Source organism: Terriglobales bacterium (assembly GCA_035764005.1).
In the GTDB taxonomy this organism is placed as follows: Bacteria; Acidobacteriota; Terriglobia; order Terriglobales; family Acidobacteriaceae; genus Gp1-AA112.
Window position 1 is genome coordinate 57,672 of the sequence record DASTZZ010000111.1, and the last position, 57,671, is coordinate 115,342.

45 protein-coding genes (1 of these 45 only partly in view) are annotated in these 57,671 nt (G+C 55.7%); 22 read left to right on the forward strand and 23 right to left on the reverse strand.

Annotated elements, in window-relative coordinates; all coding sequences use genetic code 11:
• Window positions 1-173 precede the first annotated feature (173 nt).
• Complete coding sequence (locus tag VFU50_18355; protein HEU5234825.1) at window positions 174-3,593, reverse strand: TonB-dependent receptor; 3,420 nt, start codon at window positions 3,591-3,593, stop codon at window positions 174-176.
• A 352-nt stretch (window positions 3,594-3,945) separates the two neighbouring features.
• Here VFU50_18355 and VFU50_18360 point away from each other — a divergent pair, with 352 nt between their 5' ends.
• Window positions 3,946-6,807 carry a PIG-L family deacetylase gene (locus VFU50_18360; protein HEU5234826.1) on the forward strand — a complete coding sequence of 954 codons (2,862 nt, stop codon included), beginning with the start codon at window positions 3,946-3,948 and terminating at the stop codon, window positions 6,805-6,807.
• 16 nt (window positions 6,808-6,823) lie between these two features.
• On the opposite strand, the gene VFU50_18365 is transcribed toward VFU50_18360, so the two are convergent.
• Together VFU50_18365 and VFU50_18370 are read right to left on the reverse strand one after the other, a co-directional pair.
• Window positions 6,824-8,692: a tetratricopeptide repeat protein gene (locus VFU50_18365; protein HEU5234827.1), complete on the reverse strand. Its 1,869-nt coding sequence runs from the start codon at window positions 8,690-8,692 to the stop codon at window positions 6,824-6,826.
• Window positions 8,693-8,701: 9 nt separating this feature from the next.
• Window positions 8,702-9,571, reverse strand: coding sequence for a creatininase family protein (locus tag VFU50_18370; protein HEU5234828.1), 870 nt, complete (start codon window positions 9,569-9,571; stop codon window positions 8,702-8,704).
• A 77-nt stretch (window positions 9,572-9,648) separates the two neighbouring features.
• Between VFU50_18370 and VFU50_18375 the strand changes: the two genes are divergently transcribed.
• From VFU50_18375 to VFU50_18390, 4 genes are read left to right on the forward strand one after another with little or no spacing between them, the layout of a single operon-like run.
• Window positions 9,649-11,061 carry an APC family permease gene (locus VFU50_18375; protein HEU5234829.1) on the forward strand — a complete coding sequence of 471 codons (1,413 nt, stop codon included), beginning with the start codon at window positions 9,649-9,651 and terminating at the stop codon, window positions 11,059-11,061.
• Between the two features lie 22 nt (window positions 11,062-11,083).
• On the forward strand, window positions 11,084-12,550 hold the full coding sequence (locus tag VFU50_18380) for a M20/M25/M40 family metallo-hydrolase (GenBank protein ID HEU5234830.1): 1,467 nt from the start codon (window positions 11,084-11,086) through the stop codon (window positions 12,548-12,550).
• Window positions 12,551-12,604: 54 nt separating this feature from the next.
• Window positions 12,605-13,585, forward strand: coding sequence for a carbohydrate kinase family protein (locus tag VFU50_18385; protein ID HEU5234831.1), 981 nt, complete (start codon window positions 12,605-12,607; stop codon window positions 13,583-13,585).
• Window positions 13,586-13,604: 19 nt separating this feature from the next.
• The gene (locus tag VFU50_18390) at window positions 13,605-14,957 is read left to right on the forward strand and encodes a hypothetical protein (GenBank protein ID HEU5234832.1); all 1,353 of its coding nucleotides are present in this window, start codon (window positions 13,605-13,607) and stop codon (window positions 14,955-14,957) included.
• 37 nt (window positions 14,958-14,994) lie between these two features.
• On the opposite strand, the gene VFU50_18395 is transcribed toward VFU50_18390, so the two are convergent.
• The 4 genes from VFU50_18395 to VFU50_18410 form a co-directional block, all read right to left on the reverse strand.
• Window positions 14,995-15,648 (reverse strand): class I SAM-dependent methyltransferase, encoded by a 654-nt coding sequence (locus VFU50_18395; GenBank protein ID HEU5234833.1) that lies wholly within the window; start codon window positions 15,646-15,648, stop codon window positions 14,995-14,997.
• Between the two features lie 128 nt (window positions 15,649-15,776).
• Window positions 15,777-17,003 carry a serine hydrolase domain-containing protein gene (locus VFU50_18400; GenBank protein HEU5234834.1) on the reverse strand — a complete coding sequence of 409 codons (1,227 nt, stop codon included), beginning with the start codon at window positions 17,001-17,003 and terminating at the stop codon, window positions 15,777-15,779.
• Window positions 17,004-17,129: 126 nt separating this feature from the next.
• On the reverse strand, window positions 17,130-17,621 hold the full coding sequence (locus tag VFU50_18405) for a hypothetical protein (GenBank protein ID HEU5234835.1): 492 nt from the start codon (window positions 17,619-17,621) through the stop codon (window positions 17,130-17,132).
• Between the two features lie 112 nt (window positions 17,622-17,733).
• Complete coding sequence (locus tag VFU50_18410; GenBank protein ID HEU5234836.1) at window positions 17,734-18,003, reverse strand: hypothetical protein; 270 nt, start codon at window positions 18,001-18,003, stop codon at window positions 17,734-17,736.
• A 227-nt stretch (window positions 18,004-18,230) separates the two neighbouring features.
• Between VFU50_18410 and VFU50_18415 the strand changes: the two genes are divergently transcribed.
• The 4 genes from VFU50_18415 to mqnE all read left to right on the forward strand — a co-directional run bounded on the left by VFU50_18415 (window position 18,231) and on the right by mqnE (window position 21,402).
• Entirely contained in the window at window positions 18,231-19,358 is a 1,128-nt protein-coding gene (locus tag VFU50_18415) for a tetratricopeptide repeat protein (protein ID HEU5234837.1), read from the forward strand.
• 152 nt (window positions 19,359-19,510) lie between these two features.
• Window positions 19,511-19,837 (forward strand): PspC domain-containing protein, encoded by a 327-nt coding sequence (locus VFU50_18420; protein ID HEU5234838.1) that lies wholly within the window; start codon window positions 19,511-19,513, stop codon window positions 19,835-19,837.
• 35 nt (window positions 19,838-19,872) lie between these two features.
• Complete coding sequence (locus VFU50_18425) at window positions 19,873-20,175, forward strand: DUF962 domain-containing protein (protein HEU5234839.1); 303 nt, start codon at window positions 19,873-19,875, stop codon at window positions 20,173-20,175.
• Window positions 20,176-20,232: 57 nt separating this feature from the next.
• The gene (gene mqnE, locus VFU50_18430; protein ID HEU5234840.1) at window positions 20,233-21,402 is read left to right on the forward strand and encodes an aminofutalosine synthase MqnE; all 1,170 of its coding nucleotides are present in this window, start codon (window positions 20,233-20,235) and stop codon (window positions 21,400-21,402) included.
• Here mqnE and VFU50_18435 read toward each other — a convergent pair.
• Window positions 21,386-21,556, reverse strand: a complete 171-nt coding sequence (locus VFU50_18435; protein ID HEU5234841.1) for a hypothetical protein — start codon at window positions 21,554-21,556, stop codon at window positions 21,386-21,388. The two genes, mqnE and VFU50_18435, sit on opposite strands and share 17 nt — an antisense overlap.
• On the opposite strand from VFU50_18435, the gene VFU50_18440 reads away from it, so the two are divergent.
• From VFU50_18440 to VFU50_18460, 5 genes are read left to right on the forward strand one after another with little or no spacing between them, the layout of a single operon-like run.
• A complete protein-coding gene (locus VFU50_18440; protein HEU5234842.1) occupies window positions 21,555-22,838 on the forward strand; it encodes a Fe-S-containing protein in 1,284 nt (427 codons plus the stop codon). The genes VFU50_18435 and VFU50_18440 overlap by 2 nt on opposite strands.
• A gap of 5 nt (window positions 22,839-22,843) precedes the next feature.
• A complete protein-coding gene (locus VFU50_18445) occupies window positions 22,844-24,094 on the forward strand; it encodes an ABC transporter permease (GenBank protein HEU5234843.1) in 1,251 nt (416 codons plus the stop codon).
• Window positions 24,091-25,197 (forward strand): FtsX-like permease family protein, encoded by a 1,107-nt coding sequence (locus tag VFU50_18450; protein ID HEU5234844.1) that lies wholly within the window; start codon window positions 24,091-24,093, stop codon window positions 25,195-25,197. The genes VFU50_18445 and VFU50_18450 overlap by 4 nt, the downstream gene beginning before the upstream one ends.
• Entirely contained in the window at window positions 25,197-26,426 is a 1,230-nt protein-coding gene (locus VFU50_18455) for an ATP-binding cassette domain-containing protein (protein HEU5234845.1), read from the forward strand. Before VFU50_18450 ends, VFU50_18455 begins: the two co-directional genes overlap by 1 nt.
• 35 nt (window positions 26,427-26,461) lie before the next feature.
• Window positions 26,462-27,448 (forward strand): hypothetical protein, encoded by a 987-nt coding sequence (locus VFU50_18460; GenBank protein ID HEU5234846.1) that lies wholly within the window; start codon window positions 26,462-26,464, stop codon window positions 27,446-27,448.
• Between the two features lie 85 nt (window positions 27,449-27,533).
• Here VFU50_18460 and VFU50_18465 read toward each other — a convergent pair whose 3' ends face one another.
• Entirely contained in the window at window positions 27,534-28,562 is a 1,029-nt protein-coding gene (locus tag VFU50_18465; GenBank protein HEU5234847.1) for an energy transducer TonB, read from the reverse strand.
• Window positions 28,563-28,918: 356 nt separating this feature from the next.
• Between VFU50_18465 and ileS the strand changes: the two genes are divergently transcribed.
• From ileS to VFU50_18480, 3 genes are all read left to right on the forward strand, one after another.
• A complete protein-coding gene (ileS, locus tag VFU50_18470) occupies window positions 28,919-31,774 on the forward strand; it encodes an isoleucine--tRNA ligase (GenBank protein ID HEU5234848.1) in 2,856 nt (951 codons plus the stop codon).
• A gap of 154 nt (window positions 31,775-31,928) precedes the next feature.
• The gene (gene lspA, locus VFU50_18475) at window positions 31,929-32,465 is read left to right on the forward strand and encodes a signal peptidase II (protein ID HEU5234849.1); all 537 of its coding nucleotides are present in this window, start codon (window positions 31,929-31,931) and stop codon (window positions 32,463-32,465) included.
• Window positions 32,466-32,574: 109 nt separating this feature from the next.
• Window positions 32,575-32,898 (forward strand): glutaredoxin family protein, encoded by a 324-nt coding sequence (locus VFU50_18480; protein HEU5234850.1) that lies wholly within the window; start codon window positions 32,575-32,577, stop codon window positions 32,896-32,898.
• Between the two features lie 15 nt (window positions 32,899-32,913).
• On the opposite strand, the gene VFU50_18485 is transcribed toward VFU50_18480, so the two are convergent.
• Window positions 32,914-33,861 (reverse strand): DMT family transporter, encoded by a 948-nt coding sequence (locus tag VFU50_18485; protein ID HEU5234851.1) that lies wholly within the window; start codon window positions 33,859-33,861, stop codon window positions 32,914-32,916.
• 59 nt (window positions 33,862-33,920) lie between these two features.
• On the opposite strand from VFU50_18485, the gene VFU50_18490 reads away from it, so the two are divergent.
• Genes VFU50_18490 through VFU50_18500 form a run of 3 tightly spaced genes read left to right on the forward strand, consistent with a single transcriptional unit; the run spans window position 33,921 to window position 35,034 of the window.
• A complete protein-coding gene (locus VFU50_18490) occupies window positions 33,921-34,295 on the forward strand; it encodes a hypothetical protein (GenBank protein ID HEU5234852.1) in 375 nt (124 codons plus the stop codon).
• A gap of 1 nt (window position 34,296) precedes the next feature.
• Window positions 34,297-34,488 carry a hypothetical protein gene (locus tag VFU50_18495; GenBank protein ID HEU5234853.1) on the forward strand — a complete coding sequence of 64 codons (192 nt, stop codon included), beginning with the start codon at window positions 34,297-34,299 and terminating at the stop codon, window positions 34,486-34,488.
• A gap of 12 nt (window positions 34,489-34,500) precedes the next feature.
• Window positions 34,501-35,034, forward strand: a complete 534-nt coding sequence (locus tag VFU50_18500; GenBank protein HEU5234854.1) for a peroxiredoxin-like family protein — start codon at window positions 34,501-34,503, stop codon at window positions 35,032-35,034.
• Between the two features lie 155 nt (window positions 35,035-35,189).
• On the opposite strand, the gene VFU50_18505 is transcribed toward VFU50_18500, so the two are convergent.
• The 4 genes from VFU50_18505 to VFU50_18520 all read right to left on the reverse strand — a co-directional run bounded on the left by VFU50_18505 (window position 35,190) and on the right by VFU50_18520 (window position 39,588).
• Window positions 35,190-35,618, reverse strand: coding sequence for a VOC family protein (locus VFU50_18505; protein HEU5234855.1), 429 nt, complete (start codon window positions 35,616-35,618; stop codon window positions 35,190-35,192).
• Between the two features lie 94 nt (window positions 35,619-35,712).
• Window positions 35,713-37,038 (reverse strand): hypothetical protein, encoded by a 1,326-nt coding sequence (locus tag VFU50_18510; GenBank protein ID HEU5234856.1) that lies wholly within the window; start codon window positions 37,036-37,038, stop codon window positions 35,713-35,715.
• A 292-nt stretch (window positions 37,039-37,330) separates the two neighbouring features.
• A complete protein-coding gene (locus tag VFU50_18515; protein ID HEU5234857.1) occupies window positions 37,331-38,407 on the reverse strand; it encodes an NAD-dependent epimerase/dehydratase family protein in 1,077 nt (358 codons plus the stop codon).
• A 2-nt stretch (window positions 38,408-38,409) separates the two neighbouring features.
• Window positions 38,410-39,588, reverse strand: coding sequence for a peptidyl-prolyl cis-trans isomerase (locus VFU50_18520; protein ID HEU5234858.1), 1,179 nt, complete (start codon window positions 39,586-39,588; stop codon window positions 38,410-38,412).
• 100 nt (window positions 39,589-39,688) lie between these two features.
• On the opposite strand from VFU50_18520, the gene VFU50_18525 reads away from it, so the two are divergent.
• Complete coding sequence (locus VFU50_18525) at window positions 39,689-41,119, forward strand: cation-efflux pump (protein ID HEU5234859.1); 1,431 nt, start codon at window positions 39,689-39,691, stop codon at window positions 41,117-41,119.
• A 237-nt stretch (window positions 41,120-41,356) separates the two neighbouring features.
• Window positions 41,357-42,328, forward strand: a complete 972-nt coding sequence (locus VFU50_18530) for a DMT family transporter (protein ID HEU5234860.1) — start codon at window positions 41,357-41,359, stop codon at window positions 42,326-42,328.
• Window positions 42,329-42,491: 163 nt separating this feature from the next.
• On the opposite strand, the gene VFU50_18535 is transcribed toward VFU50_18530, so the two are convergent.
• The 9 genes from VFU50_18535 to VFU50_18575 all read right to left on the reverse strand — a co-directional run.
• Entirely contained in the window at window positions 42,492-43,742 is a 1,251-nt protein-coding gene (locus tag VFU50_18535; protein ID HEU5234861.1) for a Gfo/Idh/MocA family oxidoreductase, read from the reverse strand.
• A 166-nt stretch (window positions 43,743-43,908) separates the two neighbouring features.
• The gene (locus tag VFU50_18540) at window positions 43,909-44,928 is read right to left on the reverse strand and encodes a Gfo/Idh/MocA family oxidoreductase (GenBank protein ID HEU5234862.1); all 1,020 of its coding nucleotides are present in this window, start codon (window positions 44,926-44,928) and stop codon (window positions 43,909-43,911) included.
• A 3-nt stretch (window positions 44,929-44,931) separates the two neighbouring features.
• Window positions 44,932-45,813 (reverse strand): sugar phosphate isomerase/epimerase family protein, encoded by an 882-nt coding sequence (locus tag VFU50_18545; GenBank protein HEU5234863.1) that lies wholly within the window; start codon window positions 45,811-45,813, stop codon window positions 44,932-44,934.
• Complete coding sequence (locus VFU50_18550; GenBank protein HEU5234864.1) at window positions 45,810-46,772, reverse strand: sugar phosphate isomerase/epimerase; 963 nt, start codon at window positions 46,770-46,772, stop codon at window positions 45,810-45,812. The genes VFU50_18545 and VFU50_18550 overlap by 4 nt, the downstream gene beginning before the upstream one ends.
• 191 nt (window positions 46,773-46,963) lie before the next feature.
• Window positions 46,964-50,353, reverse strand: a complete 3,390-nt coding sequence (locus VFU50_18555) for a TonB-dependent receptor (protein HEU5234865.1) — start codon at window positions 50,351-50,353, stop codon at window positions 46,964-46,966.
• 396 nt (window positions 50,354-50,749) lie between these two features.
• Window positions 50,750-51,166, reverse strand: a complete 417-nt coding sequence (locus tag VFU50_18560; GenBank protein ID HEU5234866.1) for a cupin domain-containing protein — start codon at window positions 51,164-51,166, stop codon at window positions 50,750-50,752.
• 124 nt (window positions 51,167-51,290) lie between these two features.
• On the reverse strand, window positions 51,291-52,907 hold the full coding sequence (locus tag VFU50_18565) for a carboxypeptidase-like regulatory domain-containing protein (GenBank protein ID HEU5234867.1): 1,617 nt from the start codon (window positions 52,905-52,907) through the stop codon (window positions 51,291-51,293).
• The gene (locus VFU50_18570; GenBank protein ID HEU5234868.1) at window positions 52,904-54,499 is read right to left on the reverse strand and encodes a carboxypeptidase-like regulatory domain-containing protein; all 1,596 of its coding nucleotides are present in this window, start codon (window positions 54,497-54,499) and stop codon (window positions 52,904-52,906) included. The genes VFU50_18565 and VFU50_18570 overlap by 4 nt, the downstream gene beginning before the upstream one ends.
• 467 nt (window positions 54,500-54,966) lie before the next feature.
• On the reverse strand, window positions 54,967-57,671 hold the 3' portion of the coding sequence (locus VFU50_18575; protein ID HEU5234869.1) for a glycosyl hydrolase. It continues 394 nt past the right edge of the window; the window shows 2,705 of its 3,099 coding nt (coding positions 395-3,099); its start codon lies off the right edge, out of view — the gene reads right to left on this strand; it ends in the stop codon at window positions 54,967-54,969.

The following is a 57,671-nucleotide window of genomic DNA, read 5'->3' on the forward strand; positions in this document are numbered from 1 at the left end:
ATTAATCAAATTGCTGCGCTCGAACGTCAATTGCGATCCCAGAAGATCTACTCAGGCGGATTTAGATGTTCCGGACGGACGAAGAAATCGCTCGTCTTCGCGACTATACCTGAGACCGCAATCAACCGGAGAGCCGGCGTTGAGCCGGCTCTCCGCCGATAATAAGGAGGATTCTAGAAGTACAGCTTCAGCGCCAATTGGATTTCGCGAGGGTCTCCTGGTCCTCCTGAACCCGTTCCCAGAATGGGATTCAGCGTATTTGAAACTTTGCCAAACGAGCCGTTAGCACCGATATTCGCAGCTGTAAAGCTCGCATTTGGATTCGCGAAGTTCGGATGATTAAAAGCGTTGAAAAATTCGGCCCGGAACTGCCATTGGAACCGCTCCGTCATTCGGAACATCTTGAACAAACTGAGGTCCGTCATTTGAATTCCAGGTCCATGGAATGCCCGCGGTCTGCACGTTCCGAATGTCCCCCGCGTCGGGAAAGCGAACGCCGCAGGATTGATGAAGAAACCTGTAGTCGTATAGCTGGCAGGATCTCCGGTCGCGCCCGCGAACGGATCACCCACGCAATTGGGATAGGAAGCGTGGTTTGAGCCAGTGAAGCTGAGATCCGGCGTCGTCACCGTGAAAGGAGTGCCAGTCTGCAGCGTGACAATGCCATTGAATTGCCATCCGCCGATTATGTTACTCGCCAAGTTGTCACCTGAAAGAAATCGTCTCCCCTTGCCGATCGGAAGATCCCAGGTGAAGTTGCTGACAAATCGATGGCGAATGTCGAAGGGCGAGTTGCTCATTTCCGCGCCATAGTTGTATGCATTGGCAGGAGTGGAGCCTCCAGTGAGATTGTCCTGGAAATTCGCTAATCCATGGCTGTAGGTGTAATTGACGGCGTACGCGATCCCACTCGATATCCGCTTACGGAGCGACAGTTCTAATCCGTTGTAGTCCGTGTTGCCATCGTTCGTTGCCAATTCGAGGAAGCCATGCTGGCCGGTTAAGCCGCAGTTCGGGCCTGCCGCGCGCGTATCAATGCTAGAAACGGTGTTCAGGTTCGCATATGGGAACTGCACGATTGGGCACCCATTGTCGGTGCCAGTGATCAGCCCCTGGTTGGCGTTTCTGAGCCGGTTCATCTTTCGGCCCCAGTTGCCAACATAGGTTGCGGAGAGGACGGTGTTCTGGAATATCTCGTATTCAGGACCAAAGCTTGCCTGCTCCACATAGCCCGAGCGCTGATTGGGATCCTGAGCACGCAGTTGGAGTTTGGTAAGGTCAAGCGCTGTTCCGGTAATCGTGCTCAATGGGAAGCCATTCTTGAGCAGGAAGATTGGAGTTGAACTCCCGACACCCTGGTTCAGTTGTATGTCCTGTAAAAAAGGCGGATTCAATTCCAGCAAGCTCTCGGATCCGATCCGATTGTAGTGCTGATAGAAGACTCCGTAACCGCCACGGAAAACCGTTTTCCTTGTCAATTGGTAGGCGAATCCAACGCGCGGAGCAAAGTCATTCTTATCTGGATTAATTAACGCCCTGTTTGCCCAACCCGATGCATTGGCCGCCGCGGTTGTAATGCCTCCACCGTTTGCCGGAGTGAAGTTTGAAACCATGTCGTCGCGGCTCATGATGGGCGCGAACAGTTCGTAACGCACTCCATAAGTGAGGTTCAGCTTCGAAGTGGCTCGCCAGGTGTCCATGGCAAAGAAAGAGTGCCCGGGCTGGAAGTAGTGGACAACCAGAGGAGTAGTGAAGTGCGTCGCGTCGACGTCGCCCAACAGAAAGTCGGGCAAGCCGAAGGAGCCGCCAGCAGTATAGATTCCGTTGATTTGCGGTTCACCCTGCGGAGCTCGGATATCGAGGAAGTTGTCGCCGCGCTTGAGATACTCGTAGCCAAATTTGAAGCTATGACTTCCCTTCAACCAGCTAAGGTTCTCGAGGATGTCCCAACCCTGCGAAATCTGGTACTGCGGACGCCACGGTGAGGTTCCCAGTCGCTGAAGTCCGTTGATCTCGATCGGCGGCAAGCCCGCAGTGTTGGGCGTATCAGGAATGCCATTCAGGCCAAAAGTAGGTGCCAATGACTTACCAAGCGTCAGACCGATTGGATCGCTGTGAGCATAGTCACGATTGAAGCCGATCCGCGCATCGCTGAGAAAGGTGTTGGAGAGGTTGTGCGTCCAATCCAGCGACAACAGCTGAGTGTGCGTGCGATATTGCGTGGCGAAGTTGCCATTTCCCGCAACGGGATCACTGGTCCAAGCGGGATCCTGGCGGCTCACGTGGTAGTAGCTGTAGCTACCGGAAATGTGGTTCGTCTGATTCAACGTGTGATCGACACGGCCGTCGAGAGACCACGTGTCATTGGGGACGACCGTAGAAAAGATGTAGTTTGGAGCCCCCGTCCAACTACCGGGTGTTCCGAACGCAGGTCCAAAATTAGGATCGGGGAACAGAGCCGCGATTTTGGATCCGACAGGATCAATGCACGTCGCTTGAATAATGTTTCCCACTACGCAGCCGGCTTGGCCAGCAACAGGAGAATCGCTGAGCGTGTTTTTCAGTTCGGTGAAGTTGCCCTGCTTCATCAGCGGAGTCGGCACGGTGCTCTGAACGGTTGTAGAGCGCCGGCTCGAGAACCGCTGCATGTCAAAAAAGAAAAATGTCTTGTCCTTGATTACCGGACCACCGAAAGTTCCTCCATATTGATTCTGAGAAAAACGGCCCTTCGGTTTGATTTTGTCTGGCGTTGCGTGTTTGTTGACCCACGAGTTGGCGTCAAAGATGCTGTTGCGGACAAACTCAAACAGATCGCCGTGATAGTTGTTGGTGCCGGACTTCAGCGTGGCGTTGATCACAGCTCCGGCGGAGTTTCCGAACTCTGAGGAGTAGGTTCGCGTCTGCACACGAAATTCCTGGATGGCGTCGGGCGGCGGCTGTACTACCTGTACTGAGAATTCCTGAAGATTCTCTGACCAGGAGTTGTTGTCGATGCCGTTAAGGCGGAAGTTATTCTGCAGCTCCAAGTTTCCGTTGACGCTGAAACGATCCGGAGCCGGATTCGCGGCGCCATAAAACTTTTGCACTCCAGGCTCCAGCAGCGCGAGGTCCGCATAGCGGCGCCCGTTCAACGGCAGGTCGTTGACTCGCTGCGTATCGACGACATTTCCAACATCTGCAGTTTCCGTTTGCAGCAGGGGCTCAGCGCCGGTGACTACGATTTCCTGACTCACCGAACCAACCTTCAAACTTACTTCGACCGACAGGCGATCCTGCACGTGCAGAGCGATGTTGTCGCGCAGAACGCTATCAAATCCCTGCGAACTCACGCGCACCGAATACGTTCCGGGAATGAGTGCCAGAACCTGATACTCTCCGGATTCATTTGTGCTGGTTGTGACCGCTACGCCCGTGTCCTTGTTGGTAACGACGACCGTGGCCTTCGGCACGATCGCGCCGGACGCATCGGTTACCCGTCCAACGATTGCGCCGCGATCGATTTGGGCGATTGCGGGAAGAGCGCAAAAAGCTAAAAAGCAGAGCGCCAAAGCTCTGCTGAAGACGGCTTTCGTGAATCCGGGGCGAGAGTTCATTGCAGCCTCCTGCTGTTGCATTCGACTCTTGTCTTCCATCTATCGCGACCGACTCATAGTCCACCAGGAGCCCTGCGATGGTAGGCTCGCGCTCCCGGCATGAAACTGTCGAAACGATTCGGTCAGATGGGTTCACATCTAACAACGGCTAAATTCCCACTGTCAAGACTTTTCCCTGATGCGCTGGATAGACGTGATCGCCCGCCAATCGTTATCGCAAATGAATTGCGAATACCAAAACGTTTTGGCATCTGTTGACCTGCGCCGTACAATTCCGTTGCTTTTGTTGAATCAATTCTGGCGAGCACTTTAGCCGTCAAGTCCAGCCGAACATGTGAGGTAAGGAGCCTTCATGAGATTACGATGGCAGCATATTTCCGTATTCTTCATCGCTATTTTCGCAATTGCCCTCGTTTCATCCCTGTTTATCGGCGGAGCGAATGCGCAGTCTCCCACCCGGGCGACGTCTGCTCCCGAGACGAGTGCGCAACCGAGCGAGTTCGACCGCGGAGCCGCAGCGCTGTGGCAGAGCCTGCAAAAACTCCACACACGCGCCAGCCTGCTGATGGTCACTGCCCATCCGGACGATGAAGACGGAGGCATGCTCACCTACGAGTCGCGCGGCCAGGGAGCGCGGGTTGCGCTGCTGACCTTGAATCGCGGCGAAGGCGGCGCCAACGTCATGTCTTCCGACTACTTCGACGCGCTCGGTCTCGTCCGAACCGAAGAGTTGCTTGCCGCCGACCAGTACTACGGCACACAGCAGTACTGGACGCGGGTGATCGACTACGGCTTTTCGAAAACTAAAGACGAAAGTCTGCAGAACTGGGGGCATGATCGCGTGCTTGCAGACGTTGTGCGCGTCGTGCGCATGACGCGGCCGCTGGTCATCACGTCCGTTTTTGTGGGCGGCCGCACCGATGGGCACGGAAATCACCAAACCGCGGGGCAGATGGCGCAGGAAGCCTTCAAAGCTGCGGGCGATCCCTCGATGTTTCCTGAGCAACTGAAAGAAGGACTTAAACCTTGGAAACCCATCAAAGACTATGCCCGCGTGCCCTTCGCGCGCATTACCGAAAAGGGAATCTACGACTACGCTGACGGAAAGTATTATCCAGCGGAATTCAACAACTACACGAACGGCACCGTCGAAAAGGGCCAGTTATCGACAGCCGTCGAAATACCCGAAGGTGACTACAATCCGCTGCTTGGTCTTACTTACGAGCAGGTCTCGCGGCTTGGCCTTGGCCATCAGCGATCGCAAAACGGCGGGACCGGCATGCCTCCGGCAGAAGAGCAGATGAGTCCGTACCATCGCTTCGCCTCGCTCGTCTCTGTTCCCGAGAAGGAATCGACCTTTTTCGACGGCGTCGATGTGTCGCTGGCCGGCATCGCAACTCTCGCGCAGGGCGGGGATGCATCGTTCCTCAATTCTGGCCTCGCGCAAATCAACGTGTCGGTCGAGAAGGCGCTTCATGAGTTCTCAGCGCAGCATCCTGAAGCTATCGCCGACACGTTGGCGGAAGGACTTAAAGCCACGAACGAGCTCTTGGATAAAGTGAACTCGAGCAGCTTGAATGATGATTCCAAGTACGACATCAGTCATGAGCTGAAAGTGAAGCAGGTCCAATTCGAGAACGCGCTCGCCGAGTCGCTGGGAATTTCCGTGCTCGCTACGCTCGCTCCCGAGAAGGAACCGACGGGTCCATTTGCGCGATTCTTCCGTAATCCGGAGACGTTCCAGGTGGCGATTCCAGGCCAGCAGTTTTGGGTGAAGGTCCACACCACCAATCCGACCAATCTGCCGGTCGAGATCGAGAGCGTTTCACTCGAAACTCCTCAAGGCGACCAGTGGAACGTTACACCGGAGGGTCAGACTCGAGGCACCCTGAAATCCAATCAGTCGATAGATGTGCGCTTCACCGTGAATGTTCCCCAGAACGCCGGCTATACGCGTCCTTACTTCAGCCGTCCTGATATCGAGCAGCCTTACTACAACATCGATCAGCCGCAGTACCTCAACTTGCCGCTTGCGCCATACCCGCTAGCCGCAAAGGTGAAATTCAGTTACGAGGGAACGCCTTTTGAGCTCTCGCAGGTGGTGCAGTCGGTAAAACGAGTGACCGGACCTGGAACCGTGCTGGAGCCGCTGATTGTAGCTCCTGCAATTTCGGTCGCGCTCTCGCCTACCGCGGGCATCGTGCCGCTGAGCTCAAAGGCCTTCGATCTGACCGTAACTATCCACAGCAACGTTAAGGGCCCTGCAAAGGGCACCGTTAAGGTCGACCTTCCTGCCGGATGGAACGCGGCTCAGCAGGAATTCTCGACGGCAAAAGATGGTGATGACCAGAATCTGAAATTCCACGTTGTACCGGGACGCATCGAACAGAAGCCATACACGCTCACCGCCGTCGCTACATACAACGGGCGCGACTACAAGGAGGGCTACCACACCACGGGATACCCGGGACTGCGCCCCTACAATCTTTATCGCCCTTCTGCTTACCGAACCACCGGCGTGGACGTGAAGGTGGCTCCGGGCCTCAACGTGGGCTACATCGTCGGTGCGGGGGACGAGGTACCGCAGTCGCTGACCAATTTGGGAATCAACGTGCACTTCCTATCGTCAGGAGACCTGGCGAGCGGTGATCTATCGCGATTCAATACCATCATCCTCGGCGTACGCGCATATGCCGTGCGCGAAGATCTCAAGACCTACAACACACGCCTTCTCGATTACGTGAAAAACGGCGGCGTAGTGATCGTGCAGTACAACACGCCGGAATACGATCATGACTACGGACCGTATCCGTACAAGATGGGTTCGAACCCGGAGGAAGTAACCGACGAGCATTCCAAAATAGAAATCCTCGATCCTTCGAATCCAGTCTTCTCCTGGCCGAATCGGATAACGACTAAAGACTTCGATGGGTGGGTGGAAGAACGCGGCTCGAAGTTCCTGCAATCGTGGGACAGTCACTACGAACCATTGCTTGAAACGCACGATGCGGGACAAGAGCCGCAGAAGGGCGGCCTCGTCTATGCCCATTATGGGAAAGGCGTTTACATCTACAACGCTTATGCATTCTATCGACAATTACCCGAAGGCGTGCCGGGCGCCTATCGATTATTTGCGAACATGATCAGCCTGGGCAAGAGTCCGCAGATCGCAGGCGGACAGGGAGGACAACGTTCCGCGGCCAGGAAGCCGTAACTTTGCACACTGCGGCTCATTTGTGATCGCGAGGATCGTTCTCAATTGAGTACAGGAAGGTCTTGATCGTCTCGTCGCGGCGAGCGTTTTCATCAGCAACCCGCGTCGAGGCAGTTTCGTACAACTTCATTTGCTCTTCCGCCCGCTGCTGCTGCCCGAGATGTTGATAAATTTGCGCGAGCCGGTAATGCGCATCCGCTGAGTTGGGGTCCATGCGCGCGCAAACCTCGGATTCGCGCAGCGCATCCTGCCAGCGCTCAAGCCAGCGATACGCCTTTCCCAGTTGGCAGCGTGGAGCAGCATCGTGCGGGAGAGCTTTCGCCGAGGCGTTCAGATCGCGCACGAGTTCTTCAGCATGGGCAGTGTCGTGAGCCGCGTAATCACGATGAAAGCGAAGTGCCGCGCAGTAGAACTGAATTCTTGTCGAGTGAGGATGCGCGCTGCTGTAGTTGCAAATGCCTTTCACTGCCGCCGGATCCGGTGCTCCGCTCTCATCCATTTCAATCTGGCCGACATGCTGTAGAGCCGCGTCTGGATTGGGGGAAATAGCCGCAGAGTTCAGAAGTGTTTTGATCGCATCCTGCAAGCTGCCGGCGAAATATTCGACCATTCCCAACGCAAACTGAATACGCCACGACTCCGGATGCGACTCTTCCGCTTGCTTCAAAACGACGCGCGCAGGTTCAAAGCTCTTGTGGCGCATCAGTTCCAACGCCAGAGAAATTCGATATTTTTCTTCGCTCGGAGCCAAAGCCACGGCGGCTTCATAACTATGGACTGAGGCAAGATTGTCGCCGCGCGCCTCCTGAATGTCGCCGATCAAGTCTTCGAGTTCGGCGGTATCAGAGGTCTTTTGCAGAGCCTCGGCTGTAGCCAATGCGTCGTCGAGTTTCGCGGCTCTGAATTGTGCGAGCGCAAGATTGAACTTCAGGTCGGCGCGCGAAGGTTCAAGCTCGATCGCTCTCTTGAGTTCCTCAGTCGCGTCGGTGAAATGCTCATGTCCGATAAGAAGCTCTGCCATGCGCTCGCGCAAACGGCTTTCCTGATCGGCCGGCAATGAGATTTCGCCGAGAGCTTGGAGCGTTGGGCTGACGTCGTCATTGCTGCCAAGTTGGGCCTCGAGCAGCATAAGTCCGACGTTTGCGTCATGAGTGCTATCGAACAGTGAGGCCGTCAAAGTCTCAGCGCGTTTCCAGTGGCTGGCCTGAAGTTCGGCGGCTGCCGTAGCCATCTGAAGAGTAACCTGAGCCGGCGCGAGCGTCAGAGCTTTTTCCATCTCTGAAGCTGCGGTTTCAGGCTTTCCCAATCCGAGAGCAACGGCTGCTTTGAGGCGATGAAATGCAATCGCTTCCTCGATTGAAGATGGAGCTGGCACGCCGGCTAAGGCGCGAGATGCTTCAGGATACCGATGCATTCGCGCAAGAACAGCCGCCCAGGCAGTTCGAATCTGTGCATGACCGTGACTCAGCTCGGAGGCCCGAGCGAGAAGCGGTTCAGCCTTCGTCAAATCGCCCGCACGTTCGTATATCTCTCCGAGCCCCGCCAAAGCCGAATAGTTTGCTGGAGCAGCTTGCAGGATGTTTTCGTACTGCTCTTGAGCTTGGCCGTCTTGCCCTGCAGCCACATAAGCCTGAGCCAGAGCTAAACGCGCCGAAACATCCTGAGGATGACTCTGAATGCGAGGAGACAAAAGCCGGATGGCTTCTCCCGGATTGCCGGAAGCCAGCGCTGCCCTCGCCTTTCCGACGGTGGAGGCGGGCTGCTTTCGTATACCGGAAGACTGCAGGAAAGGCGATGCAAAGGTCCCGCTTGCTGCGTACAGCAACACACAACAAACAAAAAGTAGGTTTTGTGTTCGGCCCAAAGTGGAACGATTGACCTGCACGATGAATGTCTACCAGCTCCCTGCTGCTTCGGGGTGGGCAAGCCAGTTTTCAATCAGTTTCAGGATTCCATCTTCGCTCATCTTCACCAGTCTGCGTCCCTTTTCGGCCGAAGCTTCACTCACACGACCTGAGTAGCCGGGCCAATCCTGCGCAGTGGATTTTTGCAGAAAGTATGGTGGCCCGCCGGAAAGATCAGGCGGCTCAGGCAGATCGCGTGCTTTGTCGAGGTGAATGAGATCTGGACGAAAAGCTGCAACAGCCGACGTTTCCAGTGGACCTCCGTGACCGTGTCCTCCATTCGATTGGGTAAACAAACCGAGCGATTTAACGGTTTCTGCCGGCAGAAACTCCCACCAGCTCGCGAAGAGCAATGCCGAATCGTTTACCTCGTGCGCCACCTCGGCAATGGCTCCGCGCGCCGGGCCAACGTTGCCGTCGTGTCCGTTGAGAATGAATATTCGCTTGAACCCAAGATGAAGCACATTGCGCAGAACGTCCGCGAAGTACATGGTCATCACCTCCGGTCGCATGCTCACGGTTCCCGCAAAATGCGCGGTGTGCGATGGACATTGCGTGAATCGGATAGTCGGAAGCAGCAGCGCCTTAGTTCGCGCTGCGACGCTATCGGCTATGCCGGAGATGATCATCGAGTCCGTTCCTAGAGGATTATGTGGGCCATGAAATTCCAGACTGCCCAACGGCACTATCGCAAATGGATGCCGAGAGACAAGTTCGCCAGCCTCAAATCCGACTACTTCTTCATAGCGTGTTGGCTGCACGCGATCGTCATGCGCTTGCATCTCAGCACGCATGGTTCCGAACAGCGCGGGGGCGGTCAACGCCGCGCGCAGTACCGTTCTTCGTGTCAGCTCCTCCATGCTCCTCCCTCAATGCTGCTCTGCTCTACGTGCTATATTGCGCTCACCGTTCGTCTTTCAAAATTCAGGATTCCCCATTGGCCGACAACTCTACACCGCATCTTCCCCATGAGGTAGCGCGCGCTTCCGACAAATTAGTCCGCGGCATGGGAGTCACTCAATCCGTAGCTGTGAACATGCTGGGGATGATCGGCATCGGTCCATTCATCACCATTGGCATCATTCTCTCCGCTATGGGTGGACCGCAGGCAATTCTAGGCTGGTTCTTAGGGGCGATATTTTCCATTTGTGATGGCATGGTCTATGCAGAGCTGGGCGCGGCCATGCCAGGTGCCGGTGGCGCGTATATCTACTTCCGAGAGGCCTTCGGTCCACACACATGGGGCAGGCTGGTTTCTTTTCTCTTTTTGTGGGAAACGATCTTTGCCGCGCCACTCTCGATCTCGGCCGCGTGCGTGGGATTCGCTGAATACTCTCACTTCTTCTTTCCCGGACTGACTCATTTCGGTGTTGGAGCTTTGGCCGGATTCATCAGCTTGCTGATCGCCTTCCTTCTGTATCGCCCCATCAAAACGGTCGGACGGCTCTCCGTCATTATGCTGGTAATCGTTCTGTGCGCGATGTTCTGGGTGATCAGTGCCGGCCTGATTCACATGAACAGCCGCATGGCATTCGATTTTCCTTCAGGAGCATTTCATCTCTCCAAAATGTTTTTTTATGGGCTCGCCAGCGCCACTCTGATTGCCATGTACAACTACGGCGGGTACAACAACATTACTTATTTGGGAGCAGAAGTTAAAAAGCCGGCAAAAAACATTCCTCGTGCGATTGTCTTATCGGTACTGCTGGTTGCGGTGCTTTATCTGATTATGAGCGTCACTATCATCGGAACCATTCCCTGGAGAGACGCGGCGGTCTCGCACGCGGTGGTTTCAGAATTCATCGGCAAGTTATACGGATCGCGTGCGGCAGCGTTTATGACGGTGCTAATCCTGGCTGCGACTCTGGGTGGAATCTTTACCATGACTCTCGGATACTCGCGGATTCTCTACGCAGCCGGAGCTGAAGGAAATTTCTTTAGCGTCTTTGGCCGGGTCCATCCAAAAGGACACTTTCCCACTGTGGCACTGGTTGCAATCAGTCTACTGGCTGTCCCGCTCTGCTGGCTATCGCTGGAGCGCCTGGTGTCGGCCTTGATGATCACGCAGATCATTTTCCAGTTCATCCCCCAGATTCTGGCGTTGTTCGCCATTAGGCGATATCGAAAGGATATTCCGCGTCCTTACACGATGTGGCTCTTTCCCGTTCCGGCACTCATCGCACTGGTCGGGTGGATTTACGTCGCTTCCACTCCTGACCAGCGCCAGTACGTTGGGAGTGCGCTCGTTCTGCTAGTTCTAGGATTGGGAGCGTTTCTCTTACGAGCTCGGGCACTCAGGTCTTGGCCGCTGAAAGAACGCGTCCACAATCGGTCAACGTCCGCTGTTTGATTCTGGTTCCAGTTCCTGAATTATGACAACAGTCATTGCACGTTCATCTCTCCGCACTCGCCACCTGTTGAATTTATTCGTTCTGGTTTTCTGCCTTGCCGTTTCGGCACAGACGCTTCGGGCTGAAGGGGACGAACACCCGACCGCCGACCTGCTCTCCGAGCTGATTCGCATCGACACCAGCAACCCCCCGGGAAACGAAAACAAAATCGCAGAATTTCTCGCTTCCCGTTTGCGTCCACTCGGGTTTGAAATCCAAATCGTGCCGACGCCCGCTCCGGGCAAATCGCATTTCATCGCCCGCCTCAAAGGAGACGGCACAAAGAAGCCAGTCCTCATTGCGGCTCACGCCGATGTGGTGGGAGTCGAGCGGGAGAAATGGACGGTTGATCCGTTTTCGGGAATCGTTCGCGGCGGCTACGTGTACGGTCGCGGCGCCATCGATTTCAAAGGCGGCCTTGCCGTCTTCACCCAGGCCGTGATGCAGCTTGCGAAAAACCATGTTCCTCTCCATCGAGACGTAATCCTTCTCTCCGAAGCTGACGAAGAAGGCGGACCATACAACACTACATGGCTGGCAAATTCGCATTGGGATCTGATCAACTGCGAGTTTGCCCTGAACGAAGGCGGCTGGATCATGGAGGACACCGCTGGCCACGTCCAGTATGTGAGCGTCTCGACCGCAGACAAGTTTTCGATTCCCGTACTGGTTACTACGACGGGAAATTCGACGCACTCGTCTATGCCGACGCCGGACAACGCGATCTACTCTCTAGCCCGCGCTCTGAGCCGTCTTTCCGAATATGAAACTCCGCTGGAACTCATTCCCAGCACGCGCGAATTTTTTCAAACGCTGGCGAAAGTCAGCCAGCCGCCGCTTTCGAGAAATCTAGACATCCTGCTCAACAGCAAAGACCCCGCGCAGGTGCGGGAAGCCGACCGGCAGGTGAGCCAGAATCCTCTGCTCCATGCGCTCATGCGTAATACCCTCGCCCCCGTGCTTCTCAAAGCCGGATTTCGCGGAAACGTGATTCCAGGTTCGGCTCAGGCGACGATCAACGTCCGTCTGATTCCCAATACAGATTTCGATGCTTTACTCTCCCGCATGCGGCAGGTCATCAACGATCCTCGCGTTGAGGTCTCGCTGGCATCGCCCGACACGCCCGAAGGACAGCGCGCCGCAGCGCTCCTGAAGCTCAGGTCGAGCCTGAGTCCTTCGAGGAAAGACACCGCGCTTTACCGCGCGCTCGAAGCAAGCGCGCATTCGATATGGCCTGACACTCCGGTGACGCCCTACCTGTTCCAAGCCGGAACAGATGCCGGCGCCTGGCGCAGCCGCGGTGTTCCCGTTTACGGAATCTATCCGTACCCGATCACCTCAGAGGATCTGCGGCGTATGCACGGAAACGATGAGCGCGTGTCCATTCACTCGCTCGAGCAAGGGACAGAGCTGATCTATAAGACGCTCGTGCAGGTTGAGTCGGAGTAGATAGCACGCCATTGGTCGGCCACCAGTTCAGCGGCTGCTATGATTTTGAGAGTAATGGCGTCTTCTCCAGGCACCCACGGCCCGACTCTGGTCGTCGTCGGCGAATTCTTTCTTGACTTGATCTTCTATGCTCTTCCCGACCTTCCCAGATTGGGAGAAGAAGTGAAAACCCGCCATTTTGCTCAGCTTCCCGGAGGAGGACTGGCAACTACATCTTTGGTTGCGTCCAGACTGGGAACCCGGACCGCAGCTATCGCCAGGGTTGGAGAAGATGTGCGTTCAAGTCCGGCATGGCGAAGTCTTGGAGACAACAAGGTTTCTATGGATGCCTGCGAATACGCGTCAGCGCTTCCCACAGCACGCACTGTCTGCGCGGCCTTCAATGGCGATCGAATGATGATTACGCATGACACCATCAATCAACATCTTGAGAAACTATTGAGCCGTCCCGCAGCGCAGCAAGCGTTGCGCAATGCCAGGCACGTCCATCTCGCCTGTGCGCTCTGGCCAATCGCTGCATGGCTCCCTTGGATAAAGCGCCTACGTGCGCAACGTCTAAGCGTCTCCGCCGATATAGGTTGGAATCCCGAGATGTTTAGATCACAAGACTTGTCGCGCTTGCTCCGGCAACTCGATTTCTTATTCCCGAACGAAGTCGAGGCTCGTGCCATCACGAACGAGAAAACCACCGAGCGAGCACTGAAAAAACTTGCAGAATGGATGCCTGTGCCACTCATAAAGTTAGGACCTGCAGGTTCGGTTGCAATTCAAAATGGGAAGGTACTGCGGGTAGCATCGCTGCCCGTCCGCTCCATCGACGCGACGGGAGCAGGTGACGCTTTCAATGGCGGCTTTCTTCATGGCTATCTTGCGGGCTGGGATCTCGGAGACTGTCTGCGGGCCGGAAACGTCTGCGGAGCACTGGCAACCACCGGGGCAGGTGGCTCGTCGGTTCTTCCTTCGGCGGCAAAGCTGCGAAAATTAATGGGCCGGCTCAAGAGCAATTCCGACCAAATGGATCGGCACAGGAATTAATTAGGAGAACAACTCGATAATGAAGATTGCGATCATCGGCGCCGCGGGCGTGAGAACGCCGCTTCTGATCTATGGGCTCGCGGAAGTTTCGCGAACGGTTCCAATTTCGGAAGTTGCATTTTGGGACATCGATTCCGCTCGCCTGGCCGCAATGGGCAAGGTCTCGCGTGCAATGGCGAAACGCAGTCAACTTGCGGCAAGCCTCGACGTTTGCCCCACTGCGGAGAAAGCGCTGGAAGGAGCGACTTATGTGATTACTAGCGTACGTGCCGGTGGCATCGAGGCCCGCGTGAAAGACGAAACCATCGCTCTTGCGCATGGGTTGGTCGGACAAGAAACCGTCGGCGCCGGCGGCTTCGCATGCGCGATGCGCAACCTGGCGGTCATGCTGGAATATGCGCGTCTCGTCGAGCGTATTGCCCCAAAGGCAATTATGATCAACTTCACGAACCCGGTCGGCATCATTTCTCAAGGCCTGCTGAATCACACAAACGTGAACGTAATTGGAGTGTGCGACACTCCGCTCGAAACGTTCGAGTCAATCGCAACTTCTCTCGGAAGAAACCCTTTCGAGCTCGAGTTCGACTATTTAGGGTTAAACCATCTTGGCTGGGTGCGATCGGTTCGGACCAAGGCGGGTGAGGATCTGCTGCCCAGGATTCTTGCTTCGCCTGAGCTCATCCAGAAGTGTTATCGACACGCGCTGTTTCCATCTGACTTTATTCAAAAGTTGGGCTTGCTTCCGACTGAATATCTTTACTTCTACTATTTCCCCGATACAGCTTATCGCAACACCAAACGCACAGGACAATCGCGTGGCGAAGCGATTTCCAAGATGAACCGGGAATTGTTCCAACGGCTCTCTGGGGCTCCCGAATTGAAACTGATCGAGATCTATGAAGGTTACTTACGCGAGCGAAACGCCTCCTACTTCAGCATCGAGGCGACGGCGGGAACGGTGCGCAAAGGAGAACAAGAACTCTATTCGGAGTTTTCGGGATATGAACGCATTGCAACCATGGTGCTGAAAGCACTGAATGCACCATCGCCGACTTCTATACCACTCACGGTTCGCAACAATGGCGCTCTCGAGAACCTCCAACCCAGCGATGCTGTGGAATTGCCTTGTTCAGTATCCTCCTCGGGAGTAACTCCGCGGCGAGTTGGCCATGCGCCCGAGGCGGTGAAGGAGTTACTGCTACAGGTTAAAGAATACGAACGTTTGACTGTCGCAGCAGCCTTGAATCGCTCCAAAGCAGCCGCAGTGACAGCATTGGTCAAAAATCCTTTGATCGCTCGGGAGAAAGCTGCGACCCAGGTGCTCTCTGACTATATGCAGGTATTCGGCAACCAGATGGGCTTGGACTCCTGATGTAAAAGTCCTAGCTCCGTCGGTTCAGGGCTCCAAATTAACTGACTGGCGCCGTCGTCCCCACTGCGCAGATCCAGCCTTTTTCGGCTTGCGTTGCAATTTCAATCTGGGAAAAATCCGCGTTCGCGAACAATTCGCGGTGCTCCTGGATATCGAGCAGGACCAAGCCGGTCTGTGGCGCGTGCTTTTCCACGAGGCGTGATATGGTCGAGTTCGCACCTTTATAGACTTCCGCAATAAGGACAAGCTTGCCTCCCGGTTTCAAGACTCTGTTGATTTCACGCATGCCTTCCTGCAGGTTGGACCACCAGAAATGAGTCTCTACGGCAGTAACGAGATCGAACATGTGATTCGCAAAGGGAAGTTGAGAAACCGAGCCAAGCCGGACTTCGACGCGTCCCATCGCAACCCACTTAGCATTCGTCTTCTGGCTAGCGGCGACGCTCTCCTCAGAATGATCGATGCCATAGATTCTGCCTTCTGTGACGACCGCGGCCAACTTGCTGAGCGTCCTTCCACCGCCGCAGCCAACATCGAGAATCGTGTACTGCTTCTCGATGCGAACGTGCGACAAACCCCAATCAGTGACCCTCGAGTGCCGCGAGTTCATGTTCCACAGGAAAATCCGTCCCAACCATCCTTGCGGCTTTTGGCAGTGATTGCGGCGTGGCTTGATTGTGATTATTTTCATCGTGCACCAGTATTCATCCACTTGAATGCCATGGAGCCGATTCGGGTGGAGGAGTTTGATCTCGAAAGCAGAAAGTGAAACTGTCGCGGTGGCTCGCAGGCGCGCCGTCTGCGCTCGAATTTCGCAAGCTACGGATGAGGCATGTGATAAAGGTCCAAAATGGGACGAAGCACATCGTCCGGTCTACCGTTTTCATCGTTCGTGAATACAGCAACTGCAAAGCGCTTGCTCGGGATAAACGCCATAGCTGTGCTTGTCCCCTGCTGACCTCCGTTATGCGTGACGTATTTCTGCCCGGCTGTGGTAAGAACGTCGAATCCCATGCCGTACGTCGATGGCTTTCCGCCTTGAAGCTGCGGACGATCGCTCGGAGTCCACATTGCGGCGAGCGTCGCCGGCTTCAGGATTTTGCCGTCCATTAAAGCGAGATCGAAGCGCACGATGTCTTCCGCTGTCGAGACCAGCCCACCTCCGGGAATCTTGTAACTTGAATCCATCAGCCCGGCGTTTTCGACATTCCCATTTTTGACCTGATATCCGCGTGCACGATGCAGCACGATGGTGGACACGCTATCGACAAACGTATGCGTCATCCCTGCAGGCTGGAGCACATGTTCACGAAGGTAATTGAAGAACTTCTCGCCCGAGGCGCCTTCGAGCACACATCCAACGACTGTGTATCCGTAGGTGCTGTAACTGAACTTGGTTCCAGGTTCGAATAGGAGCGGATCATTCGCAAAGATAGCGAAGCCATCGCTCATGGTCTCGTAGTGCCTGGTGTTCGCGATCTCGTCATCCTTGTAGTGACGGATTCCGGATGTATGCATCAGCAGCTCGCGCGTCGTGATCTCCCACGGCTTGCGCGGAAACGTCGGGCAGTACTTCTGAACAGGTGCATCAAGCTCCAGCTTGCCGGCCTCCACCCACGTCAATACCGCCACCGCACTAAGCGGCTTCGCAATCGAACCGGTGCGAATCAGCGTCTCCGCAGTGGCAGGAACGCCGTTCTCTAGATCAGCGCTCCCAAATCCCCTGGAGTAGACGACCCTCCCATCTAAACCCACGGCAATGGTCATCGCAGGAATCTTCTGCTTCTGCAATTGCTCGGTGGCAATGCGATCAATTGCCTCCTCCGCATCGAAACCTGATTGTGTTTGCCCCGCAGATGCCGGGAAGGTGAGGCACAGGATTGACAGAAGGATGAAGTAAACAGGCGCGCGACGGCCCGGAAATAGCGATAGGAGAAGTGAACGGCTACGTGTACTCAGCATGCGAGTGCGCACGATTCTAGCGCGCTTGCCACGTTTGCGGGCGACTGCTGAATGCTCCAGGGCATCGGTTCGCGATTTCCCCATGTGGCCATAGCGTCTGCCTTCGTGACGAAATTTTTCTGATAGCGAGGAACTCTTGGAATCGGTATACGCAACAAAAAAAAGACCCGCCATTCGGCGGGTCTTATTACTTTCGAGGTTCAGGTGCGCCTAAATCTGTGTTGCCTTTCGACCATTCAGGAGAATGCCGCAAACAAAGGCTACGCCGGCAGCGATCAGCCATTCGCAGCGCCAAGCTTGGATCGCTTGCCAATCAACCAGGGTATTGGCGGTATAGATGAAACCCGTTGCCACTGCCGCACCGACGCAGGCTACGCCGAGGATGAAGCAGATCATTGCTCCAATGCTCAACCCGAGACTGCGGCGGAGCTGCGAGAAGTCGGCAGCGCGCCAGAGGCTCTTATTGTCGCGAGCCATGGAAGTCTCGTCCTTCGCGCGACCGCACATGCGGCAGAATGGGGAGTCGACTACGAATTCCGCGCCGCAGTGGCGGCACAGGTCATGACGAACCGTTGGCTCGGCTTCTGCTACTGCCGTATGCGCTCCAGTTCCGCTTCCGCCGGGAGCGTCAGCTTCCCAGTGCTCGTAATCCAGCACTGGCTTCCAGTAGGAGCCTTCTCTTCGCAGAGGGTTGGTACTCATGGGAAAATTCCTAACTTTGTTGCTCGCACGTGAAGAGCCAAAGTTACGTATCCGTAACGTTTGTGGATTCAACAAGTTATGAATTTGCGTTGGGGAAGTTATGGTGAAAGTTTTACCGCTCGCTTTCAAAATCGTCAGTTCCGGTGCCCCGACGCATGCTGCGCGAAGGCATCTGGATGAGCTTGGGCTGGTCCTGCTCAAGCCAAAAGCGGAGCAGGATGAGGTCGGTGCTCTGGAAGCTGAGAGTTGCAGGGCGTCCAGAGCCGTCGTTGAAAAGTTTGCGATCGAGCAGATGGTTGAGCCGCTCGACGGAGATGTTCAGCTCCGCCGCTGCCTCTGCCGCGGTATAGCAATCCTTTGCCGTTCTAACCGGCCTGTTCATAGATAGAGTTCTCGCAGTCTTTCCGGGGGCAGGTTCTTTGTACCTGCTTCAGGGCAGCGCGAATATCAGGTAAACTTCGCAAGTACCCCGCCATGAAGCCTTACCCGGTCCTTAGCTCTCCGGTGCATGTACGTGCGGTTTTCCTACTGTGTTTCCTCGGTGGCTTGGTAGTAAATACCTTCCTCGTTAGCCCGCAGATTCTCAACGCGTCGAGTCCGGAGGCGTCTGTGACCCCATATCGCGCAGCAGACGATCCTCAGGTAAAGCTCGCGCTCGATGATTTCTACAATTTGGAGTACGACAAGGCGGTTTCCCAATTTGAGCGCATCGAAAAAGCCCATCCGCAGGATCCTTTTGCGGTAGTCCACGTTCTGCAGGCGACGGTCTTTCGTGAGCTATATCGTCTTAACCTTCTGGACACTACGCTTTACGCCCATGACGGCTTCTTGAGTGGGCGCGCCGCAAATGGCAATCCGGCGGTTCGAGCGCAGGTGGATCAGCTTACGGCGGAAACCATTAACCTGTGCAACGAGCGGCTGGCCAAGAATCCGAATGATGTGGACGCGCTCTATGTCCGAGGCGAGGCTCGTGGGCTGAAGTCGACCTATATCGCTTTGGTCGACAAAAGCTTCCTCTCGGCGCTGCGGAACGCCGTTGCTGCGCGACGAGATCACGAACGCGTGCTACAGCTGGATCCGAAATACATCGATGCGAAGACCGTGGTTGGCGCGCATAACTACGTCGTCGGCAGCTTGCCGATGCCGGTGAAGATGCTGGCCGGCATCGCCGGGCTTGGAGGTAACAAAAAGAAGGGATTGGAGTATCTGCGGGAGGCTGCGAAGGAAGGACACGAGTCAAGCGTCGATGCGCGTGTCGCGCTGGCCCTGTTTCTCCGCAGAGAAGGCAAATATGACGAAGCGGGAAAGGTCGTCGATACGTTGACCAAGCAATACCCGAAGAACTTTCTGTTCGCCCTCGAGGAATGCAATCTGCTGAAGGACGGCGGGAAGGGGACAGAGTCGATCGTCTGCTACGAGAAACTGGTGAACGGAGCTAAGGCCGGCCGCTACGCTGGCGCGCATATCGAATTCGCGACTTTCGGTTTAGCCGAGAGCCTGCGCGGGCAGAAGAAGTATGACGAGGCGCTCAAGAATTACGAGGTCACGGCCAGCGTCCCCACGGGACAGCTCAGCCTGCGTCAGCGTGCCGAGCTTGCCGCGGGACAACTTTATGACTTAATGCGCGAGCGCAATCAGGCTGTCCAGGAGTATCAAACGGTCATCGCGCAGGACGACTCCTCGACACAGGCCGAGATTGCGCGTAAGCTGCTGCGCGAACCGTATCGGGCACAGTAGGAAAGACGGAGTAGGCACTAAGCAATAGGCGATAGGCAGAACACCTTTAGAGGGCGGACGCTGCGACTCTGTAGCCTATTGCGTATCGCTTATTGCCTATTGCCCGCGGAACTTTTTCGCACGCCGATTCGTTACAACTCTCAGGAGGACCTATGTACTGCAATTTCTGCGGACGCACGATGGCAGATGACTGCCTGTACTGTTCAGCCTGTGGACGTCAACTGGGCGCTCGCGTGGCGCGACGTCCGCTGGAGCGCGCCAGAGAAGGACGCAAAATCGCTGGTGTCTGCATGGGCTTCGCCCGTCACCTCGATGTCGACGTCACGCTGGTCCGACTGGTATGGCTGGTTCTAGCACTAGCCAGCGGCGGCCTCGGTTTCATCGGCTATCTCGTGGCTTGGATCATCATTCCAGAAGAGCCCGTGATTGTGCCTCAGGCGTTTGTGGCGCCGACTCAGCCCAGCACGCCATCTGCATAGTTGACCCAAGTCTCACGTTAGTGGCGGAGGTGACGATGTTCTTCGGACGCTCTTGGAATGACTGGATCGCCCAGTATTCGACCAGTCATCGGAACTCCATCAATCGCCTCTGCCACACAGTTGGTATTCCGCTCATTATTCTCTCGGTACTGTTAGCTCCGGTTGCAATCTTCCTCGCGGGCTTTTGGAAGTGGCCACTTTCACTCTTCATTGTTGGGTGGATCTTCCAATTCGTCGGACACGCCTTCGAAGGCAAGCGTCCGGAGTTCCTTCATGATTGGCGCTTTCTCTTTGTGGGTGCGAGATGGTGGGTGGCGAAAATACGGGGCCGAGCTTAGCGTGGTGCATTGAAACCGGCTGACCTGGCGCGCTTGCTTCAGCTATCATCAACTTAAATGTCCGCAACGCTCCAGAGTTCGGCTTCAACTGGCGTTTCTTCCACCCGACACGCATTCCAAACGGACGATTCGCGGCTTCGCCCAATTGCGGAAAAAGTACTCGCGAACGAGCGCTTGAGTTTCGAAGATGGTCTGGCTCTGTATCGTTCCACGGACATTCTCGCCATTGGCTGGCTGGCGAATCAGGTGCGCGAGCGCATGTGGAGCGATACGACATTTTTCAACGTCAATCGTCACATCAACCCGACGAATGTCTGCGTAGCTGCCTGCCGGCTTTGCGCGTTCGGGCGAAAGAAGGATGCTGACGGCGCCTATACGATGGCGCTCGAAGAAGCGTGGCAGACTGCCGCTTCAGGATATTCAGAGGCCGTGACGGAATTTCACATCGTTGGGGGACTCCATCCTGATCTGCCGTTCCAATACTTCCTCGATCTCATTTCGGGACTGAAAGAACGTTTCCCGCAAGTTCATCTGAAAGCCTTCACCATGGTCGAAGTTGCGTTCCTGGCGAAGCGGGCGAAATTTAGTATTCGCGAAACCTTAGAGCGACTCAAAGCTGCCGGAATCGATTCCCTGCCGGGGGGCGGCGCGGAAATTTTCAACGAACGCGTGCGGCGCGTGATCTGCGACCACAAGATCGATGGCGATCAATGGCTCGAGACTGCGCGCACCGCGCATGAGCTCGGACTGAAGTCGAACTGCACGATGCTCTATGGACACATCGAGAACGAGGAAGATCGGGTAGATCATCTGGTGCGCCTGCGCGAGCTACAGGACCAAACGCACGGCTTTCAGACGTTCATCCCACTGGCATTCCACCCGGATAATACGCCGCTACAGCATCTGCCGAAGACGACTGGCATGCTCGACATCAAACAGATCGCCGTGGGTCGCCTGATGCTCGACAATATTCCACATATCAAAGCCTACTGGCAGATGCTCACGCCGAAGATCGCGCAAATTTCGCTCCGCTTCGGGGCTGATGACCTTGACGGCACCGTGATCGAAGAAAAGATCTATCACGATGCCGGGGCGACTACTCCACAGGGCATGCGCCGCCAGGAACTCGAACGGCTGATCCGCGAAGCCGGTCGGATTCCGGTTGAGCGCGACACGCTCTACCGTCCAGTTACCAGGACTGAAGATTCGTTCACAGTTGCCGTCTAGTTTGCGCGCGGGCTCCACTCAACTCATTCTGCGCGCGGTTCGCTGAGAGTTTCTCCACGAACAGTGCCAAAGCTGGCAGCTTGCAGCGCTGAGCTGCTAAAATATCTAGTTGAAATTGAAATTCATTTTCAATTTCAACTTCTGATTTCTTCATGCTGCAAGCCCTTATCGTCACTCTCCGGGAAGGCGTAGAAGCCGCTCTCATTATTGGCATTACTCTGGCGTACCTGAAGAAAATTGGCCGCCCTGATCTACGCCGGACCGTCTACATCGCTTTAATCGCAGCTTTCGTTTCCAGCATCGGCGTAGCTATCGCACTCTCTCGGACACAATTCAATCAGGATGTCTTCGAAGGCGTGGTGATGCTCATTGCAGCATTCTTTGTGGTCACCATGATCTGGTTCATGGGACGTGCCGCTAAGAAGCTGAAGGGCGAGATCGAAAGCAGGATAGGTGGATTTGCGGCGAAAAGCAGTGGCCTTGGCCTGTTCCTGTTCATCTTCCTGATGGTGCTGCGCGAAGGGGTTGAGACCGTTCTGATCCTCGCGGCTGTTGAGTTCAACTCCACTCAGTTGCTCAGCTTTATGGGGACGTTGGTTGGAGTGATTCTCGCGATCATCTTTGGCGTGATGTTCGTGAAGGGCAGCGTGCGCATTAATCTGCAGCGGTTCTTCCGTGTGACAACTGTCATTCTCGTGTTCGTCGCCGCTCAGCTCCTCGTCTCTGGTCTGCACGAGCTTTCCGAGAATGGGATTTTGCCCTCGAGCAAGCAGGAGATGGCGATCATTGGACCGATCGTCCGCAACGATCTTTTCTTCTTTATAACGATTCTCGCCCTCGCCGCTCTAATGATCCTCTTCGATCAGCGCAGGAGACAAGGTGCTCCGCCGCGCGGTGGCTCAGGTGCGAGCGCGATCGGAACTGATGTCGAGTCGCGAGCGGTGCGACGGAAGGCGCAATGGTCGGCGCGCAAAGAGAAGCTATGGTCAACGGCCGTTTACGCATCATCCTTCGTTTTCATCGTTCTCGTCACGGCCCAGTTCATCTATGCCAAGAGCACCTCTTCCCTGTCTCCAGCCCATGAACTCGCCATAACGAATGGTCAGGTTGATATTCCCCTAAATGACGTTTCGGATGGCAACTTGCATCGCTACTCCGTGAACCTTGATGGCAAAGAGATTCGCTTCCTCCTGTTCAAGAAACCGGACGGGAACGTAGTAACAGTGCTCGATGCGTGTCAGATATGCGGCCCGGTCGGCTTTTACAAGAGTGGCAATCAGATCATCTGCAAGAACTGCTCGGCCCCAGTAAATCCGCAATCCGTTGGACAGGCGGGCGGATGCAATCCGATTCCAATCAAATCCACCAGCAACGGACAGCAGATCGTTATTACTCAAGCCGATCTCACGACTTCCCTGCCGGTCTTTGGAAAGTAGGACTTGTGTTTCTTCGGCTCCTATACCAATCCTTCCGGCGGCAGCAGAGGAGAAAACTGCTTGCAGGGATCGCCGTCATACTCGGCGTCGCCGTCGCTACGGCGATGATCGCTGTTGGCGTAGATGTTGGGGATAAGATCAACCGCGAACTACGCAGCTATGGCGCCAATATCGTTGTCTATCCCGAAGACGCGGCGCTCGATGTGAGCGTCGGCGATCAGCAGATTAAACCTGTTTCGGGCGGCGCACATTTGAACGAATCGGATCTGCCAAAGATCAAGGGAATTTTTTGGGGACACAACATCCTCGCTTTTGCTCCTTTCCTCGAGACCACAAAAGAGGTTGAAGGTCATCAAGTCAGAGTGATAGGCACTTATTTCGATAAGCAGCTTCATTTTGGAAATGAAGCATTCCGAGCGGGAGTTCGTAAGCTATATCCGTGGTGGAAGATCGAGGCCGGAGGTTGGCCCGATGATCAGAGCGGCGGAGTGCTCATAGGATCTAGACTGGCACAACAGCTTCACCACGGGTGGGAACAGGGAAAGTTAACGAAGCTAGGGAGAGTCTCAGGAATCCTGACCACGGGCGGCTCTGAGGACATGGCTCTTGTCGTACCGCTTGCTGTCGCCCAAAAGCTCGCAGACAAACCAAACGCTGTAGACAAAATCTACGTTAGTGCGCTCACAAAGCCTGAGGACGCCTTCGCGCGCCGCGATCCTGCACGCATGAATGCTGCGGACCATGACCGCTGGTACTGCTCGCCATACGCGAACTCGATTGCTTTCCAACTTCAGGAAACCTTCCCCGGCTCGCGCGCCGAGCAGATTCGACAGGCGGCACAGAACGAGGGCGCAGTACTCTCTCACATTTCCGGCATGATGCTTCTGATTGCCATCGCATCGCTCATAGCGGCGGCACTCGTAGTTTCCGCGGCAATGGCGACTACCATTTTGGAACGGCGCCGCGAAGTCGGATTGATGAAGTCGCTCGGAGCAACAGCTGCGACCATTGCTTCATTGTTCGTGACTGAGGCTTCCCTGCTTGCTATTGTCGCTGGGCTGATTGGATTCGGGCTGGGCACCGTGATCGCGCAGCGCATCGGACGAACGATTTTCCATTCCGGCGTAGAGATCGCGCCTGTGCTTCTGCCCATCGTGATCTTCCTCGCGCTGCTGGTCACGATCGGCGGCAGCGCCGCGGCGATTCGACGCGCACTGCGTCTCGATCCTGTTGTGGTGCTGCGAGGCGACGCATGAGTCTGCGTCGCTCCATGTTCTTCCACCTGCTCCGACGCGGACTACTCGGACGTGGCAATCGTCCTGTGATTGCGCTCATTGCATTGACCATTGCGGCCACGATAATCACAGCGATGCTGAACCTCTACTACGGGCTTGAGAGCAAACTCAATCGCGATTTTCGTGCCTATGGAGCAAATGTCACTGTCGCCGCACCGGAAGGAAGTATTCTTCCGCCGGAAGCTTTCGAGAAAGCCCAGCAAATTCTGCCACCAGGTTCGCTTGTCGTGCGGTTTGCGTTTGCGATTGCGCACGCGAGCGATGGAAGCGCTATTGTCATCGCCGGCACTGATTTTTCCAAGCTGCAGAACCTCGACAAATGGTGGCTGGTTTCAAAATGGCCCACGCGAACCGATGAAGCTATCGTCGGCGTGAAAGCCGAACCACACATTTCTCCATCCAATGGCAGCTTCGATCTGAATTTCTCCGACCGCACTCTGCATCTGATTGAAGCGACGACGGTAAGGACAGGCGCCGAAGAGGAGAATCGGATTTACATCTCGTTGCCCGGCTTCGAAAGTTGGACCGGCGTTCAACCTTCTTTGCTCGAAGTCTCCGTTCCCGGCTCTCGCCAGCAGGTCAATGCTGCCATTCGGCAACTGCAATCAGCGTTTCCATCGATGCAGGTGCGTCCGGTACGGCAACTTCTGGAAGCTCAGGGCGCAGTAATTACCCGCATGCGTTCGGTGATGCTCGCATCGACGTTGCTCATCACGCTCATGGTCGCGCTCTGCGTGTTTTCGACACTCACTTCATCTGTGCTGGAGCGACGACGGGATTTTGCTGTCATGAAGGCGATCGGATCGTCGCAAACTACAGTCAACGGATTGTTTGCCGGAGAGGCGGTTGTAATCGCGCTTATCGCGGCATTAAGCGGATATCTACTCGGCTCCGGACTCGCCGCGTGGATTTCGAAGGCAAACTTCTATACCGCAGTTACGCCCAGGATCGCAGTGCTTCCCCTGGTGATTGCATGCAGCGTCGCATTGGCACTGCTCGCGGCACTGCTGCCGCTCGCGCAGTTGCAAGGGATTGAGCCGGCGGGCATCCTTAAAGGCGAATAATGTCGATCGAGATCATCAATGTTCGCAAGATCTACCCGGGCGGCCAACGCGGCCAGGCCGGCGAAATTCGTGCGCTCGACGGCATCTCACTCGGCGTACGCAAGGGCGAATGGCTCGCCATTATGGGACCTTCAGGCTCAGGGAAATCATCACTGGTGAACTTGATTGGCTGCCTTGATCGACCAAACTCAGGCGAGATCTACATTGATGGTCAGGATCTGAAGGAGCTCGCCGGCTCCGAGCTCAATCGCTTTCGCGCCGAGAAGATCGGCTTCATCTTCCAACAGTTTCACTTGATTCCGTATCTCACTGCTCTGGAAAATGTGATGCTCGCGCAGTACTTTCATTCCATGACGGACAAGCAGGAGGCATTGGAAGCGCTCGACCGAGTAGGACTGAAGGATCGCGCGAATCATCTTCCTGCACACCTTTCTGGCGGCGAACAGCAGCGCGTTTGCATCGCGCGTGCGTTGATCAATGATCCGAGCATCCTCCTCGCCGATGAACCGACTGGGAATCTTGATGCCAAGAACGAAGAGATTGTTCTGCGCCAGCTGCGCGAGTTGCATCGCCAAGGGCGAACTATTGTGATGGTCACGCACGATCCGGTGGTGGCACGGCTGGCTGACCGCTCCATCGAACTGCACCACGGAACGATCGCGAATCAGCAGATGTTCAACATGTCCGACGAGATGCAATTCGACGAGGTGCTGGAAGAAATTTGGACGCTCCACGAAAACGGTGAACTTGCTGAAGTTGGTCGAATGCAAGTTGATGGCGCCCTGCCTGTCGCGCTCGCCGTAGATCGGATGGAAGAGCTTGGATTGGTTCGCAAACGCCCGCATGGAGCCGCGGATCACACGCACAAAGACGTCCTAAACCGTTGCCATGAAGTTGTTCATCCGCAAACGCATTCCACTGAGCACGGGCAGTTCATTGTTGAATTCACGCCCGCCGGCCGGCGGCGCGCAGCGGATGTGATTCGCCGCCATCGCCTGGCGGAGCGTCTGTTCACGCAAACCTTGCAGGTGCAGAACGAGGACGAAATCGAGCAGCAGGCCTGCAAATTCGAGCACATCCTTTCACCTGAGGTCACCGATAAGATTTGTTCTTTTTTGGGACACCCTGAGACTTGTCCGCACGGTAGCGCGATTCCTGCAGGAGAGTGCTGCGAGAAGGCAGGGAAGTCAGAAACGCGGGCCTTGGAAAAGAATCACGTCGAAGCATAGCTCTTTTCCGAGGCCTGCTTCTAAACAACCCGCAAATGAGCAAGTCTGATCCGATTGAGAAGGCTCTTGACCGTATCGCCGAGTTGCGTCACGGAGACCCGTCTCCTCGGGATACTGACGAGATTCGCCGGTTCCTCACACACAAATCGAATCTCGTCGTTTCCAAAGCCGCGAAGCTAGTCGCAGAACAACGCCGATCGGAGTTTGTTCCCGATCTGGTTTCCGCATTCCATCGTTTTATGGCCAATCCGGCACAACTCGACAAGAGATGTGCCGCGCTCACCGGAATTACCGAAACCCTCTATGAGATGGACTACTGCGAGCCAGACATTTACTTGCAAAGCCTGCGCCATGTTCAGATGGAAGCATCATTCGGTCCACCGGTCGATGCCGCTGCTGCTCTGCGTGGAATATCCGCTCAAGCTCTTCTGCGCACGCGCTACGAAGACGCGATGGCCGCGGTTCTGCCTCTGCTCGTCGACCGCGAGCCGCCTGCCAGAATCGGGGCGGTTCGCGCACTTGCAATCAATGGCGGCACCGCAGGCGCTCTTCTTTTACGGCTAAAGGTGCTGACGGGTGATTCGGAACCGGAGGTAATCGCGGAGTGCTTCTTGGGATTACTAAGCAACGCACCGGACGAATCGCTTTGCTTCGTTGCCGGCTTTATGGACGCTGACGATCAAGCGATATCAGATGCGGCCGTCTGGGCACTAGGACAATCCCGTCTGCCGGCAGCTTTCGAGGCGCTAAAAAATAAGTGGGAGAGGACAATTGAGCGCGATCAGCGAAGACGGATTTTATCGGCTATTGCAATGCTGCGACTGGAGAGTGCTGTTGAATTGCTATGTTCGATTATTTATTCGGAAAACCAAACTACTGCGAGCGACGCTTTGAATGCGCTCGCAACATTCAAATCGAACAGGAATATCCGCGAGGCGGTCGCAACGGCAGTTCGGAAGCGATGCGATAACAATTTACAGAGCACGTTCGTCCGCGAATTTGGCGAAACAAATCCTGAGTGAGAACCAAATCGCGCCCTAGAACAAAACAACAAAAGGCACGAGCCGGTTAGCTCGTGCCTTTTATTTCTCCTGATGATGACTTACTTCAGAAGAGCCTGAAAGCAACTTCTACGCTGATAGCCACTGCAACAGGTTTGCCGTCTTTTTCAGCGGGTTCAAACTTCCAGTTTTTGACAGCTTCCATCGCCTTCTCGTCGAGTCCCATTCCGAGACCCCGTTCGACTTTGAGACCGCGCGTGCGTCCATCGGTGCCGACGATGCAAGCCAAAACCACTGTACCTTGATACTTTGCTTTGCGAGCTTCTTCGGAGTACTCCGGCTCGGGCTTAAATATCACTTTCGGTTCGGTCACTCCGCCCACACCGGGACGAAACACTCCGCCGCCGTATCCACCGCCGACGCCATTACCGAGACCGCCACCTACGCCCGATCCGATTCCGCCACCGCTGCCAGAACCAATACCGGCGCCACTACCGACACCGTTCGAAGGCGGACCAGCGATCACCGGGGATTTCGGATCGCCAAGGTTCGGGATGTTATTGCTGGCGAGCTTCACCTGCGGAGGCATCACCATTGTGGGCTCTGCCGTGAGCTTTGGATGCTCGTTGCGCACCACAACTTCAGGAGGCGTGATCTGCTCCATTGCCGGCTTGGGTAAATGTCCCTTCGGAGCAATGACTTTATCGCGGTCGCCGCCACCACCGCCGCCCTGCAGAGTTGGCTGCTGCTTCGGGGTCATCGGCATGTACTCAGAGATGTCCGGAGCTACGAGCGTGACCGTCTCCTTCTTGGCCTCGGTGTAAACCTTGTGTCCCAAAATGGAAACGGCAACCAGCGCCCCAATCAGTCCAGCATGGACGACGACCGACGACGTTCGCGCAACTTTGCGATTGTCGTAAGCGCCCCAGATGCTTTTGACGGCAACCGGGCGAGAGGTCAACTTGAGTGGGGGAAGCTTCTCCGGAAAAAGAACGTCGCGAATGTTCTCTTTCAACGACTGAAAGAGAGAGCCTTCCGCCTTGAGGCCGAAGTTCGGCACGTGCTGCGCCGAAGCCGGTCTGCGTACCGGAGCATTCTGAGTCTCAGTAGGAGCGATCAAAACCTGGTTTGCCATAGAAACTAAATTCGACCCTTGCAACCCATTCCCTTCGTCGTTCTGGAGAGTGGCTGCTTACCTCTATCCGATGAGTCATCTTCTTCTTTTGTTGCTCGCACAGCAGCCCCGATATTTACAACTTTGTCAAGACCTTAGACTGCGAAAATCTTAAAAAGTTTTTCGCTTGTCCCACAAATCAGAGCAACTCTGCCCACAAACTTGCATCCGCAAAATTAACAGTGACATGCATGCAAATGCATCGCTGTTTAGATGCGAACACCCGCCACGCGGAACCAGACGTGAGTCTCCTTTGATGTAAACCCATCCCCTATAATGAAGTTTCCCGCCTTTTTAGGAGTAGATAACGACTGGGCATGGCCTCTGAACTGAAAGACACACTGAATCTGCCGAAAACTGACTTCGCCATGAAGGCGAATCTGCCGCAAAATGAGCCGAAAAGGCTCAAATTCTGGCGCCAAATCGGCATATATCAGCGCATCCGCGAGGCACGCAAAAATGCGCCTCCGTACCTGCTGCACGACGGCCCTCCATACGCAAACGGAGAGATCCACCTCGGCCATGCACTTAATAAATGCTTGAAAGATTTCGTGGTTAAGTCGAAGACGATGGCCGGCTTCGATGCCCCGTACGTCCCAGGATGGGACTGCCACGGCCTCCCGATCGAGATCAAAGTGGACGAAAAGCTGGGCCGTAAGAAGCTGGAGTTGGCGCCTGCACAGGTGCGCAGCGAATGCCGCAAGTATGCGCAGAAATATCTCGATATTCAGAGCGACCAGTTCCAGCGCATCGGCGTCTTCGGGCAATTCGACCATCCGTATTCGACGATGTCGCGCGAATACGAATCGGTCATCGCTCGCGTCTTCTTCGATTTCTGGGAGAACGGCTTCGTTTATAAAGGCCTCCGCCCCGTGTATTGGTGCATTTTCGATCGCACCGCGCTCGCCGAAGCCGAAGTTGAATACGAACAACATACAAGCCCTAGCGTTTGGGTGAAGTACGCACTCACCAGTCCGCCGGATGCGATCGATCCTGCTCTTATTAACAAACAAGTAAACACCATCATCTGGACGACCACGCCTTGGACGCTGCCGGCGTCGATGGCGGTAGCATTCCATCCTGATTACGAATATGTGGCACTGGAAGACGCGAAAAGCGACGAAGTCTACATCGTTGCTGATGGATTGGCCGAAGCGACTCGCGAGAACGCCGGACTAAAAGATGCTAAGGTCGTCGCGCGTTTCCCGGGACGAAAGCTCGAAGGCACAACTTTCCAACACCCCTTTCTTGATCGCAAGATCCTTGGCGTGCTCGCCGATTATGTGACTCTTGAACAGGGCACAGGCGCGGTCCATACCGCTCCATCACACGGCGCGGACGACTTTTACACCGGCGTGAAGTACGGGATCGATCCCACGTGTAACGTCGATGGAGCTGGACGCCTGCATAACGGCCTGCCCGAATATGAGGGCAAGACAGTCTTTGAGGCCAATCAGCCGATCATCGAGCTGCTCAAATCGCGTGACGTCTTGATGGGTGAGTCGAAGATCACACACTCGTATCCACATTGCTGGCGCTGCCACAATCCCGTCATCTTCCGTGCCACGGAGCAGTGGTTTATCGGTATGGAGAGCGCGATGCACAGCTCGACGCTGCGCCAGCGTGCGCTCGACGAAATCAAGAAAGTGAAATGGGACCCGGGTTGGGGCGAAGAGCGTATCTCAAACATGGTCGCCTCACGTCCCGATTGGTGTATCTCCCGGCAGCGCGTCTGGGGAGTTCCCATTCCGATCCTCTTCTGCGACGGCTGCAATCAGCCGCTGCGCTCGAAGACCGCCAACGAGGCCGTAATCGCGCTGTTCGCGCGCGAAGGCGCCGACGCATGGTACACACGCGAAGTAAACCAGATTCTGCCGGATGACGTGAAGTGCCAACAATGTTCCGGTAAGAACTTCCGCAAAGAGTTCGACATCATCGATGTGTGGTTCGAGTCAGGTTCGAGCTGGGCTGCGGTGATGAAGGAAAATGTCGCCGACATGTACATCGAGGGCGGCGATCAGCATCGCGGATGGTTTCAATCTTCCCTGCTCTGCTCTGTAGGCACCCGTAATCGCGCGCCGTACAAAACTGCCGTCACCTGCGGCTGGACACTCGACCCTGAAGGCCGCGCGATGTCGAAATCATTGGGCAACGGAGTTGATCCAGTAGAGGTCGCGAATAAGCTTGGCGCGGAGATTGTGCGCCTGTGGGTCGCGTCCGTTGATTTCCGCGAGGACATGCATGCTTCTGACGAACTCATGCAGCGCGTCGCCGACAACTATCGCGACATTCGCAACGCCTTTCGCTGGATACTTGGGAACCTCGACGGCTTCGAACCGGAGCGCGATCAAGTCACCTTCGAGCACATGGAGCCAATCGACCGCTATATGCTTCTGCTCACGGCCGATCTCGTGCGCGATGTGCTGCTTTGGTATGAAAAGTTCGAGTTTCACCGCATCTACCAGCGCGTGATCGCGTTTCGCACCAGCGAACTGAGCAACTTCTACTTTGATGTACTGAAAGATCGGCTCTACACCCATCCACGAACTTCGCAGGCGCGCCGCTCCGGGCAGACCGCCATCTGGCGCATCGGCCAGGCATTGGTCCGTCTGCTCGCGCCAATGATGAGCTTTACTGCGGAAGAAGTATGGCAGTTTCTGCCGTCGGTGGGAGAGAAGCCCGAAAGCGTACATCTAGCTCTCTTCCCCACTCCTGAAGAGGTACTGGGTAACACAGAACATACGCCCGATGTTTCGGGCAAATCGATGCCAAGTGGAACCGAACAGATTCGCGCTGACTGGGACCGTTTGCTACTCATCCGCGAAGAAGTCTTTCGCCATCTGGAGACCGCGCGCAAAGACAAGGTGATCGGCAGCGGACTGCAGGCCAAGGTCAGAATCTCCGCGCCTCCGGAAACTTACGTGTTGCTCGATCGGTATCGTGAAACTCTGCGCTACCTCCTCATCGTCTCTCAAGTGGAGCTACAGACGCTCGCAAGCAGCGGAAACGGCGCAGGCTTAAAAATTGAAATCTTCCCTGCGGACGGAAAGAAATGCGAACGCTGTTGGAATTATTCGACGCAGGTGGGAGCCGATCCCGAATTTCCGACGGTCTGCGAGCGTTGCAGCGGGTGGCTGCCGGAAATCCTTGCAACCGCAGGAGGACGAAGCTAGTCTTCAGAGAAGGCGATTCGCAACACAGTTTCGGTGCGCGGAGATGATGACGATTCCCAAACACCAGAGTCTTAAATCAGCAGAAAAGCTTCCGACCTCTCAAGCCGCGAAGCTTAGAAGCTCAGCAGCTTAGGAGCTTAACAGCTTTAGTTCAATGTCCACTGGGACTCTTCGCAAATACGTTCTGCTCATCGCCGGCGTGGTGCTGGCGCTCGATCGCTTCAGCAAATGGATCATCTCGCGCAGTATCCCGCTCCATGACAGCGTCAACGTGATCCCCGGTTTTTTCAAGCTGACGCACGTGACCAATGGGGGCGCGGCATTCGGGCTGTTTGCCGACTCTCCCTCTGAGTTGCGGATCGTCTTCTTGATCTTCTTTTCGCTGCTGGCGTTGGCGGTAGTTTTGGCGCTGCTCTGGAGACACACTCAGGGACTTAACAGCACCGCAGTTGCTCTTTCTCTGATTCTGGGTGGAGCATTCGGAAATCTTTGGGACCGTGTCCTATCCGGACATGTAGTCGATTTCCTGGAGTTTTACATCGGCCAATACGTCTGGCCAGACTTCAACATCGCGGACAGTGCAATTGTTGTAGGTGCGGCGATCCTAATGGTCGAAATCCTCTTCGCGCCCAAGCACCAACCTGCCTATAAAGATGGCGTAATCGCCCAGCCAAGCTCGGAAGCAGAGTAAGCCCGTACCGTTCGTTCGCCGGAGAGGTAATTGAAACCGCGAGATCGCGAATCCTCCGCGTCGGCTGCGGAATCTACCATTACAGATTTCTTGTTCGCGTAGGAGACCTATGAAATTGTTCAGTTGGCGGAAGCGCGAGAAAGCGGTGAATGGAACAGTGAAGGTATCGATGTACACCCTATCGATCTGCCCGTCCTGCAACAAGGCGAAGAAGTTCTTCACTGAGCGGTACATTCCATTCAAATTTATTAATTATGATCTAGCAGACGAGGCCACTCAGGAGAAGATCCTGCGCGAGCTCGAAGCTGAGCAAGTCGTGGCGTTTCCATTCGTTCGCATAGGCGATGAGGCGGTTCAAGGGTACGACCCGAAACGCTATGCCAAGCTGCTGGAGAGTGCTGAAAACAGCGAAGCTTCCGTTGCGGCATCCTAGGTGCGTCTCCTTCTTTCAGCCGCTGATAGTCCCTGCTCCCGAACGTCGGCTGAAGTATGCGGCCGAGCTCAGAGTCATCAAGCCACCGAGAATCCCGACAGTTCCCAGTCGCTCGTGAAGAATTGCCAGGCCCAGCAGCGTCCCAATCAGCGGCTCTAAATTAAGGAAGACTCCAGCCCGAGCCGCAGGTACGCGAGCCAACCCCCAATTCCAGAAGACGTATGCTCCGGTCGTAGCAAGAAATCCTTGTGCAATGACCGCAAGCCACACCCGCACAGAAAAATGAATCCGCACAGGATGTGTAGCTTCGGTCCAAACGAGCAATATAACTGTACCGATCAGGAGCATCGTCGCCGTAACCTGCAGCGATCCGTACTCCGTCATTAGGCGCTTGCTGATAAGAATCATCACAAGCGCTGCAAACATTGAGACGAACACAAGCAGATCTCCTGCGACCGTGGGCTGAGGACCGCCGACACTCTTTCTGGAAAACGCGATCAGTACCGCACCCAATGCGGACAGCAGCATTAGGGCATACTCGTAACCCTTCATCTTGTCCTTGAATAATGCGGCTGAACTCAGTGCAAGCAAAACGGGCAAGATGCCGACGATGAGCGAGGCGTGGGAGACGGTAGTGAGCTGCAGCCCTTTGAACTGCATGAGAAATTGCACAGGAACGCCAACGATGCTCGCGGCCAGAAGCAGCATCCATGCATGGCGATTATGAAATCGTGGAGGCCGCTTCCAGAGAATCGGCAGCAGCCCAAGAGATCCGAAAATAAATCGGTAGCCGCAGTTTTCGAAGACATTCATCTCGGCAAACGCGATCTTGCCGAAAAAAAATCCGGTACCCCAAAGACATCCAGCAGCGGCCAGGCTCACCACTGGCCACACTGAACTCGATCCGTGTTGAAGTTCTTCCGGAGTCTGCGTTTGTAACTGTGTACTGCTATCCGCCGCCATTGATGTTCAACTTAGGAGCTTAGCAGCCCAGACGATCCGGAAGCTGTAAGCTAACCAAAATGGCCGTTGAAATTTATCCTTCAGGCGCTTGGCGCGGCTTCTACAGCTATGGCCGTGGCGACCGGCATGACATGCAGCTGGATCTGCTGTTTTCCAGTGGCATACTTGCGGGCGATGGAATCGACGACGTTGGCAGCTTCGTCATGCATGGCGGCTATGATCCGCTTTCTGGAGCATGCCGTTGGACCAAGACCTACATTGGCTCCCACGATGTCACCTACTCCGGCGGACGTGACGGCACCGGCATCGCCGGAAACTGGCAGCTTGAGCGCACCGCCACTGGCACCTTTCGCATCTGGCCGGCACGAGGCAGTGATGCCACCGACATGGATGAATCCCTCCAGTTGCTTGAGCCCATCCAAGCTGGACTCTGAGTTGGCCAGGCTGTTGTGGGGTTGGCACAACTATGTGATTTCCCCGAACAACGAGCATAGCCCGAACCTATCGCTCACGTGGCACGCGAAAGTGAAGAGATCAAATGGCCTCTCGAAATCAGAAGTAAAGCCGGACGCTCTGGCGCTGTATCAGGGAAACAAGAGCTACTATGGACAAGCTTTCTCCTGCTGAGCCTTAACAAACATGGCGCAATCCTATAGTGAAAGACTCGCTGACGTTATCTTGCCTGACACCGGAGGCAACAACGTTAGACTTGGCTCCCTTTGGCAGGAGCGTCCGGCTGCGGTGGTCTTCCTTCGCCACTATGGCTGAATCTTCTGCCGCGAGCACGCCGCACAGTTGCGCGAGCATCAGAGTGAATTTGACCGAAAAGGCGCAGGGCTAGCAGCAATCGGACTGGGAGACCCGCATTACGCGCGTGCCTTCCGAGAAGAATCTGGCATCAAATTTCCGCTCCTTATTGATGAGCTACGGCAGGCTTATCGGACCCTGGACCTGAAGCAAGCTAATCTGTTTCATTTGTTCTGGAAAGTGAATAGCCTGGGACGCAAACGAGCGAAAGCATCCGGGCATCGCCAGCACAAAATGGGCAAAGATCCTTTCCAGCTGGGAGGCAGTTTCGTTTTTGGTCCTGGAAACGTGGACCATTTCGTCCACATCAGCGAGACTTTCTCTGACAACGCTCCGCCGGACGTACTCTTGAGCGCGATTCCTTAAATCGCTTTTCACGATGGAAACACGGAGAACACGGAGAAACAATTGCTGATTATGCAATTCAGAAACCGAGGAATTGACTATGAGTGAAATGGGGCGGCGGTTGTCAGTACTGAAGTTCTCAATTGTCCTCCATGGATGCGTGGTGAAATATTCGGTTAAGCCGAGGTATTGGTTGCGACCTCTGCCTTCCATTGAAAGCACAAATTGAAGCCATCCGGATCATGAAGGTAAAGTTGCTTCATGCCGTAGTAGGCGATCTGCGGCTTCTTAACCGCAACTCCGCGCGCAATCAGGTGCTCATAAACCGCATCGACGTCCGGCGCTCCGAAGTACAGACAAGTATCGTCATGGCTGCTGATGCGCAGCGGATCGGGCATTGATGGACGATTCTCGTACTCGTATGCGGTATTGAGCATCAGGTCAGCTCCACCAAGCCTAAGCCACACCCAATTGTGATTCGGCGCGACAGTATTGCTGTCTGTCGTCACGATCTCAAAGCCAAGCACATCGCAATAAAAGTTGAGTGACGTCGCCATGTCAAATACCTGGAGCAACGGCGTCATACCGCGGACATCGGGTGCCATGTTGGAACTCCCTTGTCGAAAGTTGTAGCACGATGTCTCTGGTAATAAAAACAAGGGTGTCGTAAATGCGACACCCTCGTGTATCGATTTAAAGTTACTGCGTCTGTCCGCAATTCAAGGGTTGCGGATCTGACAAGTGCGGGAGCACCGTCTCATCCGGATAGCTGTACGCGTTGTCAATGGCACTCGAGTTCTTTTCAAACATGAACCATGGCAAAAGCGCTTCGTTCTGTGGATGGTAGGTGAAGCCATCAATGGTGACCGGATAGGTAGGACGCGGCAAGTCTTCAATCACATCGCCGTCTTCCATTACGTCCTGGCACTGACCGGCGGGGTTTTGCCAGAAAGGCGTCACGTTGTGGAGACCGTCGAAGGCAACAAATGGATCGTTGAACGTTTCGGCGATTTCGTGGCTGTGCGCGGTTACATCCTGGAATCCACCACCGAAGAGTCCTGGGCTGATCCAGCTCGCATAGTTCATGACATAGAACTTCGTGCGATTTCCATTGGCGGCGTCTCCAGCTTCAACATCAAAGCTGTGGAAGCCAAGCACGCAACAATCGCTGGTGCTGCTGCCAAACAGATACGCGTTCGGAAACAGGAACGAAGAAATGTCCTGCGGAGTCATGCGCCCCGCCACCTCGGCCGCACCGATGACGGTCGAATTGTCAGGAGCGGCCGGTGGAAATAGCAGCCTCGTAAATACACTTTCCTGAATGAGTACAAACCGGCAGCAGGTTCCGTCCGGATTCAGTGCGAACTGATACGCAGGAAGCGGATCATCTTTCGTCGGCACGTGTTGAACGATTGTCATGACCTCGGCTGGTTTCAACGAAGGGCTTAACAGAGTGTGCCAGTCCGCACGCGCGTGATTTCCGAATTCGGCACGTTGGACCGCATCGGTTATCTGCGTGGGAACTTGGCTGCTGCTATAGATTGAATTGCGGAAGACCGGGCCATTAAGGAACGGCTGTACGAATGGGGTGACGTCGGAGAAAAGACGCTGGCATCCTGCAGGAGCGGAACCATCCGCAGGATTCGCACAAGTGACCGTTTGTCCGTTGACTACTTTCACGTAACGGACCGAGCCATCGGAATTGCGAAGATCCAGCGAGACCGGAACCACTGGAGCGTTGAAAACCGTCGTTCCCCCATGGGCCGGATCGTTTCCGACCATGCTGTATTCCCAAATGTGGTGCGGAGTACCGTCGAAGTAGATTCCTTGTGCTTCGAAATGACCGGTGAAGTTCGTGAGTGTATCCACGCCAGCGGGAAAACCATGTGGAGTAGGAATATTGCCCTTCCCGTGCAAACCACCAGCATTGTTCGTATGTTTTACGTGCATACCCATTAGATAGTTGTCAGGCACTACGTCATCATCGGACGCGAATGCCGCAAAACTAAAGAGCGCAAGCGACATCAAACAAAGACCAATTTTCTTGCTAGCCGACAAAAATTGGCCAGAGCGACTAGATCCTTTTTTCAAGAACACCTTAGACTCCTTAGCGGATTTGTGTGTAGACAAGCCCGCCTACGATACTGCTACTCGGGTCGGGATGTAAATGCATTTGGTGCGGATGATCAGGGATGGAAATACGCGGTGATTACCGCGTCAAGAGAGTTGCCGAAATACTGCAAAACTTTGCGTTTTCCAAGATAGCGTGATGCAGTTAAGTGCAGTTTTGGAACCTTCGTCTCGCCTAATCGTCAAGCTAATAAGACGTGTCCGGCGCGACACCCGCGGTCGCACTATCCGCCAGAGCGCTTTCATTGCTGTATCGAATCACTTGCTCGTAATCTTCGGAGAGGATTGAGCGCAGTTTCGAGAGATCGAGTGTATAGCTGCCAATCAAATACGGGAATGAATCGGGCGGGATCGACGTGACGCCCATGTTCCACATCGTATTTATTAAGGCGCGGCACATGGTGACCGTGGGAACACGCTTTACGGGAGTGTCAATGATTTCGGCACACTGAGCCACAGTGAGCGAATCGCCTCGGCTAGCGACGTTGAGAATGGTGAGCGGATCGGAAGCCTTGGGCCTCGCCAGCAGCCATGCGATCACTCTTGCGACGTCATCGACATGGGCAAATTGCAACTTGTGCTCCGTGAAGCGCTTGCCCATGGGAAGAATGATTGGCAATTTGCTTTTCCTGCGAGCCAGCATTCTACCCAGTCGTCCTGCTCCGTATGCCGTGCCGCGAATGCAATCGATCATGTAATTCTGAACGGTTGCTCCAGCGAAGATGTGCGGACGCAGAATGTAAACATCGCACCCTCCAAGACTCTGGACGCGTGCCTGGACCGCGAGCTCGGCCTCTTTCTTGTGAACTGCGTAGGTGAGGGTGTGCGCTTTCAGTTCGTCATTTTCCCGCGCAGAACGTTTGAGATTGGGACCATAGACCGACACGCTACTGAGGTGAATCAGCTTCTCGAGACTGGCACCCATTCTGTTGGCTTCGGCAATCGCCTCCAGAACGCGCGCGGTGCCAGCGACATTGATGCGCCACATGCGATCCCGATCGAGAATGCCCGTGCGCAGCGGATCGAGAACGAAGGCGAGATGTACAATGCCGACTGCATGTGTTTCGCGCAGGATTGCCGCCATGCGTCCGCAGGACGATTCTTGCCCTAGATCGATCTTTTCAAATTCGATCGAGCTTTCGATTCCCTCAGGCGGAGCGATATCGAGCCCAATGACGTGGAACTCTTGAAGCAGCGGCAATAGGCGTCGTCCGAGACTTCCGGAGACACCAGTTACCAGCAATGCGGGCTTCTTGGAAGCCATAGCTATTTCGGCGTGGGCGATTGGGTCGTAGTCGGAGGATTGCCTTGCCCCGATCCAATACCCCGCGTTGGCGATGACGTCGGCATCATAGGGCGAGCGGCGGCACCTTCAGGCCCGAAGTACACGTCGTTATATTCCGCCTTGCTCGCACTCATGATCTTCTGCCGCGAATCTGCGAGATGCTGTTGGGTGAGCCGACGCTTGATGTCGTCCTTCACCTGATCGAACGGCAGTTCCTTTTTGGAATCAAGCTTGTAGATCGTATAGCCGATGGAGTCTGAGAAAACCTCGGATACGTCGCCGGCGTTGAGCGTAAAAATCTTTCCTTCCTGAGCCGGGGGAAGACTTCCTCGCCGTCGCGACCCGAATTTCGTGCTGGGTGGCGTTGTTGTGTTCTTCAGTTGTTCGTAGGCCGTCTTCTCAACTTTTTCCGGATCGTCTCCTGCGACGAGCTGCTTGTGAGCCTCGTCGGCGATTGCCTGCGGATCAGCAGCGGCCGGCTGCGCAGGCGCAGTTCCGGGATTCGTTGGAGTGGCCGGATTGCGGGGAATGAAAATCCTCGTCAGCGTTACCTCTTCAAAAGCGGAAGGATTCTGATCGTAGTACGCCTTCTCGTCAGCCTCGCTCACATTTGCAGCTTCGGTCTGAAGCTTGCGTTCTGCGGTCTGCGCCAGCACCTGCAAGCGCGCGATGGCGAGTTGCTCTTCGTATTCCGGATCTTTGTTGATCCCCAACTTCACACCTTCGTTTGCCGCAGTGAGAAGCTGCACGTATCGCGTTGCGATTTGTCGATTCACGTTAGCCGGCGCATTGGGAGCGACAGCTTTCAGGAGCTTCTCGAACTCCGCTCGCGTAATTTGCGTCTTGCAGGACTTTGGTGACTGCACCTCCGAGGTCTTCGCGCTGGCGCTCCTGGAAACCGTCGAGTGGGCCGGAGCGGCCGGTTTTATGGTTCCATTGAGGGAAATGTCGCAGATGCCATCGATCGTAATCACTGGTGTGCTCTCGGGCACGCTCGCAATGGATGGAGCGACCGGTGACGCAGGAATCGTCGAAGGTGTAGTTGAGCTTTGTGTAGGCGCAGATTGTGGAGCCGTCGTACCGGGAGCTGCTTGTCCAAAGGCAAAGCACGCGCCGGCTAGAACGTATGTACAGAAGAAGAGCGAATGACGCTGAATCAAGATGCCTCCACGATGAACGGGGAAAATCGATGCTAGCACAGGCAAAACGAATGCTGTGCCTCTGAGTAAGACGGCCGTATAACATTAGGGTACCAGCCAGATGGCCACCTCTTACATCTCGGGCGCCGACAGCGTACGGAGCGAAAAGCGTTCAGTGGCGCGCAATTCCGTCATCGCTGCCGTGGGGATTACCGCGCTCAAGATTTTCGTCGGAATCGCAACCGGCAGCTTGGGACTCATTTCAGAGGCGGCCCATTCTGGGCTCGACCTGGTCGCGGCGGTTATAACGTTCTTTTCGGTTGGTGTTTCGGATAAGCCCGCTGACGCGGACCATCAATACGGCCACGGCAAAGTTGAGAACTTCTCTGCTTTCATCGAGACTGGCCTGCTGCTTGTAACGTGCATATGGATTCTCAGTGAAGCGGTGCGCAGGCTTTTCTTCCATCACGTCTCGATCGAGCCCTCGATCGCAGCATTCGCGGTTCTATTTCTCTCGATGGCTGTGGACTTTTGGCGTTCTCGCGCGTTGGGTAAAACCGCTGTTCGATATGACAGCCAAGCCCTCGAAGCCGACGCCCTGCACTTCACGACAGACATTTGGTCGAGCGGCGTAGTCGTAATCGGACTCGCCTTGGTATGGGTCGGCCATCGCATGGGCATTCCCTGGCTGCGCGTGGCTGATCCCTTGGCAGCGCTGGCCGTCGCAGGCGTCATTATTTATGTAAGTTCGCGGTTGGCGCGGCAGACGATAGATGCCTTGCTCGATGCGGCTCCGACCGGGGTTCGCGGCCAGATCATACGAGCTGTGGCCGACATCCATGGCGTGCTCGATGTCGATCGTGTTCGGGTTCGCCGCGCTGGCAATAGATACTTCGCTGAAGTTCAGGTCGCGCTGAATCGCAATGCAACCTTGCAGCATTCCGAGAGCATGGCATCATCCGTGACCGATGCCGTTCACAGCGTGCTTCCCGATGCCGACGTTACCATTCGTACGCTTCCCCGAGCCACTGGAGCAGAAAGTATTTTCGATCGCATCCATGCAGTAGCGGCGCGGCATAATCTTGGCGTTCACGACGTCAACGTTCAGGACCTGAACGGGAAATTGCATGTCGAGCAGCATCTGGAACTGGATGAGCGTATGTCCCTGAAGGACGCCCACGACTTCGTTACCGTCCTCGAGTCAGAGATGCGCAGCGAAGTTCCCGAGATCGATTCGATCCTTACGCACATTGAGAGCGACTCGGCGACCATCGAAACCGGCGATGCCACGTTTCACGATGCTTCTCTGGAGAAGAAGCTCAGAAACATAGTCGAGAGAGAATTTCCTGAGATTATCGATTTGCATGAGATTGTCTTGAAGAGAGTGCGGAATCGCATCTATCTCTCTTGCCACACTACCTTGCCAGACGATCTGTCGCTGGCGCGCGTTCACGATATTTCAACGGCGTTGGAAATTCGTTTTAAGCAGGCTGCTCCAGAGCTTTTCAAGGTACTCATCCATACCGAACCGCAGACGGATAATCGAAGATGATTGCAGACAAACTCCAAACCCGGGAGCGAAACTAACGGTATATGCAAAAACATAAAGTCGTAGTATTCAGCCAGCCTGGCTGACCGCCGTGCCGCACTGCCGAGGCCTTCCTCTCGGAGAGAGGAATCGATTTCGAAATACGAGACGTTTCGCGCGACTACTCGGCTGTCCGAGATTTGGTCGGAAAATATCAGAGCCGTTCCACTCCTACCATCGTTGTTGGCGACCAGGTGATGATTGGCTTCGATCCCCAGCGACTCGAACAGATGCTCCAGGCTTAGCGCCGCAAAAATCGAAGGCTACCTGCTCATCGCTGCCGCAGCGTTCTGCTACGGAGCTTCGGCGGCGGTCGGCAAAGTTGTCTTCAACGGACAAAGCTGGCTGCACGGAACCAGCATCGATCCTCTCATCCTCTCGCAGGCGCGATCGACCTTCGCCGTACTCGTCCTGCTTCCACTCGTCGCTGCCGGTCCTGGAGTGGGAACGTTACGCGCCAGCCGTCGCACGCTGTGGAAATGCGCAGCTATGGGAGTCTTGGGCCTGTGCGGCGCCAACTTCTTCTATTACTACGCAATCGCCAAGAGCACCGTTGCAACCGCGATCACGGTGCAGTACACCGCTCCAGTCTGGGTTTATGCATACACAGTCGTGGCGAGACAGCAGCGCATATCGTGGCTTCGCAGTTTGGCCGTGGTGCTGGCATTCGTAGGATGTGGACTAGTCGCGCTTACCGCGCCGCAGGCTCATCTAAAGGCAAGCACCATCGGAATCGTTGCGGCGCTGGGTGCCGCGTTTTCCTACTCGTTCTACAACGTTATCGGCGCTGATCTGCTCAAGCAGTTTTCCCGCTGGTTGGTGCTCTTTTATGCGCTTCTCTTCTCAACGATCTTTTGGCTGATCGTGAATCCTCCATGGCGCGTCGCAGCCCAGCATTACTCCGAACGCGAATGGTTGTTTCTTTTCGGATTTGCAATCATCTCGATGCTCCTGCCATTCGCTCTGTATCTCGGAGGACTTCGCCTGCTTGATCCGACCAGCGCGATCGTAACTAGCTGTCTCGAGCCAGTGTTCGCCAGCGTGCTCGCGGCAACTTTTGCAGGTGAGGGCTTGCGTGTGTGGCAGATTGTCGGGATGGCGCTGGTGCTGAGCCAGTCAGTGGTGATTCAACTGCCTGAGCGCGGTGAAAGGAAGCGGGAAAGGAGTGTGTAGTGGGGCCGTTGGCCTTTGTCATTCCGAAAACAGGCTCACGCGCAGTTTGCGTGAGCCGGAGTGAGGAATCCCTATTGCACCCATGCGTTCGAGGTTAGGATGCGTAGGAGTCGATAGGGATTTCTCCGCCAAAACCAGGCGTTCGGAATGACAGAACAGCCGACTAATACTCCTGTTGCATCGACTTCGCCTCATCCCAAGTAACGCGCCGCTTGTTGCGATAGGCCAGATTGGCCATGTGGCCCGCGACGGCCGAGAGATATCCGATCTCAACCGGCGCATTCGGCTGCTTGCGCGAGCGCACGCAGTCGATCCAGTTCTGCATGTGATTCTGATCGGGAGTCTCGCCGGTGAGCGCGGCTCCGTCTTTACGGTTCACCTTTTCGGGATAGTAGCGCGTGGCCGACTCCGAGCGTCCGGTGACCATATTCTGCTCGCCCGAGACGTGCTCGATGGTGCCATCGCTGCCGAGGATGTGTTCGCCCAGGCCGTAGTGGCTGTTGCTGAACGTGGATTGCCAGATCACTACGATATCCTGCGGAAATTCGAGCGTGACGGCGATGGTGTCGGGAACCTCGCGTCCGTCTTTCTCTGAGAACACGCCGCCCGACATCGTCGCAGCACTCGGCACTGGCAGATCAAGCGCGCTCATGATCCAGGAGATCTGGTGAACCATGTTCTCAGTAATGTTGCCGCCGGAGAATTCCCAAAACAGACGCCAGTTGATGAATTTGTTCGCGTCGAACGGCTGCGATGGACGTCCATTGAGGAACGCTTCCCAGCGGATGTTCTCCTGATTGCAGTCCGACGGAATCGGACGCACCCACTGCCCTTTGCCGTGCGGAGTGTTGCGGCTCATCCACGATTCGACCATGGTCACTTTGCCGACGATTCCATCTTTAATCCACTTCTTCGTATCGGCCAGTGAGCCGTCGCTTTCGTGCTGCAGGCCAAGCTGAACGATACGATCGGAGTTCTTCGCGGCGCGCAGGCACTCTTCCGCTTCCGGAATCGACCACGTCATCGTCTTCTCGGTATAGAGGTCTTTGCCGGCCGCGATTACGTCAACAAAATGACGCGCATGGATGTGCAGCGGGCTGGCCACGATCACCGCGTCGATATCTTTCTGGTCGAGGAGCTTGCGATGATCGTCGAAGGTCTGGATGTTGGGAACTTTGGCTTTGGCTTCCTCACGACGGCGTGTGTAGATGTCGGCCATGGCGACGAGTTCCACATTGGGCACACGGGTAATCTGTTTGAGCAACTCGCTGCCGCGTCCGCCAACGCCGATCATGCCGACGCGCACACGGTCATTGGCGCCCAGCACGCGCGCCGGTGGATACAGCATGAATGCAGCGGTGCCGAGGGCAGCCTGCTTTATAAAGTCACGCCGCGCAATAGATGTGTCTGACATAGTGCCTCCTGGATTATGACTGCGTTGTTACGGAACCGCCGGCGGTAGCCGGTGGGGCAGCCGTGTCTTTTGCGGCTGCGCGATCATGAGGTTCCGCGCTACTCTTTCAACCCGGAGCTGGCCTTCTCGGCCAGCTCCGGCCCACCGGCTACCGCCGGCGGTTCCGTTAACTGCACCCAACCGCATCTCGCACGCGCGCGGCCTGGTAAATCGCTTCCACCACCGCCACGCTTCGCCGACCTTCTTCGCCGCCGCACACGGGATCGCGACCGGTTTCAATTGCCTGCACGAAGTCCTCGATGATTCGCTGGTGTCCGCGAATGTCGCCCACGACTGGAGAGCTTGCGCTGGCGTTTTGGTCTGCCGGTTCGATCTCATCTGCGAGGGCGGACGGATTGCGCAGATCGAGACGCGTGATGCGATCCTGCTCAATGCGAACCGTGCCTTCGGTTCCGGTAATCTCAACCCGTCGAGGATAGCCGGGGAAAGCCGCAGTAGTCGCATGCAGCGCGCCGACTGTTCCATTCGCAAACTCCAGAGTCGCAACGCAAGTATCTTCGCTCTCGATGTGATGGAGTGCCGTTTTTGTGACTGATTGCACGCGCGTGATATCGCCGAGCAGATAGATGAGCAGATCGACGGTATGAATCCCCTGATTCATTAATGCCCCGCCGCCATCGAGGGCAAGCGTGCCGCGCCACTTCGATCCGGAGTAATACTCTGGCGGACGATACCATTTCACTGCGGCTTCGACCAAAATGGGACGCCCAAGTTTTTCCGAATTGATCCAATCCTTCACGCGCAGAATGTCGGGCTTGAGGCGGTCTTGAAAGAAGACTCCGAGCTTTACGCCGGCAGCGCGTGCCGCTTTGATCAGTGCATCTGCGCGCTTGACCGTCACATCGATCGGCTTCTCCGTGAGCACATGCAGGCCGCACTGCGCGGCGGCAATGCCTTCGTCGGAATGAAGAGCCGACGGACTGCCGAGCATCACGATATCCAGCGGTCGATGCGAGAGGAAGCGATCAAAGTCGCTGTACGGTTCGCCGCCGTATTTCTGAGCAAGCGTCCCGACCTTGGCCGAATTTGTTCCGTAGATCGCAGCGATGTTCAGCCCAGCGGCAGCGGCGGCGCGGATGTGAGTCTCCGTAATGTTTCCGCCGCCGGTGAAGCCCGCGTGAAGCATTGTTTAGGAAAGCGCTCCGGCTTTCTGCAGCTCTTCTTTCATGCCTGCCCAGCTCTGACGCGTAGATTCCTCCGGAGTCCCGCCGCCGCGCCAGTGCGTCTCGAGGCTGGTCGCGTATTTGTAGCCTTGCTGCTTGAGCGCCTTGAACTGCCCGGTCCAGTCGATGAGCCCGCGACCCATGGCAGCCCACTGCTTGCCCGAACCGTCGGGCTTGTTCTGGATGTCTTTGCAATGGACGTGGCCGATCCGTTCCTTTGGCAAGGCGTTGTACCCATCCGGGAATGCCTTCTCACCGCGCATCGCCGCATTGCCCGGATCCCAATTGACCATGAAGTTCTTCGCCTTTACGGCAGAGAGCAGACGCCCAGCTTCTGCGCCGGTAGCCGTGTTGCAGGCGAACTCGTTCTCAAGAACCAGAATGATCTTTTTCTTCGCAGCTTTGTCGGCCGCATCGCGCATTTTGTCGTCGATTGCGGCGCGATAGGGAGCCTGATCGTCAAGCCGCCAGAAATCAAAGATACGTACGCGATCGGTGTTGAAGGCCTTCGCCAGTTCGAACGCGCGCTCCAACAGCTCGTCCTGCTGCTTGAATGTGAAATCGGCATTGAAGGTGTCGTGCCGCTCGCGCTCTTTCGAGGGCGGTGCGCCCGGCCAGTCAACTTTGAAAACCGGGCTGGCGATATCCGTCACCCGCATCTTTGCTTTTTCGAGAATCTGGCGAGCTTCGTCGATCTCCTTGGAATCGAGCTTCAGAATGTTCTTGTTCCACATCCCGCGCAGCTCGATCCAGTTCATACCGAACTCGCGCGAGGCGACATCGACTGCGTGCCCGAAGTCCTGACTGATCTCATCGTTGATAACTGCGACGCGAAATTGGGAGTTCATAGGCTGACTCCCACACGGTCATGAAGATAGTTCTTGCTGATCAATGCAGAGTCCTTTGGTGTTCGCGAAGGATCGGGAACGGCATCAAGTTCAACCACAGCCCAGCCGCGGAAGTTGTTGTCTTCGAGTGCCTTGAAGCTTGCCGCGACATCGACGCGTCCGCGGCCGAGTTCGACGAAGCGGTAATCGCGCCCGCGCCTTGATTCCTCTTTTGGGATGCTCTCAACATCCTTGATGTGCACGAACAGCAGACGATCTTTGTACTTCTGAATTGCTTTTACCGGATCGCCGCCACCTTGCACGCAGTGCGCGATATCGAGCTCGAGCTTCACGTAACGCGGGTCGCTCGCATCCATCACGCGATCCATTTCTTCCGGGCTTTGTCCCAGCGATCCCATGTGATTGTGATATCCAAGCTTCACATCCAGGTCCGCAGAGCGTTTGCCGATTTCCGTGAGCATCCGGCCAAGCTTCTTGTAGTCGTCGGCGGTGGCTTCGCGTTTGGGACGCATGTCGATCATTTGCAGGTAGAGCCCATGCGCATCATGCATGTACCTGGCATTGGCGCTGTGCTTCGCAATCTCAGCTTTTTCGTCGGGCGACTCCATATTTATGCTGCCACTCGAGAGCGCGACGAACGTGAGATGGTGCTGGTCAAGCAGTCTGGCTACTTCGTTCGGGTCGGGAATTTCCTTCACCACATTCGAACGCAGTTGAATGCCCGCATAGCCAAGGGACGCGATGTCATCAATCGCCTGCCGATCGTTACCGCCCCAGGTAATCGACGCATATCCAATCTTGATATCGGCCGGTGCAGACGAAATCGGAGTGTCAAAATAGGAAAGATCCATCGGCGGATACAGCGGCTCGAACGCGGCAAGCGCGGGCATCGGCAATGCCGCCACCGCTCCCGCTGCAATGAGCCCGCCTAAAAAATCACGACGCGAAAAAGAAGACATTCTTCTACAGTCCTCCTCGGAACCTTATGACCAACCAACAACGATACCGCTCCAGCTCTGCTGAAGTCTATTTCGTCCCAGCAGCGACACGTGGCAGACGATTTGGATCGATTCGAATCAAGTTTGTCGGTTTGCAGCGCGAAAAAGACAACGACCGAGACAGCTCATCGCCGTCTCGGTCGCGACTTGTTTTAGAAGGTGAACTTCGCGCTCAACTCCAGCACGCGATTTCCATCACCGACCGCGCCGTTTTGGTCACCAGTTCCTGTGATACGGCCGTAAGTTGATGACGTGATGCTCACGCTGGGATTACTGAAATGCGGCGTGTTGGTGATGCTGAATGCCTCAGCCCTAAACTCGAATCCCATCCTCTCCTTGACTGGAAACTTGCGGGACAAGGATGCGTCGAGATTGAAGTAGCCAGGGCCGGAGAACTGATAGCGGCGCATATTGCCGAGTACGCCGTTGCCTTGCGGTTGAACGAAAGCAGTAGTGTCGAACCATAGATTAGTGTCGACTCCACCTAGTACATGGAAGGGAGCGACCTGGTTCGGATACTGCGTCGATCCCGGCGCGTTGAGAGCTTTGCCATCCGCAGTGAAGTGCAGCGGGGTGCCGCTCATGCGCGTCAGGACTCCACTGATCCCCCAACCACCGAGAATCCAGCTTGCCGGACCGGAGTTGAGGAATTTCTTGTTTTTGCCGAACGGCAGCTCATAGACGTAGCTTTGGACAAAAACATGCGCTCGATTACGGCTTGTGACGGTGTAGTTGCGCTGGAAATCAAGGTAGTTGTCAGGGCTGCCATCATCGGCGCCCATATCGGACCGATAAGCGAGCGCTTTTGACCAAGTGTATGAAGTCGTCAGCAGGAAGCCGTTCTTGAACTTCCTGTCAAGGCGAGCTTGCAGCGCATTGTAGTTAGAAACAGTGGGCTTGAACAGGAAAGTCGTGGTTGCAGTACGGCCGTACTGCACACAGAGCGCTTCGACCGTGCAAGTGTTCGTGAGCCCACTAGAATTGACTGCCGGTGTGAGCGCAGCATTCAGGTTGTAAGCAACTGGAATTTTCACTCCATGATTGCCAACATACGCCAAGTCCATCACAAAGTTTGCAGGCAGGGCCCGCTGAATTGAGAGGTTATAGGACTCGACGTAGGGCTCCTGGAAGTGCTTGTCGACGACGTTGTACGGATCGCCGTTGCTCGGAGTCACAGTTCCATCGCTGGCGATGGCAACCGTACTCGGCGCTGGAAATCCATTCGGGAAAGTTCCCAGCAGGCCATTACTGAAAAAGGGGAACGCGAAACTGTTCGCTTGATTGGTGCCCTGATTCTGTCTTTCTGGGAAGTTAAACGCGTACTGATTATTAGTAAACGGCTCGTAGCTGATTCCAAAGCCGCCGCGGATGACAGTTTGCTCGCTAAGGCGATAAGCAAGACCCACACGCGGAGCGAAATACTTGTAGTAAGTTTCGCGGCCAAGATTCAGAGGATTGCCATCGATACCTGCAAGCACGAGCCGATTAATCGAAGGATCATAATTGGAGTACCGACCGGGACGGCTCGGAGTTGCCGGCAGATAGAGCTCCCATCGCAAGCCGGCATCGATGGTTAATTTCGGTGTGGCATGCCATGTGTCCTGACCGAAGAAGAATGCCTCGGTCTCACGCCACGAGCCGGATACCAGAGAAATATCGCGGCCTACCTGCGTGGGTGCATCGATCAGGAATGCAGCGAAGTTGTTGGCTTGCGTAGAACTACACGCTTTGCCTGAGCAACTGGTATCCCCATTGAGCGACGTGGTGCCCGTACCAAAAGTGAAGTGTCCGCGAGGTCCGAAGGTCTGCGCCTGGACTAGATCATCACGAAGGCGGCGAATATCAGCGCCCCACTTGAACGTGTGATTGCCGCTGATCTTCGTCCAGTTGTTGACGACGTCGATGTTGGTCTCGCCGCGATCCCATGGCTGGGAAGCCGAGTATCCGACAAAGGGATTGCCGAACCCGTTTTGAATTTCCACCTGCGTCAGACCGCTGGTGAACGCATCCAAGTTCGCGCCCGGAATGCCCAGGGCAGTAGTTGCCGTTGAGCCGTGATCTGAAGTGACAGCGATATTCCGATAGTGGCTGATTCCCGCGCGGGTCTCCATCACGAGAGTCGGAGAGAAGATGTGCGTTTCGTTAATCGCTCCGCTCTGTTCGTGTTGGTTACCCGGACCCTGGAATCCGATCGGGCCACCAGCAAGTCCAAACATCGGCTGCTGGAACGGGTTCTGCACGGCGCGGCTGAAGCGAAACGCGAGTCGATCTTTCTGGCTGAAGTTGTGATCGATCTTTGTATCGAACGACCAACTGTCTTTCCTGAATTGAGTGTTTTCCTGATAGTTGCTGGTAAGTCCCGGAAGATTCGTGTGCGGAACGAGTGCAAGAATCTTCAGCGAGATCGGATCCATCATTGCGAGTGGAACTATGTTGGTACACGTTGGAGCTCCGGTGCACGCCGGATTGTAAGCATCTACGAGCCCGTTCCGCCCCTGGATGGTTGCTGTCCCAGGAGTGGATGAGGCGAAAATCGCCGCTCGCCCTGTTCCGTCCGCATTTCCCGTGAAGGGATTATAAATATTCGATTTGCCGGACGTTATCGCCGCTCGTACGTCTCCATTGCGGAACGCATCGTTCGGCAACTGCGTGAGCTGGAACTGACCGCGGATGTCGTTGATCCGGAGCAGGTCGAAGAAGAAGAACGTTTTGTCCTTGATGATCGGGCCGCCAATGGTTCCACCGTAGTAGTTGAAAGTCGTACGCGGTACAGAACCTGCTCGCTGAAAATAGGTGCGCGCTTGCAGAGCGCTGATGCGGTTGAATTCATACAACGAGCCGTGAAAATTGTTTGTGCCCGACTTCAGAATCACATTCGTGACTGCCCCGCCTGCGCGCCCGAACTCCGCCGCGTAATTGCTTGTCGTGACATCGACGGTCTGAATCGCCTCGGCCGGAGGAACGTAGATCTGAAGGAGGCCGGTACGTTCGTCGTCGTTCACGCCTTCAATTGCAAGCTGGTTGAACTCTCGCGATTGTCCGTTGACCTCGACGGAAAGCGTGTCCTGCGGGTTGAAGAACTCTGAGTGATCTCGGTGTGGTTTGTCGGTACCAGGAATCAACGCAAGAAAATTCTGGAAATTCCTATTAGCGCCACCCACCGGCAATTGCTCCAATTGCGTGGTCTCGATGTTTTGGCTCACGTCCGCGCGATCGGTCTTGAGCAGAGGCACCGCTCCCGTGACTTCCACGGTTTCGGTGACAGCACCTAACTCCATCGTCATGTCCACACGGACGCTCTGGTTGACGTCGAGGCGCACACCAGTTCTCGTCACTTTCTTGAAACCGTGGGCTTCGGAGGTCACGTCGTAGTTGCCAGGCGGAAGATTCGGGATAACGTAGTTTCCGCTGGCGTTGGTTTCAGTCGTGTGGGGAATCCCGGTGCCCTGCTCGGTAACAGTGACCTTTGCGGCTGGCACCACGGCGCCTGATGAATCAGTCAACGTGCCAAGCAGTGTGCCGTTCACGGCTTGACCGAACATTGTGGTTGCGGAAAGCACTAACACGCACGCAACTAGATTTAGAACTGTACGGGCTCTCTTACTGGCGGACATCTCTCCTCCTGGCCGTTTTGTACAGCGAAAAACAGAGTTGTTTAGGCGAACCGCATGTTGACTGACAACTGCAGCCACTGTCAAGACGGGCAAGACAATCGATTTAGCAAAAGCAAACGATGAAGTGGATCGGGTGATGGGATGATCGCATGAGAAGCCGAAAACCCGACGCGGATTGCGCGGATGGGACGCGGATCAACGCGGAAAATTTTGCTCGGCTTCGTTCCCCGCAAAGATATTTCGTACCAGGCCTAATCTGATTTTCCGCGTCTATCCGCGTCCCATCCGCGCAATCCGCGTCAGGTTTTCGCTGCACTCTCTCGTCTAGCCCATTTCGCCTATTGCAACCACGAAATAGTTTGCGGGACTATCGCCGACGTTCTTAATCCCGTGCAGATCATTTCCCGTAGCTAATCCCACGCCGCCCGGACCAAGGCGATGCGTCTGACCATTGATATTCAGTTCCACGGTGCCTTCACGGATAAGCCAGAACTCGCTGTGCTTGTGACGGTGCGGTGCGTGGGGCATCGATCCGGGAGCGAGCGTCGTTTCGTGTACCTCGACGTGCTCACCGGTTGAAAGCTTGCCGTTCACGACAGGACGCGTGGTGTGTCCGTCGCCTTGTTTCTTCTGAAGCTCGTCAAAAGGAAAAGTGGTGGAAGTGAGAGTCTGATCGTTCGCTGCCCAGGAACTGGCCAGGGCGAGTAACGGCATTGCCACGCACAACTCACGGCGATTCATCGTTCGCGTTCTCCTTGTATGGATTCTGTCGCGAAATCAAGTTTGCCCATCGGGATTGAGCTCAATGGTGCGCACATTGTAATCGGGACACTCCGACAGTTCGCGTAATGAGGCGATGTAGCACTCACCGAGCGGCGACTTTGATGTCGAGCGTCTGCTTGCCGCCGATCTGCACTGGCGTGCCGTGCGCGAGATAAGGACGCAGCACATCCGGCGAGCCCCACTCCAAATCCCATCCATTGCGAATGGCAATTATCGTGTACCGTCCAGGAACGACGTCAGGCAGCATAAACGTTCCGTCGCTGTCGCTTTGATCGCGACGAAAAAGGCTGGCATTATCGGAAATATCCTCCGGTACGAGCACGACCATTGCGCCAGGAAGTGGCTTGTCACCATTCATGACAATGCCGTTGATCGTGCCTACGCCTTTCGATGCGACAATCGAAAGCTCAATCGGCTGCGCGCCTGTAATTTCAATCGTGCGTCCGCTCACGCGCGCGCCGGTAGCGGAGAGGCTGCGAATCGCGTATCCCGGAGCGTTCGCGAGCATAGCTACGTATCGACCAGAAACTTCCGGCTGCACGTTGAACTCTCCGCGTTCATTCACGCGCGCTCCCATCGAATTGCCGGAGCCGAGGTCGCGAAATTGGAGAAACGCATTCTGGGGAGGCGTGTCGTCGAACTTCACTACTCCATGAACCCCCTCAAGATTTGCGCCAGCAGACACATCGATATCGCCACTCTGCTGAACATTAAGGCTTTGCCTCTGGTTGGTAGGGCCAGTGGGATCGAAATGATGAAGATTGAAATCGTAGTTACCCGGAGCGATCCCGGAGATCTCCATCTCGCCCTGCTCGTAAACAATATTCGCCTGCTGAAATCCAACCGGCTGCCCAAAGGCAATCTGCCGGAAGCTTGGCTGCGCAGGTGGCTGGTTCCCTTCTCCGCTGCCCTGCCGAATTGTTAGATGTAGTGATTGCACTGGCGTGAGACTAAAGTCGGCGCTGATGCGATCGCCTGCGCGCAACACGATCGCTCCCGCTTCATCCGCGTCCATTGTTCCTGGGTAATAGACGAGTGGATAAGCAACATCCAGCGCGGGATCAATCTCAGTCGCGTGCTGATTGAATCCACTACGCCGATATCCACCCTGGAAGTAGCGGCGATACCACGGCTGCGCCGAAACGACCAGGTAGTAAGTCCCCGGTCCCAGATGCCCAAAACGGTACTCGCCGAGATCATCGGTAGCGGAGAGCCCTCGACGCTCAGTCGTAGAGCGCCCCATATCGTTCCGTTTTTGGAACAACCACACCTGAGCGTCACGGACTGGTTCGTTATGCTCGTCGAGAACGCGTCCGGTAATCGCACTCATCGGACGCATGCGGAAAACGATGCCGGTAGAAACCTTTTCTGGACCAACCACAATTGCGGTGCTGAAGCCCTCGTGCTGATCAAACGACTGAAAGAGAAATCCTGGAGCCTGTGCGCCGAGGTTGTACTTTCCGGGGGTAACGTTATGAAAGATGAAGGAGCCGTCCGTACCCACTTCCGATCGCCGCGGCTGGTCTGCTTCACGCGAAGCCCTCAGCTGCACGAAGGCGTTGTGGACAACTTCTCCCGAAGCCCAATTCACCAGAGTGCCACTCACCTCAAATTGCCCCCCGGACGCACTCGCCGCCTGCTTCGCTCGTGCGCACGTTGCTAAGCAAAGAAAAGCGAGAATGGAACCGATGAGCTTCATGGCGTGGGGTGAATCACATCTAGGGTTACCCGAGCCTGCTCTTCGGGACTCAAAGTAATGTGAGCCGCGTGCGAGAGATAGGCGCTCAGTGCTTCCCGATTGCGATATTCGATTCCATCCAGGCGATCGAAGGCCAAGACGTCATAACTGCCCGGAGCCAGCCCCTGCACGTGAAACTTTCCTGACGGATTGAAGAATAGCTGTCGCGGCGCAGATTGGGTCGCGCCTTCGGGAACCATCAGGACTACGCCCATCTGGCCAGGTGTGGAGTTCTGCACATTCCCATCTACGGAAGCAGCATCGTCGCGCAACAAAACCTCAATCGGCTGTGGATCGGAACCTTCAGCGACGACCAACGGCTGCGAAAGCAAATCCAGTCCACCGCTCGTCATGGACGCCACGTAAGAGGAGCCGTTCCCTTCTGCCTCAACGTCGTAAGTTCCCGGCTCCAGCCCGCGAATCATTGCCGGCGCGTCCTGGCCCTCGCGATTGGCCGAAAACTGCTGAAACGGCGGCTTACGGGAGATGAGCCAAACGCGTCCCAGGAATGACGCCGCGAACGAACGGCGACCTGAACCGCCGCCCACAAATCCCAACCCACCAGGTACACGTTGCGACGATTCCGGCTTGGTAAAGTCCGTTTGGTACTCGACCGGAATCGAGAGCGTGCGCGATACACCAACATGCAGTTCGGGAATGTTGCCGGTTACTTGAATGGGAACGTCAGCAAAAAGCTGCTCACCCTCGGGGCTTCGTCCGTTGAATCGCAGCCGATATGAGCCGGCCGGAACAGGAAATGCCTGAAACCGACCTGTCCGGTGATCGTAGCGAACACCTACATCCACGTGATCGCCATCGACATCCGACAAATATAGCCCACCATTGTCGGTGCCGCCGGCGATCATTCCCGAAATGCGATACGCGGGCACACGCCTCACTCCAAAATCTACACTCGCGTGCTGGCCGGGTGCGAGTCGCAGCGGAGTGGCAGCGCCCATTTCGCGCACGCCCGGATAGTACTGCGCCGGGACGACTTCAAACTTTCCTGTGTCGCTCTGCTCTTCGCCAATCGGACGCGCACGATTGTTCGGTCCCGCTTCGACGTAATAAGTTCCCGGCCGCAGATCTGCAATGCGGAAGTTTCCGTCTTCGTCGGTTTGGCGATGTCCGAACTGCTGCCATACGCGGCGTCCATTCATGATCTGGCTGAAACGCAGGCGCACAGGAACACCGCTGACCGGCTCGCCTTCAGGATTCTCCACGTGTCCGCTGATTACTGCTTCGGGCACGAGTTGGATGGTGATGCTGGTGGGATGATCGGACAACGTTGCCATGAACGGTGTGCGAGCTTCGCCAATCTCATTCGAGCCAAAAAATCCTGGCTTATGCGCCTGGACGCTAACCGATGGAGAGCTCAGATGATCGAACTCGAAATTCCCATTCTGGTCTGCGAGTTTTGCGCTCTGGTCGGCCTGAACAAGGGCATAGGGAATTGGTGCGCCCGTGAATGAATTTACGACCGTGCCGGTGAGGACGTAAGCAGGAGGAGTTTGCTGATTGTCCCCGAAGCCTTGAGCTTCGGCACGAGACAAAAGAGCTGCGAGCGCCGCAATCAGTACAGCACAACCAACCCAGAAACGACCCCGGGCAACACAACACCGCATGCGAATAAAGCTAGCTGAGAGTTCCTGCTCAAGGCAAGCGGAACGCCGTGCGGGTGGAACCCTCCGACTACGGGGTGGGAGCCCCCGACTTGAGTCGGGGGCGCACGGCGCTAAGCCGTGCGTCTTCGTCGTGCAATTAAGAGCTGCGCTTAGCGCTGGTCCATGCGCGAAGCGCGCTTGTGGTCAGACTCCTTCATCGCGGCACTTGCAGGACGAAAACGAAGCTCACTCCCAGATTGTCGTGTTTCATTGGCGAGATCAAATGCGCGCGTCGCGCGTCGGCCAGCGCTAAAGCGCGGTTTTCACTGGCCTCCGATAGACGCACGGCTGCGCCGTGCGCCCCCGACTCAACTCGGGGGCTTCCGCCCAAACCACGACTCGAACCTGAAACATCTTTAATCCATCTCGCGCATCCGCATCGAACCCGGGCCTGACGAAGGCGCTCCGCCTTCGGCTGCGTTCTGCTCTTTTTGCCAATCCTGCTCCGAGATCACCTCGATGGGCAGCAGTTTCTTTGTTATCAGCTTCTTGTTCATCGAAAGCTCAGGCGTGACCAGTTTCTGGAATTCGTTGATCACGTCTTCGAGTTCACGGCCGAGCACATCGGTGCGGGCGACCTGCGAATCCGTGGGCTTGCCCTCGTAGCCGTTCACGTCGCTGTAGAGGCCGGCGAGGAATTCGCGCAAGCGTTCTTCGCCGGTGATCGCGCCGCCTTCTTTCGTGGCCACAATCTTGCCACGAATCACGTCCACATCAGCGGCTAGCTTCGTAAGCCGCTGCTTGAGCGGATCGTTGTTCTTGAGCTGACTTGCATCGCGATTTGCTGTATCACGAACATTGACAATCGCGTCTACTGCCCAGCTCATATGGTTGAGAAGGGCGGACAGTTTGGTCGCGAGATCGAACTGCGCCTTACGATCTTCAACCGTGTACTTCGCCCGGGGATCCAGCACCACGTTGATCTTTTCGGTGTAGGTTTTGTCACCCTTCGTCATCTTCACCGTATACGTGCCGGGAAGAACGCGCGGGCCAAACGCGGCTCCAAATGCCGCACTAGCTGCTGGTGGAACTTTCGGCGGCTTCAGGTGCATCGACCAGGTCACGCGATTCACGCCGCGATGCTTGCTGGTGTTGACCGAATCCACGAATTTGCCCTGATCGTCGAAGATCTCGATCTTCAGGTCGCCGAAGATGTGGCGCGTGCGCTGATAGTACGGAATCGTCGCCTCTTCCGGACGATTCTGCCCGTTGAACGAGTTCGCGCCTTCGGGCCACCCGCCTTGGGTCTCCATCCACTGCACTGCCGGCGGGGTCGGCAGGAATCCCGCGTCTTCCTGCATGATCTGCGGCGTCAGCGCGCGCAACGGAGAGATGTCGTCGATGATCCAGATACCACGCCCGTGTGTGGCCAGCACAAGATCGTTGGTGCGCGGCTGAATTACAAGATCATCAACCGGAACTGCCGGGAAGCTGCTGCCTTTGTACTGCGCCCAACGCTCGCCGCCATCGTTGCTGACGAAGAGCCCAAATTCAGTTCCAAGAAAAAGCAGGTTGGGACTGACCAAGTCCTCCTTTATGACGTGTGCCCAGCCGCGCACTCCGCTGTCGTTCGCGACGATCGACTTCCACGTTTTGCCGAAGTCAGAGGTTTTAAAAACGTGCGGAGTCATATCGCCGTACATATGACGATCGACTGCGGCGTATGCCGTACCCTCATCAAAGCGACTGGCCTCAACCCACGCTATCCATGAGCCTTGTCCCGCTTCGGAAACATTTCCGATGACGTTCGTCCAGTTCTTGCCGCCATCGCGAGTCACTTGAATATTTCCGTCGTCGGTTCCCACCCAGATCACTTGGCCATTCTTCGGAGATTCAGAAATCGAATAAATCGTCGTGTTCATCTCCGCCGCGGAGTTATCGACGGTGATGCCGCCGGATTCCTCCTGCTTCTGCTTCTCCGGGTTGTTGGTGCTTAGGTCCGGGGAGATGCGCTCCCATGATTGCCCGTGATCGCGCGAGCGAAAGAGGAACTGCGCTCCGAGATAAAGAGTGTTCTTGTCGTTCGGGCTTACCTGGATGGGAGTGTTCCAGTTGAAGCGCAGCTTCTTCTCACCATATTGCGGATACGGTTTGATTGCGCGCGTCTCGTGCGTCCAGCGATTCACGCGTCCGATCTCGCCGCCCTGCGCTTCAGCGTAGAGGTAATCGCGATCCGACGGATCCTCCCACATCCAGAAGCCATCGCCGCCGTACATATTTTCCCAACGCGAATTGCTCACGCCGCCGGGGTAAGATGAATCACCCACCCACGAGCTGTTGTCCTGCAGTCCGCCGTAGACGTGATAGGGAATATTGTTGTCGACGCTCACGTGATAGAACTGCGAGATTGGCAGGTTCATCTGGTGCTCCCATCGCGATCCGCCATCGAAGCTGCGCCATACACCCCCGTCGTCGGTAGCAAAGACCGTGTTGGTGTCGTTGGGATCGATCCAGACGTCATGAAAGTCGCCATGCGCCTGATTGGAAACTGCGCTGAAGCTCTCGCCGCCGTTCACGCTCAAGAGCAGCACCAGATCAACTTTGAAGATTTTGTTTTCGTTCTTGGGATCGACGATCAGGTTGGCAAAGTAGAACGGACGCCACACCATGTACTGACTGGCATCGAGCTTCTTCCAGCTTTGTCCGCCATCGTCGCTGCGATAGAGCGCGCTGGCTTTGCACTCAATCATCGCGTACACCGTCTGCGGTTTCGACGGAGCTACCGCAATAGCAATGCGCCCGTATGGTTTCGCAGGCAGGCCTTTGGCGTTGCTCTCATTGATCTCGCTCCAGTGCTCGCCCCCATCGGTCGATTTGAAGATGCCGCTGCCCGGACCTCCTGAACGGAACGTCCAAGCTTGACGGCGGAAGTCCCACGTAGTGGCGTAGATCGTGTTCGAATCCTGCGGACTCGCCGACATCTGTCCGCAACCGGTCGAGCGATTCGCTCCGGCGAGCACCTTGCGCCAGTTCTGCCCGCCATCCGTCGTTTTGTAAACTCCGCCGGCATCGTTGTCCGCGAATGCCGATCCAGTGGCGCAGACCAAAACGGAATTTCCGT

Excerpts from the sequence above, each read along its gene's own strand:
- VFU50_18565 (HEU5234867.1), bottom strand. The coding sequence starts at position 52,907 with ATGAAGCTCATCGGTTCCATTCTCGCTTTTCTTTGCTTAGCAACGTGC.
- VFU50_18420 (HEU5234838.1), top strand. The coding sequence starts at position 19,511 with ATGTACTGCAATTTCTGCGGACGCACGATGGCAGATGACTGCCTGTAC.
- VFU50_18385 (HEU5234831.1), top strand. The coding sequence starts at position 12,605 with ATGGCGTCTTCTCCAGGCACCCACGGCCCGACTCTGGTCGTCGTCGGC.
- VFU50_18465 (HEU5234847.1), bottom strand. The coding sequence starts at position 28,562 with ATGGCAAACCAGGTTTTGATCGCTCCTACTGAGACTCAGAATGCTCCG.
- VFU50_18410 (HEU5234836.1), bottom strand. The coding sequence starts at position 18,003 with ATGAACAGGCCGGTTAGAACGGCAAAGGATTGCTATACCGCGGCAGAG.
- VFU50_18360 (HEU5234826.1), top strand. The coding sequence starts at position 3,946 with ATGAGATTACGATGGCAGCATATTTCCGTATTCTTCATCGCTATTTTC.
- VFU50_18425 (HEU5234839.1), top strand. The coding sequence starts at position 19,873 with ATGTTCTTCGGACGCTCTTGGAATGACTGGATCGCCCAGTATTCGACC.
- lspA (HEU5234849.1), top strand. The coding sequence starts at position 31,929 with ATGTCCACTGGGACTCTTCGCAAATACGTTCTGCTCATCGCCGGCGTG.
- VFU50_18505 (HEU5234855.1), bottom strand. The coding sequence starts at position 35,618 with ATGGCACCCGATGTCCGCGGTATGACGCCGTTGCTCCAGGTATTTGAC.
- VFU50_18455 (HEU5234845.1), top strand. The coding sequence starts at position 25,197 with ATGTCGATCGAGATCATCAATGTTCGCAAGATCTACCCGGGCGGCCAA.
- VFU50_18480 (HEU5234850.1), top strand. The coding sequence starts at position 32,575 with ATGAAATTGTTCAGTTGGCGGAAGCGCGAGAAAGCGGTGAATGGAACA.
- VFU50_18450 (HEU5234844.1), top strand. The coding sequence starts at position 24,091 with ATGAGTCTGCGTCGCTCCATGTTCTTCCACCTGCTCCGACGCGGACTA.
- VFU50_18435 (HEU5234841.1), bottom strand. The coding sequence starts at position 21,556 with ATGAAGAAATCAGAAGTTGAAATTGAAAATGAATTTCAATTTCAACTA.
- mqnE (HEU5234840.1), top strand. The coding sequence starts at position 20,233 with ATGTCCGCAACGCTCCAGAGTTCGGCTTCAACTGGCGTTTCTTCCACC.
- VFU50_18460 (HEU5234846.1), top strand. The coding sequence starts at position 26,462 with ATGAGCAAGTCTGATCCGATTGAGAAGGCTCTTGACCGTATCGCCGAG.
- VFU50_18380 (HEU5234830.1), top strand. The coding sequence starts at position 11,084 with ATGACAACAGTCATTGCACGTTCATCTCTCCGCACTCGCCACCTGTTG.
- VFU50_18490 (HEU5234852.1), top strand. The coding sequence starts at position 33,921 with ATGGCCGTTGAAATTTATCCTTCAGGCGCTTGGCGCGGCTTCTACAGC.
- VFU50_18540 (HEU5234862.1), bottom strand. The coding sequence starts at position 44,928 with ATGCTTCACGCGGGCTTCACCGGCGGCGGAAACATTACGGAGACTCAC.
- VFU50_18535 (HEU5234861.1), bottom strand. The coding sequence starts at position 43,742 with ATGTCAGACACATCTATTGCGCGGCGTGACTTTATAAAGCAGGCTGCC.
- VFU50_18390 (HEU5234832.1), top strand. The coding sequence starts at position 13,605 with ATGAAGATTGCGATCATCGGCGCCGCGGGCGTGAGAACGCCGCTTCTG.
- VFU50_18510 (HEU5234856.1), bottom strand. The coding sequence starts at position 37,038 with ATGTCGCTTGCGCTCTTTAGTTTTGCGGCATTCGCGTCCGATGATGAC.
- VFU50_18515 (HEU5234857.1), bottom strand. The coding sequence starts at position 38,407 with ATGGCTTCCAAGAAGCCCGCATTGCTGGTAACTGGTGTCTCCGGAAGT.
- VFU50_18370 (HEU5234828.1), bottom strand. The coding sequence starts at position 9,571 with ATGGAGGAGCTGACACGAAGAACGGTACTGCGCGCGGCGTTGACCGCC.
- VFU50_18555 (HEU5234865.1), bottom strand. The coding sequence starts at position 50,353 with ATGTTCGGTCAAGCCGTGAACGGCACACTGCTTGGCACGTTGACTGAT.
- VFU50_18560 (HEU5234866.1), bottom strand. The coding sequence starts at position 51,166 with ATGAATCGCCGTGAGTTGTGCGTGGCAATGCCGTTACTCGCCCTGGCC.
- VFU50_18395 (HEU5234833.1), bottom strand. The coding sequence starts at position 15,648 with ATGAAAATAATCACAATCAAGCCACGCCGCAATCACTGCCAAAAGCCG.
- VFU50_18405 (HEU5234835.1), bottom strand. The coding sequence starts at position 17,621 with ATGAGTACCAACCCTCTGCGAAGAGAAGGCTCCTACTGGAAGCCAGTG.
- ileS (HEU5234848.1), top strand. The coding sequence starts at position 28,919 with ATGGCCTCTGAACTGAAAGACACACTGAATCTGCCGAAAACTGACTTC.
- VFU50_18525 (HEU5234859.1), top strand. The coding sequence starts at position 39,689 with ATGGCCACCTCTTACATCTCGGGCGCCGACAGCGTACGGAGCGAAAAG.
- VFU50_18545 (HEU5234863.1), bottom strand. The coding sequence starts at position 45,813 with ATGAACTCCCAATTTCGCGTCGCAGTTATCAACGATGAGATCAGTCAG.
- VFU50_18550 (HEU5234864.1), bottom strand. The coding sequence starts at position 46,772 with ATGTCTTCTTTTTCGCGTCGTGATTTTTTAGGCGGGCTCATTGCAGCG.
- VFU50_18485 (HEU5234851.1), bottom strand. The coding sequence starts at position 33,861 with ATGGCGGCGGATAGCAGTACACAGTTACAAACGCAGACTCCGGAAGAA.
- VFU50_18400 (HEU5234834.1), bottom strand. The coding sequence starts at position 17,003 with ATGGGGAAATCGCGAACCGATGCCCTGGAGCATTCAGCAGTCGCCCGC.
- VFU50_18440 (HEU5234842.1), top strand. The coding sequence starts at position 21,555 with ATGCTGCAAGCCCTTATCGTCACTCTCCGGGAAGGCGTAGAAGCCGCT.
- VFU50_18355 (HEU5234825.1), bottom strand. The coding sequence starts at position 3,593 with ATGAACTCTCGCCCCGGATTCACGAAAGCCGTCTTCAGCAGAGCTTTG.